The sequence below is a fragment of the Arthrobacter sp. TJ-58 genome (assembly GCF_058269295.1).
The window spans coordinates 1-57,671 of the sequence record NZ_JBZCNM010000006.1 but is presented as its reverse complement, the minus strand read 5'-3'; the positions used below and the strand labels follow the sequence as shown (position 1 = coordinate 57,671).

At 63.2% G+C, this 57,671-nt stretch carries 51 protein-coding genes and 3 tRNA genes (1 of these 54 running past the window's edge); 27 read left to right on the top strand and 27 right to left on the bottom strand.

The window, feature by feature from the left end; all coding sequences use genetic code 11:
• A protein-coding gene (locus tag AC4D2W_RS15500) for an inositol-3-phosphate synthase (protein WP_490927805.1) crosses the window boundary here: on the top strand, positions 1–729 show its 3' portion. It extends 357 nt beyond the left edge of the window; 729 of the gene's 1,086 nt are visible here — the last part of the coding sequence; its start codon lies off the left edge, out of view; it ends in the stop codon at positions 727–729.
• A gap of 100 nt (positions 730–829) precedes the next feature.
• Here the strand turns inward: AC4D2W_RS15500 and AC4D2W_RS15495 are convergent, their stop codons facing one another.
• The 6 genes from AC4D2W_RS15495 to AC4D2W_RS15470 all read right to left on the bottom strand — a co-directional run bounded on the left by AC4D2W_RS15495 (position 830) and on the right by AC4D2W_RS15470 (position 7,423).
• Positions 830–2,515 carry a formate--tetrahydrofolate ligase gene (locus AC4D2W_RS15495; protein WP_490927804.1) on the bottom strand — a complete coding sequence of 562 codons (1,686 nt, stop codon included), beginning with the start codon at positions 2,513–2,515 and terminating at the stop codon, positions 830–832.
• 64 nt (positions 2,516–2,579) lie between these two features.
• Entirely contained in the window at positions 2,580–3,827 is a 1,248-nt protein-coding gene (gene mshA / locus AC4D2W_RS15490) for a D-inositol-3-phosphate glycosyltransferase (protein ID WP_490927882.1), read from the bottom strand.
• Between the two features lie 215 nt (positions 3,828–4,042).
• Positions 4,043–4,336, bottom strand: a complete 294-nt coding sequence (locus tag AC4D2W_RS15485) for a hypothetical protein (RefSeq protein ID WP_490927803.1) — start codon at positions 4,334–4,336, stop codon at positions 4,043–4,045.
• A 452-nt stretch (positions 4,337–4,788) separates the two neighbouring features.
• Complete coding sequence (locus AC4D2W_RS15480) at positions 4,789–4,980, bottom strand: hypothetical protein (protein ID WP_490927802.1); 192 nt, start codon at positions 4,978–4,980, stop codon at positions 4,789–4,791.
• Positions 4,981–5,174: 194 nt separating this feature from the next.
• A complete protein-coding gene (locus AC4D2W_RS15475; protein ID WP_490927801.1) occupies positions 5,175–5,831 on the bottom strand; it encodes a histidine phosphatase family protein in 657 nt (218 codons plus the stop codon).
• A gap of 35 nt (positions 5,832–5,866) precedes the next feature.
• Positions 5,867–7,423 (bottom strand): CCA tRNA nucleotidyltransferase, encoded by a 1,557-nt coding sequence (locus AC4D2W_RS15470; RefSeq protein ID WP_490927800.1) that lies wholly within the window; start codon positions 7,421–7,423, stop codon positions 5,867–5,869.
• A gap of 144 nt (positions 7,424–7,567) precedes the next feature.
• Here AC4D2W_RS15470 and AC4D2W_RS15465 point away from each other — a divergent pair, with 144 nt between their 5' ends.
• The 6 genes from AC4D2W_RS15465 to AC4D2W_RS15440 all read left to right on the top strand — a co-directional run bounded on the left by AC4D2W_RS15465 (position 7,568) and on the right by AC4D2W_RS15440 (position 14,366).
• Positions 7,568–8,098, top strand: coding sequence for an NUDIX hydrolase (locus AC4D2W_RS15465; protein ID WP_490927799.1), 531 nt, complete (start codon positions 7,568–7,570; stop codon positions 8,096–8,098).
• Positions 8,099–8,159: 61 nt separating this feature from the next.
• Positions 8,160–9,821, top strand: a complete 1,662-nt coding sequence (murJ, locus tag AC4D2W_RS15460) for a murein biosynthesis integral membrane protein MurJ (RefSeq protein ID WP_490927798.1) — start codon at positions 8,160–8,162, stop codon at positions 9,819–9,821.
• 177 nt (positions 9,822–9,998) lie between these two features.
• Positions 9,999–11,585, top strand: coding sequence for an ABC transporter substrate-binding protein (locus tag AC4D2W_RS15455; RefSeq protein WP_490927797.1), 1,587 nt, complete (start codon positions 9,999–10,001; stop codon positions 11,583–11,585).
• A gap of 198 nt (positions 11,586–11,783) precedes the next feature.
• Positions 11,784–12,803 (top strand): thioredoxin-disulfide reductase, encoded by a 1,020-nt coding sequence (gene trxB / locus AC4D2W_RS15450; protein WP_490927881.1) that lies wholly within the window; start codon positions 11,784–11,786, stop codon positions 12,801–12,803.
• A gap of 27 nt (positions 12,804–12,830) precedes the next feature.
• Positions 12,831–13,157, top strand: a complete 327-nt coding sequence (gene trxA, locus AC4D2W_RS15445) for a thioredoxin (protein ID WP_400930196.1) — start codon at positions 12,831–12,833, stop codon at positions 13,155–13,157.
• Between the two features lie 42 nt (positions 13,158–13,199).
• Positions 13,200–14,366, top strand: coding sequence for a peptidoglycan-binding protein (locus AC4D2W_RS15440; protein WP_490927796.1), 1,167 nt, complete (start codon positions 13,200–13,202; stop codon positions 14,364–14,366).
• 3,459 nt (positions 14,367–17,825) lie between these two features.
• Here AC4D2W_RS15440 and AC4D2W_RS15435 read toward each other — a convergent pair.
• The 8 genes from AC4D2W_RS15435 to rpmH all read right to left on the bottom strand — a co-directional run bounded on the left by AC4D2W_RS15435 (position 17,826) and on the right by rpmH (position 23,800).
• The gene (locus tag AC4D2W_RS15435; RefSeq protein WP_490927795.1) at positions 17,826–19,157 is read right to left on the bottom strand and encodes a ParB/RepB/Spo0J family partition protein; all 1,332 of its coding nucleotides are present in this window, start codon (positions 19,155–19,157) and stop codon (positions 17,826–17,828) included.
• A gap of 101 nt (positions 19,158–19,258) precedes the next feature.
• A complete protein-coding gene (locus AC4D2W_RS15430) occupies positions 19,259–20,212 on the bottom strand; it encodes a ParA family protein (protein ID WP_490927880.1) in 954 nt (317 codons plus the stop codon).
• Positions 20,213–20,636: 424 nt separating this feature from the next.
• On the bottom strand, positions 20,637–21,269 hold the full coding sequence (gene rsmG / locus AC4D2W_RS15425) for a 16S rRNA (guanine(527)-N(7))-methyltransferase RsmG (RefSeq protein ID WP_490927794.1): 633 nt from the start codon (positions 21,267–21,269) through the stop codon (positions 20,637–20,639).
• 46 nt (positions 21,270–21,315) lie between these two features.
• Positions 21,316–21,885 (bottom strand): Jag family protein, encoded by a 570-nt coding sequence (locus tag AC4D2W_RS15420; protein ID WP_490927793.1) that lies wholly within the window; start codon positions 21,883–21,885, stop codon positions 21,316–21,318.
• Entirely contained in the window at positions 21,882–22,844 is a 963-nt protein-coding gene (gene yidC, locus AC4D2W_RS15415) for a membrane protein insertase YidC (RefSeq protein WP_490927792.1), read from the bottom strand. Before yidC ends, AC4D2W_RS15420 begins: the two co-directional genes overlap by 4 nt.
• 8 nt (positions 22,845–22,852) lie before the next feature.
• Positions 22,853–23,224: a membrane protein insertion efficiency factor YidD gene (gene yidD / locus AC4D2W_RS15410; RefSeq protein ID WP_490927791.1), complete on the bottom strand. Its 372-nt coding sequence runs from the start codon at positions 23,222–23,224 to the stop codon at positions 22,853–22,855.
• A 28-nt stretch (positions 23,225–23,252) separates the two neighbouring features.
• Positions 23,253–23,600 (bottom strand): ribonuclease P protein component, encoded by a 348-nt coding sequence (gene rnpA, locus AC4D2W_RS15405; RefSeq protein WP_490927790.1) that lies wholly within the window; start codon positions 23,598–23,600, stop codon positions 23,253–23,255.
• 62 nt (positions 23,601–23,662) lie between these two features.
• On the bottom strand, positions 23,663–23,800 hold the full coding sequence (gene rpmH, locus AC4D2W_RS15400; RefSeq protein ID WP_056010217.1) for a 50S ribosomal protein L34: 138 nt from the start codon (positions 23,798–23,800) through the stop codon (positions 23,663–23,665).
• A 476-nt stretch (positions 23,801–24,276) separates the two neighbouring features.
• Here rpmH and dnaA point away from each other — a divergent pair, with 476 nt between their 5' ends.
• The 12 genes from dnaA (at position 24,277) to AC4D2W_RS15340 (ending at position 37,300) form a co-directional block, all read left to right on the top strand.
• Entirely contained in the window at positions 24,277–25,698 is a 1,422-nt protein-coding gene (gene dnaA / locus AC4D2W_RS15395; protein WP_490927789.1) for a chromosomal replication initiator protein DnaA, read from the top strand.
• A 563-nt stretch (positions 25,699–26,261) separates the two neighbouring features.
• Positions 26,262–27,386, top strand: a complete 1,125-nt coding sequence (dnaN, locus tag AC4D2W_RS15390; RefSeq protein WP_490927788.1) for a DNA polymerase III subunit beta — start codon at positions 26,262–26,264, stop codon at positions 27,384–27,386.
• Between the two features lie 48 nt (positions 27,387–27,434).
• Positions 27,435–28,388, top strand: coding sequence for a phosphogluconate dehydrogenase (NAD(+)-dependent, decarboxylating) (gene gnd / locus AC4D2W_RS15385; RefSeq protein WP_490927787.1), 954 nt, complete (start codon positions 27,435–27,437; stop codon positions 28,386–28,388).
• Between the two features lie 78 nt (positions 28,389–28,466).
• Complete coding sequence (gene recF, locus AC4D2W_RS15380; RefSeq protein WP_490927786.1) at positions 28,467–29,651, top strand: DNA replication/repair protein RecF; 1,185 nt, start codon at positions 28,467–28,469, stop codon at positions 29,649–29,651.
• Positions 29,635–30,222: a DciA family protein gene (locus tag AC4D2W_RS15375; protein ID WP_490927785.1), complete on the top strand. Its 588-nt coding sequence runs from the start codon at positions 29,635–29,637 to the stop codon at positions 30,220–30,222. The genes recF and AC4D2W_RS15375 overlap by 17 nt, the downstream gene beginning before the upstream one ends.
• 255 nt (positions 30,223–30,477) lie before the next feature.
• Entirely contained in the window at positions 30,478–32,544 is a 2,067-nt protein-coding gene (gene gyrB / locus AC4D2W_RS15370; RefSeq protein WP_490927784.1) for a DNA topoisomerase (ATP-hydrolyzing) subunit B, read from the top strand.
• A 57-nt stretch (positions 32,545–32,601) separates the two neighbouring features.
• Complete coding sequence (gene gyrA / locus AC4D2W_RS15365; protein ID WP_490927783.1) at positions 32,602–35,232, top strand: DNA gyrase subunit A; 2,631 nt, start codon at positions 32,602–32,604, stop codon at positions 35,230–35,232.
• A complete protein-coding gene (locus AC4D2W_RS15360; RefSeq protein WP_490927782.1) occupies positions 35,229–35,741 on the top strand; it encodes a DUF3566 domain-containing protein in 513 nt (170 codons plus the stop codon). Before gyrA ends, AC4D2W_RS15360 begins: the two co-directional genes overlap by 4 nt.
• Before the next feature lie 130 nt (positions 35,742–35,871).
• Positions 35,872–35,945: transfer RNA gene (locus AC4D2W_RS15355), tRNA-Ile, on the top strand.
• 45 nt (positions 35,946–35,990) lie between these two features.
• Positions 35,991–36,110, top strand: coding sequence for a DLW-39 family protein (locus AC4D2W_RS15350; protein WP_490927781.1), 120 nt, complete (start codon positions 35,991–35,993; stop codon positions 36,108–36,110).
• A 67-nt stretch (positions 36,111–36,177) separates the two neighbouring features.
• A tRNA-Ala gene (locus tag AC4D2W_RS15345) sits at positions 36,178–36,250 on the top strand.
• Between the two features lie 135 nt (positions 36,251–36,385).
• Positions 36,386–37,300 carry a DMT family transporter gene (locus AC4D2W_RS15340; protein WP_490927879.1) on the top strand — a complete coding sequence of 305 codons (915 nt, stop codon included), beginning with the start codon at positions 36,386–36,388 and terminating at the stop codon, positions 37,298–37,300.
• A gap of 76 nt (positions 37,301–37,376) precedes the next feature.
• Here the strand turns inward: AC4D2W_RS15340 and AC4D2W_RS15335 are convergent, their stop codons facing one another.
• A complete protein-coding gene (locus AC4D2W_RS15335) occupies positions 37,377–38,372 on the bottom strand; it encodes a hypothetical protein (protein ID WP_490927780.1) in 996 nt (331 codons plus the stop codon).
• A 171-nt stretch (positions 38,373–38,543) separates the two neighbouring features.
• Between AC4D2W_RS15335 and AC4D2W_RS15330 the strand changes: the two genes are divergently transcribed.
• The gene (locus AC4D2W_RS15330; protein WP_400930145.1) at positions 38,544–39,086 is read left to right on the top strand and encodes a peptidylprolyl isomerase; all 543 of its coding nucleotides are present in this window, start codon (positions 38,544–38,546) and stop codon (positions 39,084–39,086) included.
• Between the two features lie 214 nt (positions 39,087–39,300).
• Positions 39,301–40,017 carry a rhomboid family intramembrane serine protease gene (locus tag AC4D2W_RS15325; RefSeq protein ID WP_490927779.1) on the top strand — a complete coding sequence of 239 codons (717 nt, stop codon included), beginning with the start codon at positions 39,301–39,303 and terminating at the stop codon, positions 40,015–40,017.
• A gap of 499 nt (positions 40,018–40,516) precedes the next feature.
• Here AC4D2W_RS15325 and AC4D2W_RS15320 read toward each other — a convergent pair whose 3' ends face one another.
• Entirely contained in the window at positions 40,517–40,768 is a 252-nt protein-coding gene (locus AC4D2W_RS15320) for a cell division protein CrgA (RefSeq protein ID WP_400930139.1), read from the bottom strand.
• A 220-nt stretch (positions 40,769–40,988) separates the two neighbouring features.
• Here AC4D2W_RS15320 and AC4D2W_RS15315 point away from each other — a divergent pair, with 220 nt between their 5' ends.
• Genes AC4D2W_RS15315 through AC4D2W_RS15305 form a run of 3 tightly spaced genes read left to right on the top strand, consistent with a single transcriptional unit; the run spans position 40,989 to position 42,633 of the window.
• Positions 40,989–41,792, top strand: a complete 804-nt coding sequence (locus AC4D2W_RS15315) for a class E sortase (protein WP_490927778.1) — start codon at positions 40,989–40,991, stop codon at positions 41,790–41,792.
• A gap of 2 nt (positions 41,793–41,794) precedes the next feature.
• A complete protein-coding gene (locus AC4D2W_RS15310) occupies positions 41,795–41,965 on the top strand; it encodes a hypothetical protein (RefSeq protein ID WP_490927777.1) in 171 nt (56 codons plus the stop codon).
• Between the two features lie 5 nt (positions 41,966–41,970).
• Complete coding sequence (locus AC4D2W_RS15305; RefSeq protein ID WP_490927776.1) at positions 41,971–42,633, top strand: aminodeoxychorismate/anthranilate synthase component II; 663 nt, start codon at positions 41,971–41,973, stop codon at positions 42,631–42,633.
• 7 nt (positions 42,634–42,640) lie between these two features.
• On the opposite strand, the gene pknB is transcribed toward AC4D2W_RS15305, so the two are convergent.
• The 7 genes from pknB to AC4D2W_RS15270 are packed head-to-tail and all read right to left on the bottom strand — an operon-like array spanning position 42,641 to position 52,142.
• Complete coding sequence (pknB, locus tag AC4D2W_RS15300; protein WP_490927775.1) at positions 42,641–44,560, bottom strand: Stk1 family PASTA domain-containing Ser/Thr kinase; 1,920 nt, start codon at positions 44,558–44,560, stop codon at positions 42,641–42,643.
• Positions 44,561–44,614: 54 nt separating this feature from the next.
• Entirely contained in the window at positions 44,615–46,510 is a 1,896-nt protein-coding gene (locus AC4D2W_RS15295; RefSeq protein ID WP_490927774.1) for a protein kinase domain-containing protein, read from the bottom strand.
• Positions 46,507–47,961 carry a peptidoglycan D,D-transpeptidase FtsI family protein gene (locus AC4D2W_RS15290; RefSeq protein WP_490927773.1) on the bottom strand — a complete coding sequence of 485 codons (1,455 nt, stop codon included), beginning with the start codon at positions 47,959–47,961 and terminating at the stop codon, positions 46,507–46,509. Before AC4D2W_RS15290 ends, AC4D2W_RS15295 begins: the two co-directional genes overlap by 4 nt.
• A complete protein-coding gene (locus AC4D2W_RS15285; protein WP_490927772.1) occupies positions 47,958–49,376 on the bottom strand; it encodes an FtsW/RodA/SpoVE family cell cycle protein in 1,419 nt (472 codons plus the stop codon). The genes AC4D2W_RS15290 and AC4D2W_RS15285 overlap by 4 nt, the downstream gene beginning before the upstream one ends.
• Entirely contained in the window at positions 49,376–50,878 is a 1,503-nt protein-coding gene (locus AC4D2W_RS15280) for a PP2C family protein-serine/threonine phosphatase (protein WP_490927878.1), read from the bottom strand. Before AC4D2W_RS15280 ends, AC4D2W_RS15285 begins: the two co-directional genes overlap by 1 nt.
• A 44-nt stretch (positions 50,879–50,922) precedes the next feature.
• Positions 50,923–51,408: an FHA domain-containing protein FhaB/FipA gene (locus AC4D2W_RS15275; protein WP_400930112.1), complete on the bottom strand. Its 486-nt coding sequence runs from the start codon at positions 51,406–51,408 to the stop codon at positions 50,923–50,925.
• Positions 51,408–52,142 (bottom strand): FHA domain-containing protein, encoded by a 735-nt coding sequence (locus AC4D2W_RS15270; RefSeq protein WP_490927771.1) that lies wholly within the window; start codon positions 52,140–52,142, stop codon positions 51,408–51,410. Before AC4D2W_RS15270 ends, AC4D2W_RS15275 begins: the two co-directional genes overlap by 1 nt.
• 378 nt (positions 52,143–52,520) lie before the next feature.
• Here AC4D2W_RS15270 and AC4D2W_RS15265 point away from each other — a divergent pair.
• Positions 52,521–52,603 (top strand) — tRNA-Leu (locus AC4D2W_RS15265).
• Positions 52,604–52,844: 241 nt separating this feature from the next.
• Here the strand turns inward: AC4D2W_RS15265 and AC4D2W_RS15260 are convergent.
• Positions 52,845–53,264 carry a DUF5997 family protein gene (locus AC4D2W_RS15260; protein ID WP_490927770.1) on the bottom strand — a complete coding sequence of 140 codons (420 nt, stop codon included), beginning with the start codon at positions 53,262–53,264 and terminating at the stop codon, positions 52,845–52,847.
• Between the two features lie 103 nt (positions 53,265–53,367).
• Here AC4D2W_RS15260 and AC4D2W_RS15255 point away from each other — a divergent pair, with 103 nt between their 5' ends.
• Positions 53,368–54,177 carry a LysR family transcriptional regulator substrate-binding protein gene (locus tag AC4D2W_RS15255; protein ID WP_490927769.1) on the top strand — a complete coding sequence of 270 codons (810 nt, stop codon included), beginning with the start codon at positions 53,368–53,370 and terminating at the stop codon, positions 54,175–54,177.
• A 50-nt stretch (positions 54,178–54,227) separates the two neighbouring features.
• Entirely contained in the window at positions 54,228–54,605 is a 378-nt protein-coding gene (locus AC4D2W_RS15250) for a VOC family protein (RefSeq protein WP_490927768.1), read from the top strand.
• A 40-nt stretch (positions 54,606–54,645) separates the two neighbouring features.
• Here AC4D2W_RS15250 and AC4D2W_RS15245 read toward each other — a convergent pair whose 3' ends face one another.
• From AC4D2W_RS15245 to AC4D2W_RS15235, 3 genes are all read right to left on the bottom strand, one after another.
• A complete protein-coding gene (locus AC4D2W_RS15245) occupies positions 54,646–56,385 on the bottom strand; it encodes a cation:proton antiporter (protein ID WP_490927767.1) in 1,740 nt (579 codons plus the stop codon).
• 49 nt (positions 56,386–56,434) lie between these two features.
• On the bottom strand, positions 56,435–57,208 hold the full coding sequence (locus tag AC4D2W_RS15240) for a metal-dependent hydrolase (protein WP_490927766.1): 774 nt from the start codon (positions 57,206–57,208) through the stop codon (positions 56,435–56,437).
• A gap of 148 nt (positions 57,209–57,356) precedes the next feature.
• On the bottom strand, positions 57,357–57,671 hold a 315-nt coding region (locus AC4D2W_RS15235; protein ID WP_490927765.1), incomplete at its 5' end, for an integrase core domain-containing protein.

The following is a 57,671-nucleotide window of genomic DNA, read 5'->3' as shown; positions in this document are numbered from 1 at the left end:
ATTGTTGCCGCCCTTCGGGACAACGCCGTTGACGTCATGGTCTGCTACCTGCCGGTCGGCTCGGAGCAGGCCGCCAAGTTCTATGCCCAGTGCGCCATCGACGCCGGCGTCGCCTTTGTGAACGCCCTTCCGGTGTTCATTGCCGGCACCAAGGAGTGGGCGGACAAGTTCACCGCGGCCGGCGTTCCCATTGTCGGCGACGACATCAAGAGCCAGATCGGCGCCACCATCACGCACCGCGTGATGGCCAAACTGTTCGAGGACCGCGGCGTCATCCTGGACCGCACGTACCAGCTCAATGTCGGCGGCAACATGGACTTCAAGAACATGCTTGAGCGCGAGCGCCTGGAATCAAAGAAGATCTCCAAGACGCAGGCGGTCACCTCCAACACGTCAGCGGATCTGAAGGCCGACGACGTCCACATCGGTCCCTCCGACTACGTGGCCTGGCTCGATGACCGCAAGTGGGCCTTCGTGCGGCTTGAGGGCCGCAACTTCGGCGATGCCCCGGTGTCCCTGGAGTACAAGCTGGAGGTGTGGGACTCCCCCAACTCCGCCGGTGTGATCATCGACGCGATCCGGGCCGCCAAGATTGCCCTGGACCGCGGTGTGGGCGGACCCATCCTCTCGGCGTCGAGCTACTTCATGAAGTCCCCGCCGGAGCAGTACAACGATGACCTTGCCAAGGAAAAAGTGGAGCAGTTCATCCGCGGCGAGGTTGAGCGCTAAGCTCTCCCCCTGCCCCCCCGCGAGATGGCAGAAGGTGTCCCTCCCGAGGCCGGGAGGGACACCTTTTGCCATCTCGCGGTATGAAGGACGGTATGAGGGGCTAGGACAGACCCGTTGGCGTCCCGTCGGCGGCGACGTCCATGCGCATTGCGGCCGGCACCTTGGGCAGCCCCGGCATGGTCATCACGGCCCCGGTCAGTGCCACCACAAATCCGGCGCCGGTCTTCAGGATCAGATCCCGGACGTGCACCGTGAAACCGGTCGGCGCCCCGAGCAGCGCGGCGTTGTCGGAGAACGAGTACTGGGTCTTGGCCATGCACACCGGCAGGGAATCCCAGCCCCCGGCCCTGATCTCCTCCAGGCGGCGCAGCGCCGGCAGGGCGAATTCGACGTCGTCGGCTCCGTAAATTTCCCGGACCACGGTGCGGATTTTCTCTTCGACGGGCATCTCAGCCGGGTAGAGGAAACGGAAATCCGTCGGTTTCTCCAGCGCGGCCAGCACTTTGGCACCCAGCTCATCGCCGCCGTTTCCGCCACCGCCCTGCGCCCAGACGTCCGCAGCGGCGGCCGCCACGCCCTCATTGGCGCACCACTGCAGCAGCCAGTCCACTTCCTCCGGCGTATCCGTGGTGAAGGTGTTCACGGCCACCACCGGGCTCAGTCCGAATTTTGCGATATTTCCCAGGTGCCGGCGCAGGTTCGCGGTTCCGGCCTCCAGGGCAGCCGGGTCCGGCTCGCCCAGCCGGTCCTTCGGCACGCCGCCGTGCATCTTCAGGGCACGGATTGTGGCCACCACGACGACGGCGTCCGGGGCCACGTCCGCGGCCCGCGAGGTGATGTCCATGTACTTTTCAGCACCCAGATCCGCACCGAAACCGGCCTCGGTGACCACGATGTCCCCCACCGTGCGGGCCAGTTCGGTGGCAATCACCGAGTTGCAGCCGTGGGCAATATTGGCGAACGGACCGCCGTGGACCAGTGCCGGTGTCCCGGCCAGGGTTTGGACGAGGTTGGGCTTGACGGCGTCCTTGAGCAGCAGCGTCAGGGCGCCCTCCACCCCGAGGTCCCGCACCGTCACCGGCCGGCGGTCGTACGTGTAGCCAACGGTGATGCGGGCCAGCCGCTCCTTAAGATCCGTGAGGTCGCGGGCGAGGCAGAACACCGCCATGATTTCCGAGGCCACGGTGATGTCGAAGCCGTCCTGGCGGGGCGTGCCCTGGGTCGGGCCGCCCAATCCAATCACGATGTCGCGCAGCGAGCGGTCGTTCATATCCATGACCCGGCGGAACGTGATGCGGCGGGGATCAATCCCCAATTCGTTGCCCTGATAAATATGGTTGTCCAACAGGGCCGTCAGGGCATTGTTGGCTGTGGTGATGGCGTGGAAATCGCCGGTGAAGTGCAGGTTGATGTCCTCCATCGGCACCACCTGGGAATAGCCTCCGCCCGTGGCTCCGCCCTTCATGCCCAGAACCGGGCCCAGTGAGGGTTCCCGCAGCGCTATGACGGTGTTCGCCCCGGCTTTGGCCAACGCATCGCCCAGGCCCACGGTCACGGTGGATTTTCCTTCGCCCGCGGGAGTGGGGCTCATGGCGGTAACCAGCACCACTTTGCCCCGGGTTTTCCGCGGCGGAACCAGCAGCGGATCCACCTTTGCCTTATACCGCCCGTAGAGTTCAAGGGCGTCTTCGGGGATCCCGGCAGCGCGGGCAATTTCGGTGATGGGCTTCATCACCGCCCGGCGGGAGATTTCCAAATCACTGGACATGTCAGCGGCAGCGCGCATCGTTGCGGTCCTTCCGGTTCCTGCCGGTGGTTTTCACCGGCAGTCGTGACGTATGCCCAAACTATCAGCGGACCGAATGCGCCGAGAACTGCTCGGCGGCCTGCAGGTAACTCTGCGCGGTGAGCATGGCCGTGCGGTTCCATCCAAAAGCCGACGCATGCACGGCGGCGCCGAGGCCCAGCGCCCGCCGGAACCCGGCGTCGTCGTACAGCCGTTCCAGCTCAGCGGACCAGCGGAGGCTGTCATGCCCGTCCACCAGCAGCCCGGTGCGGCCGTGCCCCACTGCCTTGGGGAGACCGCCCACGTTGGCAGCTAATACAGGTGTGCCGCAGGCCTGCGCCTCGAGGGCCACCAACCCAAAGGATTCGCTGAAGGAAGGCACCGCAACGACGTCGGCGGCCCGGAACCAACCGGCGAGCGCGGCCGCGCCTACGGGCGGACGCAGCGAGACCTGCGCGTGGAGTCCGAGCGAATCGATCAGCGGCTGCAGGTCCAGCACCTCGGACCCGCTGCCGGCTCCCAGGATGGTGACGTGCAGCGGAATGTCCGGACGGCGGGCGTGGAGCTCCGCGGCGGCCCGCACCAGCACCTGGGGACCCTTCATCCGCTGGATGCGCCCCGCAAAGACTACGTGGAACGCGTTGGGCGGGATGTTCAGGGCGGCGCGCGAAGCATCGGAGTTTCGGCGGGAGAAAATGTTCAGGTCTACACCCGGTGCCACCACGTCCACTTCGCGGGGGTTGGCTCCGTAGAGTGATTCCAGCTCGGCAGCTTCGGTGCTGGTGTTCGCGATCAGGCGGGTAGCGCCGTCCACGATGTCCTGCTCACCGTCAATCCGCACCTGCGGTTCCGGCTTTTCCCCGGCCTGCAGCCGGAGGTTCTTCACTCGGGCCATGGTGTGCATGGTGTGCACCAGCGGAAGGTCCCAGGTACGGGCAACAGACAGCCCGGCGGTACCGGAGACCCAGTAATGCGAATGGATGACGTCAAAGCGCCGCGGGGCACGGTAGGGCTGCAGGTCAGCCACGCCGGCGGCCAAAGCAGCCTCGAGGCCGGGGAGGGCCTCCTTGGCAATCTTTCGGCGCGGTCCGGCAGTAACATGATGGACCGTCACACCGGGAGCCAGTTCCACTGACGGGGGGTGATGCGGATCGGAGGCGCGGGTGAAAATCTCCACTCCGACGCCGCATTTGGCCAGCTCAACAGCCACCGAGCGGACGTAAACGTTCATTCCGCCGGCATCGCCGGAGCCCGGCTGCTCCAAGGGTGACGTATGCAAGGAGAGCATGGCGACACGCTTTACCTGAAGCAACAGCACTCCCTTCCTGGCCGGCCGCTGTCCGATGTCCCCTACTGACTTTATAACGCCGCGGCCGGGAGCATGGTTTCCGACCGGTTCCGGTCACACCGCTCACACCCGAGCCGGAGCCGTTTGTCAGTGATTCCACCGGGCAGGCCGCACAAACCGGTGGAGTCCACCGTGTACAGCGCGGACTCCACCGGTTTTGTTCCCGTCGGTTCGGGTTGCTACTTCACCGACCAGGTGCTGTGCGTCATCAGGTGCCATTGCGGTCCGTTCCAGTACGCGTCCAGGCGGGCCTGATGGACGGCTTCGGAGCGGGCGAACGAAGCCAGCAGGCGGAAGAACATGGTCAACACCTCCTTCCGGATGTGCCGCGGGCCTGTTTGCGGGTCAGGAGCCGACGGCGGGTGATCAGCCCGCGCTGCCGGCGGCAGGACGGCAGTTTCGGGCTGGGCGGGGGTTTCGGGCTGGGCGGGGATTTCGGCAGAAACGGAAAAGGGCAGGCTGGAATTAGGCATGAGTAATCTCCGGAAAAGGGCGCACCCGTTTTTAGGGTGCACAAAAGAACCAATAAAGAATAGGAAAAAGACCGTGGGATCTTTGAGGGTAGGCGGTGCCTGCGCAAATAATTATTCGACAATGATTCTTCGAATGAATTGATGTACGTCAGGGACGGCCCCGGTACGCAGCCGGGTCGCCTCGCGGCGGGGTGCGCCTCAGCGGATCCCCGATAGCCGACCAACACAGCACTTCCGGCAACTGAACCCGCTGCCTGCAACTGCGGTCACCCCAAACCCGACAACACCCTCGGGTGGCAGGGAGTCCGTGCCGGGAAGGTATGCCCCGCCAGGCATAAAGCCAAGTCAGGAAACCGGCGGGCGGTTCCGCGAGACTTCAGGAGGGGTTTTCAGGAGGGTTCAGCGGGAGTACCAGGGTTGATTCAAGGCGGTCAGCGCCGTGGCTACAGTGGTTACCCGAGAAAGCCGGGGGTTCCGGTTCGCCGCGAGGAGGATCCGTAACCCGAGGCGCCGGTGAGTCCGTCAGCAGCGCCGGCCACCCGCATTCCAAAAGGCCGGACAAACGGCCCCTCAGCAGAAGGGATGGACGTGCGTGCCTGCGGGCAGGCAACCACCGTTGCAGTGAGGAATTTGTGGATGATCATTACCCCCACCTCCCTTTCATGAGTGCATGGAATTACGGATGGCCGGCCAGATGCTGGATGCTCTAAACCGGATGGAACTTGGTTAATCGGGATGCGGTCCCACCTGCAAGAAAGGTGGCCGCAGAAAAAACATACAACACGTTTCCGTCTCCTGCCAAGGCATTTACGGAAACTTTTTTACATTCTTTTGGAGATTAATAGTTCCAGCGCACTATTGCGGGGGTGTGCTTGTCCCAGCCAAGGGTGCAGACCGCCGCTGTGCCGAGCACCAAATGCCGCCCGTGGTCGGCCGGAAGGCCAAGCCAGCGGGCTGCGAGAATCCGCAGGAAGTGCCCGTGTGCCACAAGCAGGACCTTCTCCATGGGGTGGGCGTCCGGAGTGCGGTCCATCGGTGTGCCGCAGCCGGCCTGCACCTGGGAGATGATGCGATCCGCACGCTCTGCCACCTGATCCAAAGTTTCCCCGTTGGGGACGCCGTCCTTCCAGATGAGATATCCGGGATTCTCCGCACGGACCTGCGTGCTCTTGCGTCCCTCGTTGTCTCCGTAGTCCCACTCGTGGGCGTGGGGCAGGATCTGCGGGTTCGGATAGCCCACGAGTTCCGCGGTGCGCCGCGCCCGGGCCAGCGGGGAAGAGAGCACCAGGTCAAAATCAATCTGACCGATCTTGTCCTTCGCAGCGACGGCCTGTGCCTCGCCCGCTTCTGTCAGTGGTATGTCCGTCAGACCCGTGTAGTTCCCCTCGCGGGACCACTCCGTTTCACCGTGGCGCAGCAGCCACAGTCGCGGCAGGCGGGTGCCTGCCGGGGTCGTATCCGGAACCGCCGGACCGAAGTCCTCAGCGTCGCTCATTTACTTCCTTCCGCTACAGCGGACGGGTATCCGTCCTACTCCATTTTGGCACCGCCGCCGCCGGTGCCCTCCTCGGAGTCATTGCCGGAGCGGTCTGCAGCGGCCTGTACGGAGGCGTCGGCAGCGTTGCTTTCATCCGCTGCTGCGGGTCCGGAGCTGCCCGGGTTCTCGGGCTGGGAGGCCCACCAGGTCCGGAGCGTCTCGGCTGCCTCAGCCTCCGTGGAAGGGCCCTTTTCCATCCGCTCTTCCAGCAGGAACCGGTAGGCGCGGCCCACCACGGGACCCGGCCGGATGCCGAGCAGGGCCATGATCTGTTCACCGTCCAGGTCAGGGCGGATCGCAGCCAGTTCCTCCTGTTCCGCGAGCGCCGTGATGCGTGCCTCCAGGTCGTCATACGCAAAAGCCAGGCGGTCGGCCTTGCGCCGGTTGCGGGTGGTGACATCGGAACGGGTCAGCCGGTGCAGGCGCTGCAGCAGGGGCCCGGCGTCGTTGACGTAACGGCGGACGGCGGAGTCGGTCCAGCCGGCGTCGCCGTAGCCGTAGAACCGCATGTGCAGCTCCACCAGCCGGGACACGGCCTTGATGGTGTCATTGTCAAAGCGCAGCGCCTTCATCCGCTTGGCGGTCAGCTTGGAGCCAACGGCGTCGTGATGCAGGAAGCTCACCGAGCCGTTGGGCTCAAAGCGGCGCGTGGCCGGCTTGCCGACGTCGTGCATCAGTGCCGCGAACCGCAGCACAAAATCGGGTCCCGGGACCGCGCCGTCGGCGTCCGTCTCATGGCTGCAGGCCTGGCGCAGCACCGTCAGCGAGTGCTGATAGACATCCTTGTGGCGGTGGTGCTCATCGATCTCCAGTTTCAGGGCGGACACCTCCGGCAGGACGTGTTCGGCCAGCCCGCTTTCCACCAGCAGATCGATTCCGGTCCACGGAGCCTTGCCCTTGATCAGTTTCACCAGCTCATCGCGGACGCGTTCGGCGGAAATGATGGTGATCCGCCCGGCCATGTCCTTCATCGCCTCGAAAACCTCCGGCGCCACGTTCACTTCCAGCTGGGAGGCAAAACGGGCCGCGCGCATCATGCGCAGCGGGTCGTCGGAGAACGACGTCGAGGGGGCACCGGGGGTGCGCACCAGCCCTGCCTGCAGATCCCTTGCTCCGCCGAACGGATCCACCAGCTCCATTGACGGCAGGCGCAGGGCCATCGCATTCATGGTGAAGTCCCGGCGGAACAGGTCGTCTTCGAGCTTGTCTCCGAACGCCACCTCGGGTTTCCGCGACTCCGGATCATAGGCGTCGGCCCGGTAGGTGGTGATTTCTATCTGGAAACCGTCCTTGCGCATTCCGATGGTTCCAAAGGCGCGGCCGATCTCCCAGTAGGTATCGCACCAGCGGCGGATGATGCCGATGATGTCGTCCGGGCGGGCGTTGGTGGTGAAATCAAGGTCCGGGGAGACGCGTCCCAGGAACAGGTCCCGAACAGGCCCGCCCACAAGGGAGAGTTCATACCCCGCCGCTTGGAACAAGTCCCCCAGGTCGCCGACAACGGAGGGAAGGGGAGTTTTCAGGACCGAGCTGTCAAAAAGGTGCGCCATAGTGCTTTAAGCGTGCCAGATAAAAGGCCGGAAGACGCACAGCGGACGCCCCGCGGGAACCGGACACGCCGGGCATTGCCGCTTCTGCTCCGGGGTGCTCCTGCACAGTCATCATCCCCGGACAAAGATCGTTAGAGTGGTCCTATGGCCCATCCCGTACCGAGCGCACCCAAGCGAACCCCGTTGACGGCGTCAATGGGCAGCGCCGGCGCGCATCCGGTGCAGCCTTCCCTTCCCACGGTGGAAGAGGTTTCCGCCGGAGGCATTGTGGTGGATTCCACTTCCCCCCAACTTCCCGTGGCCATTATTGCCCGCCTCAACCGCGGCGGACGGCTGGAATGGTGCCTGCCCAAGGGCCATCCGGAGAATGACGAAGACAGCCGCGAAGCTGCCGTCCGGGAGATCGCCGAGGAGACCGGCATCGAAGGCCGCATCCTGACCGCGCTGGGCAGTATCGACTATTGGTTCACGGTGAGCGGTCACCGCGTGCACAAAACCGTGCACCACTTCCTGCTCACCGCCACCGGCGGCCGCCTCACGATTGAAAATGACCCGGACCATGAGGCCGTGGACGTGGCCTGGGTGCCGCTGGCGGAGCTCGGCAAGCGGCTCTCTTTCCCGAACGAGCGGCGCATCGCCGACCTCGCGCGGGAAATCCTTCCCCGCTACCTCTGATCCCTCCTGCGGAGCCCCCGGTTTAAGCGCCGCACGGTTGGAGTGAGAACATAGGGACACCATGGCCGAAAAGATAATCGCTCCCAGCACCGCGCGTTCCAGCGCCGTCATGGCAGCTGGAACCCTGTTGTCCCGCGTACTGGGCCTTGTCCGGACAGCACTGCTGGCCGTTGCCATCGGCAACACCGGCCTGGTGACGGACATCTTCAGCTCTGCCAATGTGCTGCCCAACTTCATCTACCTGCTGCTGGCCGGCGGCGTGTTCAATGCCGTCCTGGTCCCGCAGATCATCAAGGCCAGCAAACGGCCCGACCGCGGCCGCGAATATGTTTCCGCCATCATGACCCTGAGTCTTGTCGGACTGGGCATCGTGGCTTTGGGGGCAACCCTCGCCGCACCGTGGATCCTTCGGCTGGTGACGGGGCTCAATGAGTCCCAGCTCCCCCTGGCCACCGCCTTTGCCTACTGGCTGTTTCCGCAGATCTTCTTCTACGGCGCCTACGCCGTCATCGGTCAGACACTCAACGCCAACGGCCGTTTTGGTGCCTATATGTGGGCTCCCGTGGTCAACAACGTGGTGGCCATTGGGGGGCTGGTGCTGTTCATCGCCCTGATAGGACGCCAGGAAACCAACAACTTCACGCCGGACAACTGGACCACCTCGGCAACCGTTCTGCTGGCCGGCAGCACCACCCTGGGCATTGTGCTGCAGGCCGCGGTGCTGCTCATTCCGCTGCGGAAACTCGGACTGGGCCTGCGGCTGAGCTTCCGGCTGCGGGGCATCGGCCTGCGGCAGACCGGAAAAGTCGCCAAGTGGACCATCATCACGATGCTGGTGGGCAACGGCGCCTACCTGGTCTACACAAAGGTGGCCACCATCGCCTCCGGTGCCCGTCCGGTATACGAGGCAATGAATCCGCCGGAGATCATCGCGGGCCACTTGAACCTGGAAACTGCCTCCATGTTCTACATGATTCCGCACTCCGTGATTACGCTGTCTCTGGCCACGGTGCTGTTCAACCAGATGTCCCACGCCTTCACCGAGGGAAACCTGAGCGTGGTCCGGGAGACCATTTCCTCCGGCCTGCGCGCCATCGGCGTGGCAACCATATTCTGCTCCGCCGTCCTGGTGGTGCTCGCCGGACCCATCAGCATGTGGTTCAGCGGCGGTTCCAACGCCTCTGCCGCCGTCCAGGGCCAGGTCCTGGTACTTCTGGCGGTCAGCGCACCCTTCCTGAGCGCCACGTTCCTCATGAACCGTGCCTTTTACGCGGATGAGGACGGCAAAACCCCGATGATCATGCAGATCATCCTGTCCGTTTTCGGCATCGCCCTGGCCCTGGGAGCCGCGGCACTGCCCGCCAACCGGATCGTCTTCGGCCTGGCCATCGCCTATTCCCTGGGCAACGTGGCGGGAGTGATCGTCAGCCACATTTTCCTGACCCGGAAGCTGGGCCATTACGGTGCAGGCGAAATCTTCGACGTCCATGTCCGGATGACGCTTGCCGCCCTGGGCTGCGCCGTCGTCGGATCCGTGGCGCTGGCAGCGCTTGGCGGCTACTCAGCGGATGGATTCGTCTGGTCCTCCCTCACCGGTTCGCTGGTGGCACTCCTGGTCTGCGGGGCCCTGATGGCGGTGTCCTATTTCCTCATGCTGCGCGCCCTCAAGGTAAATGAACTGGATGCCTTCCTCAAACCCATCCTTGCGAAGGTCCGCCGCTAGGCGCGCCTTTCACCTCCCCGGAAACCTCTGCCGGGCACCGCGTGCCTACTAAACGTATTGCCAATTTCCGCGGGTAGCATGGGTTAAGAATGTGATGCAGTCCTGTCACCAAGCATGCGCAAGGCAGTCCGCAGTAACCAGAACGCAGTAATTTTGCCGTTTCCATGGGAGGAACACGTGCCACAGCCGGTAGACGTAGGCTCAACGCTCGGAGGCCGCTACAAGGTGACCGCCCAGGTGCTGGCCTCAGCGGAGAATGACCTGGTCCTCGACGGCGTGGACCTGGTGCTCAACCGTGCCGTCAGCATCCTCCTTGCCGCGCCGGAAAACACCGCCCAGGTCAGCGCCAGCGCCCGTGAAGTCGCCACCGGCGAACGGGACAGCAACGTCCAGATCCTTGACCTGGGCATAAGCGACGGCCGCACCTATCTGGTCACCAGCAACGCCAACGCCGTGGATTTGCTGGATCTGGTCATTGAACGGGACGCCCCGTATGTCGAGCCTTTCTTTACCGACACTCTCGGATCCGAGATCTTTGGCATGCCCCGTTCCCGGGAGCCGGAGAACGAGGATGAAGATATGTATGCGGAGGAGCCCCAGGAGCGCGCTCCCCGCAAGCCCCGGCTTTCCGGCCGCCCGCTGCCCAAACTGTCCAAGTTCGGCCGGGGCGGTGCTGCCGCCGGTGCACCCGCCGGGGCAGCCCTTGCGGGAGCCGAAGAGGTCTCTGCTGAGCGTGATCTGGAGTTCGGTGACGCCGCTGATGCTCCGGCCGAAGCCGCCACCGGAGCGGCAACCATACCGCCGCCGCCGTCCAAGCGTTCCCTCCCGGGTGCTCCCGCTTCGGATGAGGGCAGCGCTCCGGCCACCGGGCAGAACCCGAAGGTTTCACGGTGGACTGAAAACGACTATTCAGAGGACTATCCGGCCGCCGGGAAAGCCGACGTCCCGCAGGCCTCCACCAAGGCGGCAGGACGGGACGATTCACGCCGCGCGGCGTCCTTCCCCGCCTCCGCTGTCACTGCAAGCGCCGGATCCGGCGGGGACAACACCGGGGACTTTGACGAGGACTATGACGAGAACGGCAACGAAGCTTCAGGCCGCGGTAACCGAACCTTCAGCCGGGTGCTCGTAGGGGCCGTCCTGACGCTGGTTTTGATAGCTGCCGTAGTTCTCGCGGTGGGCACGCTGGGCGGTATCAAGAACGACCCCCAGGCAGATTCGGGTACGACCCCCTCCGCCACGGCGCCCGTGGAAGCTGCTCCGGCCGAGACACCGGCGCCGGAAGCCGAGGTGGCCGCCCCGGCACCCGTGACTGCCGGGGTCAGCCGCCTGGTGCCCGCCAACCCCGCCCTTGATGCGGAAAACGACGGCGCACTTCCCAAAATCCTGGACGGCAATGACGCCACCTACTGGTCCAGTTACGAATACGCCAATGACACCTTCGGCGGGTACGCCCCCAACCTGGCGCTCGTCGTCGAGCTGGAGGAGAACTCGGCGATCAACAAGATCGACATCACCCAGCTCAACGGCACCGGCGGCAGCTTCTCCGTGCTGCTCAACGATGCCCCCACCCTGGAAGGTGCCACCACCGTGGCTGAGACCGGCTTCGCCGGCCCCACCACCAGCATTCAGGTGCCCAAAACCGACGGTGAAACGGCCACGGCACAGTACGTGATCGTCAACTTCACCCAGCTGCCGCGTCTGAGCGGGATGCAGGCTGCTTACCCGTACGGCCTGCGCATCGCTGAAATCGCCGTTTCCTAACCCCCAAGCCTTTGGGGATCGGGCCGGGAACACCCCCGACCCGGTCCCCGGACGTGTGCCGAACGTGCAGCCGGAATAAGCTGGAGCCTGAAACGGTTGTGACCACTGATCCCGAAGTAAGCACACGGCACTGCGGTTCGTTCGGATCGCGCCGAATTACTTGAGTTTCAACAGGAAGAGGAACACCTAACCGTGAGCATCGAAATCCCCGCAGCCGCCGACGGCGTGCGCGACGTCATCATTGTCGGTTCCGGTCCGTCCGGTTACACCGCAGCCGTTTACACGGCCCGCGCCAACCTCAACCCGCTGCTGATAGCAAGCTCGGTCACTGCCGGCGGTGAGCTGATGAACACCACCGACGTGGAGAACTTCCCCGGCTTCCCTGAAGGAGTCATGGGCCCGGATCTGATGGCCCAGTTCGAAAAGCAGGCGGCCCGCTTCGGCACCGAAATCCTGTTTGAGGACGTCACCTCCCTGGAGCTCGACGGCGATATCAAGAAGGTGACCATCGGCACCGGAGAGACCTTCCTGGCGCGCGCCGTCATCATCTCCACCGGATCCGCATACCGGGAGCTGGGCCTGGAGGACGAGAAGCGCCTGTCCGGCCGCGGCGTCAGCTGGTGTGCCACCTGCGACGGTTTCTTCTTCAAGGGCCAGGACATCGCCGTAATCGGCGGCGGGGACTCCGCGCTGGAAGAAGCGCTGTTCCTGACCAAGTTCGCCTCCAGCGTGACCGTGGTCCACCGCCGTTCCACGCTGCGTGCCTCCAAGATCATGCAGGACCGCGCCCTCTCCCACGAGAAGATCCGTTTTGTCTGGGACTCGGAAGTTGCCGGGATCCACGGCGAGGACAAGGTCACCGGCCTGCGGCTGCGCAACACCGTGGACGGTTCCGAGTCCGACCTCGCCGTCACCGGCGTCTTCGTGGCCATCGGCAATGATCCCCGCACTGAGCTGGTCAAGGGACAGCTGGAACTGACCAGCGAAGGCACCATTGCCGTCGCGGGCCGGACGTCCAAGACGTCGCTGCCCGGCGTGTTCGCCGCCGGTGACGTTATTGACCCCACCTACCGGCAGGCGATCACTGCGTCCGGCTCCGGTTGTGTGGCAGCTGTCGACGTCGAACACTACCTGGCTGATCTGGGCGACTCGGTATCCACCGCTGCGGAGGTTCCCACCCCGCCGGCGGAAGCCGTGTCCGAAAACGCTTCACTCTAAAGTTTTAAACACTGTTAGGAGCAACACATGAGCAACGCAAAAGATGTAACCGACGCCTCATTCGGGGCTGATGTCCTCACCGCTGACAAGCCGGTCATTGTGGATTTCTGGGCAGAATGGTGCGGCCCCTGCCGCATGCTCTCCCCGATCCTCGACGATATCGCGGCTCAGTACGCGGACAAGGTCAATGTCGTCAAGGTGAACGTGGATGACAACCCCGCCATCGCGGCCAAGTACGGCATCACCTCCATTCCGGCCGTATATGTCTTCCAGGACGGTGAGGTTGCCGCTACGTCTATCGGCGCCAAGCCCAAGCAGGTCCTGGAACAGGAATTTGCGGCCTTCCTGAAGTAAGACTCAAACACCATGCACTCGGCAGGAGAACCCTTGCGGAGAATGGACGCCAGCCGGCGTGTGGTAGCGCTTCGCGAAGCGCTGCTGCGCGCCGGCATCTCCATGTCTTACCTGGCTCCGGACTCCGTTAACAACCCCACCCTTTTTGACGACCATGTGGACGCTGCTGTCCGGTCCTTCCAGCAGAGCCGCGGCCTCATTGTCGACGGCGTTGCTGGTCCGGATACCCTGCGGGCCGTGGCCGAGGCGCAATTCCGTTTCGGGGACCGCACCCTCGCCCTCGTCGAAGGTGAACCGCCGGCACGCGGGGACGACGTTGCCGAACTGCAGCGTCATCTCTCACACCTGGGCTTCTACTACGGCCACATTGACGGCGAATTCAATGTTCGTACGCGCTACGCCGTCGCTGAGCTGCAGCACAATCTTGGCATCCCGGGCACCGGCGTCTGTGATGCGGACACCATGCGGGCCATGGCACGCGTTAACCGCGCCATCACTCCCAGCCAGGCTTTTGCCTTGCGGGACTATGAACGGCTGGACCGTTCCACGGCAGCGTTGCGCGGGCGGCTGATCGCCCTAAGCACCGGACGCTCGGAGCTTGCCTCTCCCCACGCCGTCGAACGCCTCACCTCCCAGCCCCTGACCGAGGCCCTCGTTGCCGCGGACATTGGCCAGCGCGTGGAGCGCATCCTGCGTGAATTCGGCGCAGGTGTGGTCAACCGCTCATCCACCAGCATCCCCGTGGACGGCGACCGTGAAACCGTTCCGAGCCTCAGCCTGGACCTTCACTGCGACTGGCTGGACCAGCAGGCAGCGTCGGGCATCGCGGCGTACTACTGGGGTCTGCCGGGCACAGGCGAAGCACGCTCCCCCATCGGGCACAGGACAGCCATCCTGCTCATGAAGGAACTTGCTGCGCGGACAGGCATGGAAAATCTGGGTGTTCACGGACGTACCTGGGACACCCTGAAGCTGTCTGGAATTCCCTCGGTGGGCCTGGACCTGGGCTACCTCAGCAATCGTTCGGATGCGGAGCGTCTGGCGGATCCGGTATTCCGGCAGACCGTGGCGGACTCAATCGTCATCGGTATCCAGCGGCTTTACCTGCTGGAAGAAGAGGACCAGCCCACGGGTACTCTCGCCTTGGATGATGTGCTGAAATTCAATCCGATGGAAGAGCCTGCAGCGGAGCGGGTTTCCGGCGTGTAAGTACTGCCAGGCCTCTTGTCCGAGGCGCATAACCGGTTAAGACCGGCCTCAGGGTTGATTTTCAACATCTGAGGCCGGTCTTTCTGTTTTATTTCCTTTCGGTGACCGGATCTGCGGTGGGCAGCATGCCGTACTAGTGTCAAAGAAATAGCGGCGGATACGCCAACAGTCCTGGAGCGGCGACGGGATAGTGCCCAGTACCTCCGGCACGGCACGGCAAATAACAGGTACATCAATCAATGGTCCTCACCCATTACATCCGCGCCAAGCGACGGTCCTTTTTGTGTGCTGCCGCCCTCTCTGTCGGAGTGTTTATCCTCGGTGCCGAAGCCAGGCTTCCACTGGGGAAGGGCGGAGCATCGCGCACATTTAGTATGTCTGCGCTCCGCACACGCTTGTAAGTTGTTCCTCGCCCTAAGGTCTGTCGCCGAAGGATTTTGCACAAGACAAGGTAACCGCTCGGGATGTGCATCATCGCCGCAGTCGTTGGTATTCGCCCGTAGACTGCTCCAACACGAGCGGCAGTGCTGCAACTGCTGGGTGTCCGCGGCTATTCGGCATTCGCACAGATCCATAAGTCGTCTTCGGGGTTAGGCGGGTCTTCAGCCGTGGCAACACTGTTCCGGATGACGATTCACCCAATATGTGAAACTCATGATCGATTTCAGCGGAGTACCTCGATTGGTCCCGGTTCCCCCCCCCAGTGGTAGTGCACCAGTGATAAACGCGGCGGCCTCGAGCACTACTGTTGATCCGCTGGGCCACCCGCAGAACTTCCGGACCGTATCTGATGCGCTTCGCTGAGGGTCCGGCAGGGTCGCCCCGTCTTATCCGGCATCCGAATCAGTGTTGGTTTCGGTCAGGAGCGTCCTTTGATGCAGTCTCATGGCGCTGAACGAGTTGACCGCCGATGTCGCCGAAAGCCTCAGGACGGATTGGTGGCCGACGTTTGTTTCTTCCGTTTCTTCTGTTTCTTCTGTTCATACGACTCCGCAGCATCCGGTGACCTGGGTTAATGCAGGTGTGTGGATGTTTCACGTGAAACAGGTAAGCGTTTGGCGGTTGGCCGGCGGCCGTGTTCCAGCCCAGCAGTCGGCTTACAGATGTGAGTGCAGTCGACGAGCAAACGCAGGACAACAAAGGGTTTGCAGGCCCCCGGGCAATCAGGTCCCACGGTCGCCGTTCTCGGCACATATTCATGTGCTGTACAAGCTAGTCCGCAAACAGCGACGAATAACAAGAAACGGCCGATCTAAAAGGTTGCATAAAATGTCGGGCACCAGTTACTCGACGTCCACCCAGTATTTCGTCGCATTCACCCCCAGAAGGACACTGCCCACAGTCCGGCCAGTCCAAGACAGAATAGGTTCGGTGGGCGTATCGCCCGGGAGCATGTGGGAAAAATGCCAACGTGAGTCGGGTGGGTAACCTCGAGACGGAAATTCACGAACCGGGGATTGAGGCGGAAAAGCTTCAGCGGGCCGGAACCCACACCGGCTGAACACGCACACCGGATTTAGACCTATAAGCCACAGAACCACTGCTCAGTACATCCGAGTACCTACATCCGGAAGAGTCGAATCGACGTGGCTAAGAGGAACACACCCATCTGCATTGGAGAATTTGGGGGACCATGTGCCGAGCCGAGGGACCACTATCGGTTCGACGGGACACGACGGAGGCGACGCGGCAGAAACCAGTTGCTGTTAGTCTCCCTTGAAGCTCAACCAAAACGTGGTCTGAAGAAAGTTTTCATGGCGAGCCACACTCAGCGACAGTCGGCGTCAATCGGCGACATTCGGCGAGATACGGGTATCCCCAGGGGGAATGAGCCCTAATCGGAGGTTGCATGTCCCCCCACGAACTACTGCAGGATCCTCCACCACCACTGTCAGGGGAGGGCTGCTCTCGCCGACCACACGCTCCTGCCTCCCTGTGACTCTCGGGTGTTTCACGTGAAACAGCGAGGGTCGGCATGATGGTTCAGCCGATCCGGGACACCCAAGGCCAGCCTCATCGCCACACGAGCTGCTGTTGATATACATATCCCGGCCTTGCCCAACGCGAGTTGCGTAGGCGCAAGTGCACTGAACTCGCAACGCTTGGCAATCCTGGAAGTCCTGGAAGTCCTGGAAGTCCTGGAAGTCCTGGAAGTCCTGGAAGTCCTGGAAAAGCATAGGCGCGCATGCGCGTGGGTTGCGCTCGACCTCATTGCGGCTGTGCGGGCGACAACAGCTTGGCATGCACACTTCGGCCCACCGGGAGGGGGATATCGACTATGGCGGCCCGCATGCGACCCGATCCAGAATGCGCCGTAGTCTGAGATTTTGAATCTGGGTCTGTGATGTTTCACGTGAAACAGCCTTGGCGTCCCAGCGGTCCCACGGCGCCCTCCCTGGGAGCTCATCCCTTGCCTTCAGGAGCTGCAGGAGGAACGGGCCGATATATGCTCGGCTCCGCCATCCCCGGTTCATCACTTGGCACTCTCGCCTGCTGTGGTGCAACGACTTGCAGCATATTCTTCCTCACGGCACTGACATGAGGCGATCAGGAAAATACTGTCTCTGGTAGATAACCTTAAATTGTTTGTGCGTATCGCCTTGGAGCCGCATTGGCGGGTGTGGATGGGGAATTTCCGCTTAGCCGAGGCCGATGATGCCCACTTCAGAGTCATCGCCCTGAGGAATACTCGATGTCCGGCAACATTTACCTCATTGCGTTCCACCAGGTGCCCCTTATCGGGTTCCCGCCCATCACTAAGCAGATTGTAGTCTGGCCCATACCGTCTCCGCGGTCTTCGTAGCCGAGTCCCGAGTCCCGAGTCCCGAGTCCCGAGTCCCGAGTCCCGAGTCCCGAGTCCCGAGTCCCGAGTCCCGAGTCCCGAAAGGACGATACAACGCACCAACCCTCTGGTCTGAGGGGCAGGTATTGCTCACCTTCTTGAGCTACAGACCCTAATACGGACTCACCTACTACAAGAGGCACCTGGAATTATCCTGCCGCCATGTTTCACGTGAAACACGAGATCGGCTGATTGAAATGAATCCGACGTGACGGCAATAGCCGGCCTAATACACTCGGCTCTGTCTACTTCTACATGACTCTCGGTACAGGCGTCTGGGTCCGCCAACGATCCCTAAGCAATTTCTCTCGCGGCTAACCGTCAGCTCAACATCTCTCTTATGTGGCTGAAAATGCCGGCAACCCCAGCCGGGCGGATATAAGAGTGAAGGCGGCCGAGTGTGTGTTTCACGTGAAACCTATGTGAAGATGCACGCTACTCGCGGAGCAAGGGAGGGCAAATACCTTAATCCCGCTTCGGGTACGAGTAAGAGCCCAACACACCATCACCCGCCGCGGCCGGCAGTGTTGAATCATAAAAAAGGGGCCGGCGTTCCAGATGGAACACCAGCCCCTATTAGCCCCTGATATGAGTACCAGGGCCGGGTCTTTACTACATCAGGACGCAGGAGGCGCAAGCACTCCCATGATCCGATTCAAGTCATCCACGCTTGCAAACTCGATGCTGACTTTTCCCTTACGGGCGCCCAAGGTGATCTTGACGTTGGTATCCAGACGATCAGACAAAGACGTAGCCAGGTAATCCAGGCGCTCATGCCTGGCCCCAACCTTGGGCTTTGTCTCCTTAGCCGGACGCCTCAGCCCGTCGCTCAGTGAAACAATTTCCTCCGTTGCTCGGACAGAAAGACCTTCAGCCACGATCCGCTGAGCAAGCTTTTCCATTTCGGCCGCGTCAGCGAGGCCGAGCAGTGCACGTGAGTGGCCAGCCGAAAGGATGCCTGCAGCAAGCCGGCGCTGCACCAGGGGAGGAAGCTTCATCAATCGCAGGGTATTGGATATCTGCGGACGCGACCGGCCAATGCGTGCGGCGAGCTCATCATGGGAGCATTCGAAATCATCCAGAAGCTGCTGATAGGCCGCAGCTTCTTCCAACGGGTTCAACTGGCTGCGGTGGAGGTTCTCCAGCAGCGCGTCACGCAGGAGGTCGACATCCTGGGTGGAGCGGATGATGGCAGGAACGGCAGCAAGACCTGCTTCGCGGCTTGCGCGCCAACGCCGTTCACCCATGACAAGTTCATACGGATGGTCAGGATCGTTCTCGAGCGACGGACGCACAACAATCGGCTGAAGCACGCCGATCTCCCGAATAGAATGAACCAATTCCGCCATGTCGTCTTCATCGAAGACTGAACGGGGCTGCTTCCTGTTCGGATGGATGGAGTCAACGGGAATCTCAGCAAAGGTAGCACCGGGCACCTCGACTAACGTTTCACGTGAAACAGAGGACTCCCGCGGTGCCGCAGAAGCGCTCGAAGAAGCATCGGCTCCCTCAGGGGTCTTTCCTGTCTCCAAAGGCTCCACAGGCCCATCTACAGGCTTAGCAGAGGTACTGGCGACGGAACTCTCGGCCGACCCTTCAGTAGGCGTCGAACCTGCCACTGCCCCCGACCCCTTCGGGCCCTGCGCATCGCCTGCCGCAGTGGACTCGTCCACTGCCGGTGACAGTTGTTCGCGGCCCTGGCGCTTGCGGGATCCCACCACGGACTCAGCAGGGCGCCTTAGGGCGTCCTTATTAATCCCCGCCCCCCGTCGAGTGCCCGATGACGGGCGGGACGCAGCATCGCTCTCGCCGGCGGAGGGAAAGAAGAGGTCTACAGGCCGGCCACCCCGGCCGGGTGCAGGAGATGCCTGCGGAGCTGGCTCACTCTCTGCACTGCTGGGGATGAGTGCCCCAAGGCCTCTTCCCAAACCACGACGCTTTTCGGTCATGGGTATGTCCTTCCCTTATGCACACAGCAAGCGGCATGGATTGTTTGTGACTGTAGTCTACGATTTGTTGCTTCAAGAACGAGGCAGGGACTTGCGGGTGTCTAGCCTCGCTGGGCAATTTCCGATGCAGCTTCGAGGTAGGAGAGCGCACCGCTTGAGGACGGATCGTACGTCATAACGGTTTGCTGGTAGCTCGGTGCCTCGGAGATACGAACGGAACGGGGAACCACTGCCCCCAGTACCTGCTCAGGGAAGTGCTCACGAACTTCGGCTGCCACCTGAGCTGCAAGGTTGGTTCGCCCGTCGTACATCGTCAGCAGGATCGTTGAAACAACCAAGTCCGCGTTCAAATGCTTTTGGATCATCTCAATGTTCTTGAGCAATTGGCTGAGGCCCTCAAGGGCGTAGTACTCACACTGGATGGGAATGAGTACTTCGCGGGCAGCCACAAATGCGTTCACGGTCAGGAGGCCCAAACTCGGCGGGCAGTCAATGAAGATGTAGTCGAGACGTTCCTGGCCGCTGCGTTCACGCTCGGCCGCGTAGGCAACGATGGCCTTGTTCAGCCGCTGCTCCCGCGCGACCAGGGAAACGAGTTCGATCTCGGCGCCGGCCAGGTGAATGGTTGCCGGAGCACAGATCAAATTGCTGATGTCGGGACACTGCGCCACAACGTTTGCAAGCGGGACGTCGTCGATCAGGACGTCGTAGATGCTCTCCACTTCGGCATGATGATCAATGCCAAGAGCTGTGGATGCGTTGCCCTGCGGATCAATGTCGATAACCAGGACGTTGAGCCCGGCGGTGGCCAGCGCGGCAGCCAGATTCACGGTGGTGGTGGTCTTACCCACGCCACCTTTCTGATTGCTTACCGTCATGATTCGCGTCTGTGACGGTCGAGGCAGGACGCGGCCGCGGAGCTTGTCCCGGCGACGGGTTTCCTGTGCCAGTTCCCGGGCGAGGGGCGTACTTTCGTCCATTAGATCCATAACGTCCACCGACGACGGCCGAACGGCCGCATCGGTTACACCACCTTCGATAGCCTCAGGGGCCACGGCTGATTCGGCCGGGGTTTGCAGGGGTACGACATCGGCCGTCGTTTCACGTGAAACCGTCTCCGCCACGTCGGCGGGCACCGCAACCGCAGTGTTTTTGAAAACCGACTCATGAACAGGAACCTCGACGGCACGTTCTACGGGGGCAGCTGCTGCAGTTTCGGATGAAACGGCATCCCTGGCAGGAACTGACACCGGCTCTCCCTCTTCTGCAAACAACTGTGGTTGCGTTCGAGAGAACTGGGCGGAGAGGGCAGAACCCAATGCTGCAAAGGGTGGAATCCGTTTTGCTCCGGAATCGCGGCGCGCACTCACCTGGACATGCTCACTTTCCAAACATAGGCATTAGTGCATCCAGCCTATCCGGTGCCCGGCCAATATCCCGGATCGGACCCGGTGTGTGCACAAGAAAGTGCAGTGTCCTTTAGCCTACGAGAATGCGGACCACGGTGGTGTGTTCCTCGAGAAGACCATCACCGGCGGTCACAATGGAGGTTTCCCGGCCGCCAAGCTTCCGGATCACCTTTGCAGCCTTTTGGATTTCCTCCTCGGCGCTGCGGCCCTTGATGGCCAGCACCTCGCCCTTCCCCTTCAAGAGGGGAATGGTGAGGCCGGCCAGCGTGGACAGAGCGGACACGGCGCGGGCCGTCACGACGTCTGCGTCCACTTCCTTGACAACCTGCTCCGCCCTGCCGCGGAGCACTGTCACATTCTCCAGACCGAGGTCCTCAACCACCTCGTTGAGCCAGATGACCCGGCGTTCCAGCGGTTCAATCAGAGTCAGCGAAAGGTCCGGGCGGGCAATCGCCAGGCAGAGGCCAGGGAGGCCTGCACCGCTTCCCACGTCGGCCACTCGGGCATTGGCAACAATCAGGTCGGCGACGACGGCGCAGTTCAAAACATGCCGGCTCCACAACCGGGGCACTTCACGCGGCCCCAGCAGGCCCCGTTCCATGCCCGAGGTGGCCAGGTGTTCGACGTAGCGTTCAGCCAGGTCCAGCCGGGAGCCGAAGATTTTATCCGCCGCTGTGCGTTCTGCGGGCGTTGTTTCAACCACGTGGTAATTCCTTGTCTGCGGTGCAGTGTTCCAGCGTTAGATGGGCCTAGGAGGCGGGCAGGGACACCACGATGTGGCGTGCGGCCCCCTCGCCCTCGGACTCACTGGCAAGTCCGAGGTCAGCCACGGCGTCGTGCACTATTTTTCGTTCGTAGGCGCTCATCGGGTCCAGGGCGATCTCCTGGCCGCTTTCCCGCGCCTCGGCAACGGCCTTCTCTGCAATTGCCTGGAGTTCAGCGTTGCGCCCCCGGCGGTATCCGGTAATGTCCAGCACCAGGCGGGAGCGGCTGTCAGTGGCCGTCAGTACGGAGAGCCGGGTCAGTTCCTGCAGGGCCTCAAGGACCTCGCCGTCCCTGCCCACGAGATTCTGCAGGCCCGTGGCGTCACCCTCTTCGGCCACCACCGAAATATAGGTGCGCCCGCTGCGGACCTCTATGTCGATATCGCCGTCGATATCGGCAATGTCCAGCAGCTCCTCGAGGTAGTCCGCAGCGACGTCGCCCTCTTCTTCCAGGCGCCCGGGGCGTGGGGATTCAGCGTTTTCAACAGCCGAAGAATCCCCTTCCGCGGAATCGGGAACGGTCTCCGGGAACTCCGCCACGGGCTCTGTGGTCATCGCTTCTTCCTGTTCTTCCTTTGGGGCTGCTGACGCTGGACCTTGGTTGCCACCGGAGCGGGCTCAACGGCGTCTGACTTCTTTTCACCGAGCAGGGGCACCATCGGCAGACCCTTCTTGGCGCGGCGTTCGGCCATGGCCTTGGCGGCGGGGGAGCCCGGGGTGGGCATCCGGCGGATCACGAAGAACTGCTGGCCCATGGTCCACAGGTTGGTGGTGGTCCAGTAGATAAGCACACCGATCGGGAAGTTGATGCCACCGATGCCGAAGACAAGCGGCAGAACGTAAAGCATCATCTTCTGCTGCTTCATGAAGGGGCTCGCGAGGGCCTCTTCGGACATGTTCTTGGACATGATCTGCTTCTGCGTAATGAACTGAGAAGCAGTCATGGCAACGATCATGATGATCGACAGGATGACGACGGCGGTCTGGCCGCCGCCGCTGCCGCCGTGCAGCAGCGAGGAGGACAGCGGGGCGCCAAGGATGGTGGCGGCGTCGAACTGCTGGATGGCATCAGCGGAAAGGGCGCCAATTTCCTTGCCGTCGTCGCTGGCCTTGGAAACGCCGCTGAGGACCTGGAACAGGGCGAAGAAGAACGGCATCTGAATCAGCATCGGCAGGCAGGCCGCAAACGGGTTGGTGCCGTGCTTCTTGTACAGGGCCATCTGCTCCTGCGTCATTGCCTGACGGGAGAGCTGGTCAGTCTTGCCCTTGTACTTCTGCTGGAGCTTCTTCAGGTCCGGCTGCAGTGACTGCATGCCGCGCTGGGCCTTGATCTGCTTGACGAAAACAGGAATCAGTGCGGCACGGATAACAATCACGAGGCCGATGATGGACAACGTCCAAGTCCAGCCCGATGCGGCATCCATCCCGAGGAACACAAAGCCCTCGTGGAAGATCCACATGATCCAGGACACTACCCACTTGAACGGGAACAGTATCGTTCCGAAGAAACCCATTTACTCTCCTAAGCCGCTTCGCGGCTGTCTTCGTCGGCTGGAATCACGGGGTGATTCAGCACAATAATCCTCGGAACCTGATTGTGGTCCCAAATCCTGTCTCCATGGGGGACGTGGTCCACCCCGCCGTCGTTCCACGGGTGGCAGCGAATCAGCCGACGGGCAGCGAGCCAGGTGCCGCGCACGGCACCATGCACGGTGACGGCTTCAAGCGCATAGGCGGAACAGGAAGGGAAGAACCTGCACACCGGCCCGTACAAAGGCGAAATGGTTTTTCGATAGGCGATCAGCAGCCCGATCAGCACGTAGCGGGGAAGATTCCACACCCATTTGGCAATCGTCTGAACAGCGCGTGCCGGTTTGTTCCCGGAGCGGCTCATCAGCAGATCACCCCTTCTGGCTAAGCGTTCAATTACGGTCGAGCTTGCCCGCACAAGTACGGAGAGCGCTCATGTAGTCGGTACGGAGATCCTCCCACGACGCCGTTGCCGCCGGCGGCAGTGCGCGGACAACAATATCGAAGCCGGTGGGATACTCACGCAGGCTTTGAGCAGCTGCTTCCCTCAGTCTTCTCTTAACGAGGTTGCGTGTCACTGCGTTCCCGACGCTTTTCGCGACGATGAAGCCTACGCGGGTAGGTTGCTGTCCCGATTTCACCGCATATAGAACTACGTTCCGGCGCCCACTTCGGGCACCGGAACGTACAGTATGAGAAAAATCCGTCGACTTCCGCACCCGGTTCCCTACGGCCAACATTCAGACCACCTGGAATCGGAAGCGGAGCTGCGGGTAGGCAGCATCGACAAACTTGAGGCTATTTATGCCGACAGTTCGGTGCGGCCCTTGGCGCGGCGTGCGGAAAGGATTCCACGGCCTGCACGGGTACGCATGCGAAGGCGGAAGCCGTGCTTCTTGGCACGACGGCGGTTATTCGGCTGAAAAGTCCGCTTGCTCACGGTAGTTACTCCAAGACAATCTGAGTTGCGCTGGCTTGCTACGACAAGGGGGAAGAACAAGCGGCGCTTTTTTCATGTGACTGACTGCTCTCAACCCGGACCTGGACCCTGATTCCCAGAACCCTGATGGGCATGAATGAGTGCAGATAGCAGACACAAAGGACTACTCCACGTTAGGGGCAGGATCGGCCTCAGTCAAACCGGAACACCGGCCTGTGGGCCCAGCCCTGTTCATACAGTTCTATCCACACCTGTGGACAACTCGTCCCAGCATACCCGCCCACAAGGTGGTGTGAGCCCGGTCCCAGAGGCTGTCCACAGCCGGAATCCAGCTACCACGGGCGTAAATCATCCCTTAGGCTAGGCCTCGGGTGTTTTATCCACCAACTGTGTATAAGTCTGTGGATGAACCGCCGGAAACCCGCTCGGGCTTCCAAGTTATCTGAGACCGCTGAGGGCGATCACGAGAGGTTTTTGTGGGCACGGACGAAATCAACGACGTTGGAAGTTCCTGGCGCAAGGTCATTCGGACCCTCGAGACGGACGACCGCGTCTCTCCCAGGCAGCGCGGATTCGTGGTTTTGGCCCAGGCTCAGGGCCTGATCGGAACCACTCTGCTGGTGGCTGTTCCCAACGAGCTCACCCGTGAAGTCCTGCAGACCCAGCTCAAGCACATCTTGGACGAGGTCCTGCGCGGAGTTTTCCAGGCCGACATCCAGTGCGCCTTCGTTATTGACGCCGACATGTTGCCGGCGGTGAAGGCCGATCCTGCACCCGAGCCCGAGCAGCCCGCCCCCAGCCCCGTTCCCAGCGGTGAGAGCGGCGCGCCTTCTCCGACTCCGCCAAGCACCTCGCAGGAGTTCGGCCGGCTGAACCCCAAGTATGTCTTTGAGACCTTCGTTATCGGCTCCTCCAACCGCTTTGCCCACGCGGCTGCCGTGGCCGTTGCCGAAGCACCGGCCAAGGCCTACAACCCCCTCTTCATCTACGGCGACTCCGGACTGGGCAAGACCCACCTCCTGCACGCCATCGGGCACTATGCGCGCCACCTGTACACCGGCATCCGGGTCCGGTACGTAAATTCCGAAGAATTCACCAACGACTTCATCAACTCCATCCGGTACGACGAAGGCGCCAGCTTCAAGCAGCTCTACCGCAACGTGGACATCCTGCTCATTGATGACATCCAGTTCCTGGCCAACAAGGACGCCACCCAGGAAGAGTTCTTCCATACCTTCAACGCACTCCACAACCACAACAAGCAGGTGGTGATCACCTCCGACCTGCCGCCCAAGCAGCTGTCCGGATTTGAGGAGCGCATGCGTTCGCGGTTCGAGTGGGGCCTGCTGACGGACGTCCAGCCGCCGGAACTGGAAACACGCATCGCGATTCTGCGCAAGAAAGCCATCGGCGACAGCCTGAGCGCTCCCGATGACGTGCTGGAGTACATTGCCTCCAAAATCTCCACGAACATCCGCGAACTGGAAGGCGCCCTGATCAGGGTTACCGCTTTCGCGAGCCTGAACCGCCAGCAGGTGGACGTGGGGCTGGCCGAAATTGTCCTCAAGGACCTCATCACCGACGACGGCGCCCAGGAAATCACCGCGGCATCCATCCTGGGACAGACCGCTGCCTACTTCCAGATCAGCCTCGAGGAGCTGTGTTCCAAGTCCCGCACCCGGACCCTGGTAACCGCACGGCAGATCGCCATGTACCTGTGCCGCGAGCTCACGGACATGTCCCTGCCCAAGATCGGTCAGGAGCTGGGCGGGCGCGATCACACCACGGTGATCCACGCGGACCGCAAGATCCGGGAACTGATGGCTGAACGGCGGGCCATCTACAACCAGGTGACCGAGCTGACCAACCGAATCAAGCAGCAGCAGCGGGAAGCATAATCCCCGCCGTTGCGGGGATGCAGAGCCCCGCAGGGGCTCGAAATTAACATTTGTGGACAAGGGTGTGGATAACCCGGTGGATAACTTCTAATTAGCGGCGCTTCCCTGTGGATACGCGGAACTCCAAAAAAGTTCCCCACAACCCATACCGGACGCTGCAGCGCGAACCCACAGGTTATCCACAGGCAAAACAAGCCATGACGCCGCGATCGGCTAGGTTATCCACAGTATCCACAGGAGTTATTAACACTACGAACCTTAAGAAATTCGGTTCCACCAAATAACATCTGACCTTTCCGGACCAAGCACGCCAAGACCTCGGGAAGAACATCCGACGTCTTTTGAGGGATGGGCGGTGGCCTGCCGGGGATACCTGCTGCGCCGTGCATCCACGGCGGGTCGGGCGCTAAGCTGGCACAGAGTATTGTTGTCCTTCGCGGCCTGTCCCTGGACGGTGTCCGAATGCGGCGCAGCTGCGGCGCCGCAGCGCCGGCGATGCTCCCTCACTTGTCATGAAGATTCAGTTGTACTGAAAAGTACGTTGTGAAAGGCGGCACCCTGCTGTGAAGTTCAGAGTTGAGCGGGATGTCCTGGCCGAAGCGGTTACATGGACAGCGCGTTCCCTCTCGCCCCGTCCTCCGGTTCCGGTTCTGTCGGGCCTGCTAATCAAGGCGGAGAGCGGATCACTGAGCATCGCCAGCTTCGATTACGAGATCTCGGCGCGGCTCCAGATCGCAGCCGACATTGCCGAAGAAGGCACTATTTTGGTTTCCGGCCGTCTGCTGGCCGAAATCTGCCGCAGCCTGCCTTCCGCACCGGTGGAAGTTGAAACCGACGGTTCCAAGGTCACCCTGACCTGCCGCAACAGCCGCTTCAACCTAGCCACCATGCCCGTGGCCGAATATCCGGAACTTCCGGCGCTGCCCGAGGTGAGCGGCGTCGTCGACGGTGATGCCTTTGCCCAGGCGGTCTCCCAGGTCATCATTGCCGCCAGCCGGGATGACACCCTGCCCATCCTTACCGGAGTCCGGATGGAGATCGAAGACGATCTCATCACTTTCCTGGCCACCGACCGCTACCGCCTGGCCCTGCGCGAGCTCTCCTGGAAGCCGTCTACGCCGGGAATCTCCACCAGCGCGCTGGTGAAGGCCAAAACACTCAACGAAGTGGCCAAGACCCTCGGCGGTGCCGGGGACCTGAACATTGCCTTCTCAGATGACAGCGAGCTGATTGGCTTTGAGAGCGGCGGCCGCCGCACCACCTCGCTGCTGGTGGACGGGGACTACCCCAAGATCCGCTCCCTCTTCCCGGACAGCACTCCCATTCACGCAACGGTCGAAACCAGTGCACTGGTGGAAGCCGTGCGCCGCGTTTCCCTGGTGGCGGAGCGAAACACTCCGGTCCGCCTTGCCTTCACTGACGGGCAGGTCACCCTGGACGCCGGTACCGGTGAGGACGCACAGGCGTCCGAGGCGCTGGAAGCATCCCTGATCGGGGATGACATCACCGTGGCCTTCAACCCGCACTACCTCAGCGAAGGCCTGAGCGCTTTCCCGAGCAGATACGTGCGTTTTTCGTTCACGACGCCGCCCAAGCCCGCTGTACTTTCCGCCCAGGAAGAGCTCACCGGCGATGACCGTGAAGACTACCGCTACCTGCTGATGCCGGTCCGGTTGCCCAACCAGTAGGGCGCGGCGCGGAAGCCCGGCCGCGGAGAACAGAAAGAGGAACCTGCCATGCACATAGGCCTCATTGGACTCGGCAAAATGGGTTTTCACATGCGCGAACGCCTGCGCCGCAACGGCATTGACGTCACCGGCTTCGACCGGAATCCGGTCACCAGCGACGTTCTGTCGCTGACGGAGCTGGTGGCGGACCTGCCCTCGCCTCGGGTGGTGTGGGTCATGGTTCCTGCCGGCGACATCACCGACGCGGTGATCAGCGAACTGACCGAAGTGCTGTCGCGGGGCGATCTGGTGATCGACGGCGGCAACTCCCGGTACGACGCCGATATCCGCAACGCGGAAAGACTCGCCCTGAAAGGGATCCGCTTTATGGACTGCGGGGTTTCCGGCGGAGTCTGGGGCCAGGAGAACGGCTACGGACTGATGGCAGGCGGCGCCGACGAGGACATTGCCCTGGCGATGCCGGTCCTGGACGCGCTGCGTCCGGAAGGGGACCGGGAGCGCAGCTTTGTCCACGCCGGCGGGGTGGGCGCCGGCCACTACGCCAAGATGATCCATAACGGAATTGAGTACGGCCTCATGCAGGCCTACGCCGAGGGGTACGAGCTGCTCAGCGGCAAGGACATCATCACCAATGTGCCCGGAATCATGCGGGCCTGGCAGGACGGCACCGTCATTCGGTCCTGGCTGTTGGACCTGATGGTCAATGCCCTCAACGAGGACCCGGAACTGAGCCGTATCGCCGGATACGCGGAGGATTCAGGCGAGGGCCGGTGGACGGTGCAGGAAGCTGTGGCGAGCGGAATCCCCGCTCCGGTCATTACCGCGGCGCTCTACGCCAGGTTCGTTTCCCGGCAGGACGATTCCCCGGCCATGAAGATGGTGGCCGCGCTGCGGAACCAGTTTGGCGGGCATGATGTTCGGCCCTCGGGCAGCGGGGTTCCGCCGGTGCAGGACACCCCCGCTCCGCCGGCGGCCGTGGACGGAACCGGCAGCCCGGAGTAGTTCGCAGCAGTAGGGTGGAAGCACAGGAAAGCGCACAGCGCACGAGGCACTCGAAGGGCAGGACAAAGGTGGACAGGCTTGTACATTGATTACCTTTCCCTGACTGGATTTCGCAGTTATCCCCAGCTGGATCTGGAGCTGAAGCCGGGGGTGACCGTGTTTGTAGGCCCCAACGGAACCGGCAAAACCAACATTGTCGAGGCGATCGGCTATTTGGCGTCCCTGTCCTCCCACCGGGTCAGCACCGACGCACCCCTGGTCTCCTTTGACGCAGAACAGGCCCTGGTCCGGGCCCGGCTGGTGCGCGGAACCCAGCGCACCAGCATCGAACTGGAGCTTAATCCCGGCCGGTCCAACCGCGCCCGGATCAACCGGGCAAACCCCGTGCGTGCCCGCGACATTCTGGGCATGTGCCGCACCGTTCTGTTTGCTCCGGAGGACCTTGCCCTGGTCAAAGGGGATCCCTCAAGCCGGCGCCGGTTCATTGACGACCTGATTGTTTCCCTGGTTCCCCGGCATGCCGCTACCCGCAGCGACTATGAGCGTGTCCTGAAACAGCGCAATGCGCTCCTGAAATCAGCCCGGGCTGCCGGACGGTTCACCTCCTCCCATGAAGCCACGCTTGAAGTCTGGGACCAGCACATGGCTGCGGCCGGCGCCCGCCTCCTTGCAGCCCGGCTTGAGGCCCTGCAGCGGCTGCAGCCCCACATGCAAAGCGCCTATCAGGACCTGACGGACGGCAGCAAGGCAGCCCGGGCCGTCTACCGCTCAACGCTCCAGGGCGCAGTGAACGACGACGGCGCCGTCGTCGGCGATGCGGACCCCGAGGAGCTGTACGGGCTCGCCGAACCGGAACTGGCGGAGCGTTTTATGGCTGCCTTTGTCGCCAACCGCCGCCGTGAAATTGAACGCGGTGTCTCTTTGGTGGGGCCGCACAGGGATGATCTGGAGCTGGTTTTGGGCCAGGCTCCGGCCAAGGGATATGCCTCCCACGGCGAAACCTGGTCCTTTGCCCTGGCGCTGCGCCTGGGTACGTACTATTTGCTCCTCAGCGATGACGACAGCCCGGGCGCCGGGCCCATCCTGATCCTGGATGATGTGTTTGCCGAGCTTGACGTCCAGCGCCGCAAGCGCCTCGCCGGAATTGTTTCCGGGGCAGAGCAGGTGCTGGTCACCGCGGCGGTGGCCGGAGATATTCCGGAAGCCCTGGCCGGGGAACTGATCACCGTGGTTCCCGGAGGCATCAGTGTTCCCGCCCTCTGACAAACGCGAGTTCGGCGGACTGCCGGCCGATGATGTCCCGGCCAGTGCCCGGGAAACCGGCGAGCCCGAAGAAATCCGCCAGGATGCCGCCCAGGCGCAGTTGAACCGGATGCGCCAGGCCGCGCAGGCGCGGGGAAACTCACGGATTTCCCCGAGCCGGCGCAAGGCCGGGCAGCGAAAAGCGGCCTTGCCGTTCGTCCCCGGGGAATACACCGGACGGGACCCGCAGGGCGTGGGCAAGGTCTTCAACAGGTTCGTCAGTGAACGCGGCTGGAATTCGCCCGTGGCGGTGGGCTCTGTCATTTCCCGCTGGGAAGAACTGGTGGGTCCCGAAGTCAGCGCGCACTGCAAACCCGAGTCCTTCTCGGACACCACTGTCCAGGTGCGCTGCGATTCCACGGCGTGGGCCACGCAGCTGCGGCTGCTGCGCAGTTCCCTCATCAGCCGCTTTGATGCTGAACTTGGCTCCGGCGTCGTCACGAAGATCGAGGTCATCGGGCCGGCGGCGCCCAACTGGCGCAAGGGCCTGCGCACTGTCAAGGGGCGCGGCCCGCGCGACACCTACGGGTAGGAAACAGATGATCCGCGGCACGAACGCGTGCGCCGGGCCGCACTGGCCCAGCGCCGTTCAGCGGCTCTGGGACCCCTCCGGTCATATCCGGACTTAGACACGGGGCTGGAGTGGGCTCAAAACCTGCTTTAGTGGCCGCTTAGGGGGTGTTTTGGGCCGGATTGACCCCGCAACACGGTAGAATTGGAAGTTGAGACGCCTGTTCTGGGGAGCGGCGCCAAAACTGACCAACACACTGAGGAGTCGACAGCACCTGTGGCTAACGACAATGAGATGGACAACGCTGAGGTAACGCCGAAGAACCAGGGCGACGCTGAAAAGCCCACTCCGCACGAGTACGGCGCCAACGAAATTACCGTGCTGGAAGGTTTGGAAGCGGTTCGGAAGCGTCCGGGCATGTACATCGGGTCCACCGGGCCCCGCGGGCTGCACCACCTGGTGTACGAAGTTGTGGACAACTCCGTGGATGAAGCGCTGGCGGGCTACTGCGACCGCATCGACATTACGCTTCAGGCCGACGGCGGCGTCAGGGTCAGCGACAACGGCCGGGGCATTCCGGTGGACATGCATCCCACCGAAAACATGCCCACCGTTCAGGTGGTCATGACCATCCTGCACGCCGGCGGAAAGTTCGGCGGCGGCGGGTACGCGGTGTCCGGCGGCCTGCACGGCGTGGGTATCTCCGTGGTGAACGCCCTTTCGGCCCGGGTGGAAACCGAGATTCGGCGGCAGGGTTTCGTCTGGAACCAGAGCTTCGCCGACGGCGGACACCCGGTGGGAGGACTGCGCAAGGGCGAGCCCACCGACGAGACCGGCACCACGCAGACGTTCTATCCCGACCCCTCGATTTTCGAAACCACGGAATTCGATTTTGAAACGCTGCGGGCCCGCTTCCAGCAGATGGCCTTCCTGAACAAGGGCCTGCGCATCATCCTGACCGATGAGCGGACCGTTGAAGAAGAAGCCGAGGAAATCGCGGAGTCCCCGTCCGAAGAGGGAACCGAAACCGGCCCCAAGCACCGCGTCGTGGACTACATGTACAAGGACGGGCTGCTGGACTACGTCAAGTACCTGAACTCGTCCAAGAAGTACGAAGCCATCCACGACGACGTCATTGCCTTTGAAACCGAAGACAATGACAAGAAGATGGCCGTGGAAATGGCACTGCAGTGGACCACTGCATACTCGGAAAGCGTGCACACCTACGCGAACACCATCAACACCCATGAGGGCGGTACCCACGAAGAGGGTTTCCGCGCCGCCATGACGTCGCTGATCAACCGGTATGCCCGCGAGAAGAACATCATCAAGGAAAAGGATGACAACCTCACCGGCGATGACATCCGCGAAGGCCTGACCGCCGTCATTTCCGTGAAGCTGGCCGAACCCCAGTTTGAGGGCCAGACCAAGACCAAGCTCGGCAACTCCGAGGTCAAGGGTTTTGTCCAGCGCGTGGTCACCGACCAGCTGGGCGACTGGCTGGAGCGCAACCCGGGCCCCGCACGCGACGTAATCCGCAAGTCCATTCAGGCTTCCCAGGCCCGTCTCGCGGCCCGCAAGGCCCGCGAATCCACCCGCCGCAAGGGCCTGCTGGAATCCGGCGGAATGCCCGGCAAGCTCAAGGACTGCTCCTCCAAGGACCCGTCCAAGTCCGAAATCTACATTGTGGAGGGTGACTCCGCAGGCGGCTCCGCCGTCCGCGGCCGCAACCCGGAGACCCAGGCCATCCTGCCGCTGCGCGGCAAGATCCTGAACGTGGAGCGTGCCCGCCTTGACCGTGCGCTCGGCAACGCCGAAGTCCAGTCCATGATCACCGCCTTCGGAGCCGGCATCGGCGAAGACTTCGATGTGGAGAAGGCCCGCTATCACAAGATCGTGCTGATGGCCGATGCAGACGTGGACGGCCAGCACATCACCACGCTGCTGCTGACGCTGCTCTTCCGCTACATGCGCCCGCTCATCGAAAGCGGCTATGTCTACTTGGCCATGCCGCCGCTGTACCGGATCAAGTGGTCCAACCACGCCCACGACTACGTCTACAGCGACCGCGAACGCGACGAGGTTGTGGCCCGCGGCCTGGCCAACAACCAGCGCCTGCCCAAGGACAACGGAATCCAGCGCTACAAGGGTCTGGGCGAGATGGACTACACCGAGCTCTGGGACACCACCATGGACCCCGCCCACCGCACACTGCAGCAGGTCACCATGGATGACGCCGCCTCCGTGGACCAGATTTTCTCCGTCTTGATGGGCGAGGACGTTGAATCCCGCCGCAACTTCATCCAGCAGAACGCCAAGGATGTGCGCTTCCTGGACATCTAGGACCACGCCACCCCTGCGCCCGCGGATTCACAAAGCTTTTGAAGAACGGAACAACCAATGAGTGAAGAAACCCTCTCAGACCGGGTTGAACAGATCGATCTGCAGACAGAAATGCAGCGGTCCTACTTGGACTATGCCATGGCGGTCATCGTCGGGCGTGCCCTCCCGGACGTGCGCGACGGCCTGAAACCCGTCCACCGCCGCGTCCTGTACGCCATGTTCGACGGCGGCTACCGCCCGGAGCGCTCCTTCAACAAGTGTGCCCGCGTGGTCGGCGAAGTCATGGGCCAGTACCACCCGCACGGTGACTCGGCCATCTACGACGCCCTCGTCCGCCTGATCCAGGACTGGACCATGCGCTACCCGCTGGCCCTGGGCCAGGGCAACTTCGGTTCCCCGGGCAACGACGGTGCAGCCGCACCGCGGTACACCGAAACCAAGATGGCCCCGCTGGCCATGGAAATGGTCCGCGACATCGACGAGGAAACCGTCGATTTCATGGACAACTACGACGGCCGCAACCAGGAACCCACCATCCTGCCCGCGCGCTTCCCGAACCTCCTGGTCAACGGTTCCTCCGGCATTGCCGTGGGCATGGCCACCAACATTCCCCCGCACAACCTGCGCGAGGTGGCCGACGGTGTCCAGTGGTACCTGGAGAACCCCGAGGCACCCAACGATGTCCTGCTTGAGGAACTGATCCGCCGCATCAAGGGCCCGGACTTCCCCACGGGCGCCACCATCCTGGGGCACAAGGGCATCGAAGACGCCTACCGCACCGGCCGCGGCTCCATCACCATGCGCGCCGTTGTCAACGTGGAGGAACTTCAGGGCCGCACCTGCCTGGTGGTCACCGAGCTGCCCTACCAGGCCAACCCGGACAACCTCGCGATCAAGATTGCCGAGCTGGTCAAGGACGGCAAGGTCTCCGGCATCGCCGACATGCGCGACGAGACCTCCGGCCGCACCGGTCAGCGCCTGGTGATCGTGCTCAAGCGCGACGCCGTGGCCAAGGTGGTGCTGAACAACCTCTACAAGCACACCCAGCTGCAGGAAAACTTCGGCGCCAACATGCTGGCGATCGTTGACGGCGTGCCCCGCACCTTGAGCCTGGACGCGTTCATCCGCCACTGGGTCACCCACCAGTTGGAAGTTATCGTCCGCCGCACCCGGTACCGGCTGCGCAAGGCCGAAGAAGTGGCGCACATCCTCATCGGCCTGCTCAAGGCCCTGGATGCCCTGGATGACGTCATTGCGCTGATCCGCCGCTCCACCACGGTCGAGGAGGCCCGCAACGGCCTCATGGGCCTGTTGGACATCGATGAACTGCAGGCCCAGGCCATCCTGGACATGCAGCTGCGCCGCCTGGCCGCCCTGGAACGCCAGAAAATCCAGGACCAGCACGCCAAGCTGCAGCTCGAAATCGCAGAATACAATTCCATCCTGGCGTCGGAAGCCCGCCAGCGGCAGATCGTCAGCGAAGAGCTGCGCGAAATCGCGGAGAAGTACGGCGACGACCGCCGCACCCACATCGTGATGGGCTACGACGGCGACATGAGCATGGAAGACCTGATCCCCGAAGAGGAAATGGTCGTCACCATCACCCGCGGCGGCTACGTCAAGCGCACCCGCAGCGACAACTACCGCCAGCAGGCCCGCGGCGGCAAGGGAATCAAGGGGGCGCAGCTGCGCGGCGACGACGTCGTCGAGCACTTCTTTGTCACCACCACCCACCACTGGCTGCTGTTCTTCACCAACCTGGGCCGGGTTTACCGCGCCAAGGCCTACGAACTGGCCGAAGCAGGCCGGGACGCCAAGGGCCAGCACGTGGCCAACCTGCTGGCCTTCCAGCCGGATGAGCACATTGCCCAGGTCCTGGACCTGCCCGGCTACGATGCCGCTCCCTACCTGGTGCTCGCCACCAAGCGCGGACTGGTGAAAAAGACCCGCCTGGAGGATTACGACACCAACCGGTCCGCCGGCGTCATCGCCATCAACCTGCGCGACGGCGACGAGCTGGTTTCAGCCCAGCTGGTCTCCGAAACCGATGACCTGATGCTGGTCTCCCGCAAGGGCCAGTCGCTGCGCTTCACCGCCACCGATGATGCCCTGCGCCCCATGGGCCGCGCCACCTCCGGTGTGACCGGCATGAAGTTCCGCGAAGACGATGAACTGCTGGCCGCCGACGTGGTCACCGACGACTCCTACGTGTTCATTGTCACCGAGGGCGGCTACGCCAAGCGCACCGCGGTGGACGAATACCGTGTCCAGGGCCGCGGCGGACTGGGCATCAAGGTGGCTAAGTATGCAGAAGACCGGGGCCACCTGGTGGGGGCCATGATTGTCCAGGAAGAAGACGAAGTCCTGGTGGTCATGCAGGGCGGCAAGGTTGTCCGCTCCTCCGTGGCCGGGGTTCCGGCCAAGGGACGCGACACCATGGGTGTTATCTTCGCCAAGCCTGATAAGAACGACCGGATCATCGCGGTTGCCCGCAACTCCGAGCGTGACCTGGGCATCGATGAGACCGACGACGACGACGCTGCCGGGACGCCTGTTCCTGATGCCGGCGACGGCGGCCAGCCCGCGGACGGAGCGTCTGTAGGCACCGGTGCCGATGAAGTACCGTTGGCTACAGACACAACGGCTGAGCATGATGCACAGCCGACAGACGATGGAGGTAACGAGTGAGCTCGACCAACTCAAATCCCAGGTCGGCGTCGAGCACAGGACCCCGGGTGAAGACACCCGCACGCCCTGCCCAGCGCCCCGGAGGTGGTCAAAGCGCCGCCCCGGTGAACCGGCAGCCGCTCGTGAAGCCCGCTCCCAAGGCCAAGGCCCGTAAGGCCCGCCTCCTGGTCAGCAAGATAGACCCGTGGTCGGTGCTCAAAATGTCCTTCCTCCTGTCCGTGGCACTGGGCGTGGTAACCGTGGTTGCCGCGATCGTGCTCTGGACTGTGCTGGACCTGACCGGCATCTTTGACCGCGTGAACACCATCCTCGGTGAGATTGCCGGCAGCGAATCCGGCGGCTTCGACCTGCGGGAGTTCGCGTCCCTGGGACAGGTGGTCTCCTTCGCGACCATCATCGCCGTGGTCAACGTCCTGCTCTTGACGGCCCTGTCCATGCTCGCCTCCGTGCTGTACAACATTGCCTCCACTCTGGTGGGCGGCATCGGCGTGACGCTGACGGACGACTAAAAAGCGGATTATTTACCGATTTCTGTCCGGCCGCTGCCCTCAAAAGAGCCGGCCGGACAGAAATTTGGATTCCGATTTGGGATCCCGGCAGAGGTGGGGTAAAGTTTTATCTCGGCCCGAGAAGGTATCGGGGCGCATAGCTCAGGCGGTTAGAGCGCTTCGCTGATAACGAAGAGGTCCCAGGTTCAAGTCCTGGTGCGCCCACGGAACATCACTGAAAGGTGATGCGCCACCAAGCAAGGAGGCACTGTGAAAAAGTTGCTGGCAGTAGCTGCAGCGGCAGTTGCAGGAATCTTTGCGGTAAAAAAATGGCAGGAAACTGCCGCGGAGAAATCCGTTTGGAAGTCTTCAACCGACAAGGTTGACTGATTTCCTTTTGAATTAGTCTGGTTCCACCGCAGGTCAGGGTGGGTTATACTGGATGAGTTCACATTTCGGGGGCATGGCGCAATTGGTAGCGCACCTGCTTTGCAAGCAGGGGGTTCGGGGTTCGAGTCCCCGTGCCTCCACCGAAAGAAAGTCCCAGCCGATTGGCTGGGACTTTCTGCGTTAACCGGACCGCGTCAATGCCCGGAACCGCCCTCCGCGCCAACCCCCCGGAGCAGTGGCCGCCGGCGCCCCGCCGGTCCTCTATTGTTGCTCTGGTGACCGTTTTCCTCGCCGTGATCGGCGTTCTTGGTGTTTCAGCATCCGGCCCCATCATGGCAGCAACCGCCGCCCCGGCCCTGGCCATTGCGTTCTGGCGGAACGCGCTGGGAGCGGTGGTGATGGGTGCTCCCGCTGTACTGCGCAATCCCCGCGGATTCTCCCGGCTGACCCGGGCCGAGAGAAAATGGATCCTGATCGCCTCGATTGCCCTTGCCCTGCACTTCGCCTGCTTCATCACGGCCCTGAAGCTCACCTCGGTGGCCGCCGCAACGGCCCTGGTGTGCCTGCAGGCGGGCTGGATAGCCCTCTTCAACCTGTTCCGCGGCATCCCGGTGGCTCCGCGCGTCCTGGCCGGGCTGGGAGCCGCGCTGGTCGGCGTCGTCGTCATTACGGGATTCGACCTTGCCCTCTCCCGCGAAGCCCTGCTCGGGGATCTGCTTGCAGTGGCCGGCGGTGCGCTGGCCGGGCTCTACACGATCGCCGGAGGCAAGGCCCGGGCCACCCTGAGCACCGGAACCTACACCTCCCTCTGCTACGGGCTCTGCTCAGTGCTCCTGCTGCTGCTGTGCGCAGTTTTCCGTCAGCCGGTGGTGTCCTTCGAGCCCGCCGCCTGGCTGGGAATACTGGGCGTCACCGTGGTGGCACAGCTGCTGGGCCACAGCGTCTTCAACCACCTGCTGGCCGTCATTTCACCGCTGGTGGTCTCCATGATCATTCTGCTGGAAATCCCCGGTGCGGCGATCCTGGCCGCCGTTTTCCTGCAGGAGCAGCTGCCCGCCGGCACCTACGGCGGACTGGCCCTGATCCTGGCGGGCCTCGCCGTCGTCGTCACCGGGCAGGGACGCCGTGCCGCCAAGACCGAGGCATTGCCGCCGGCACCTCCCGCCCTGGGCGGGGACATCGAAGCGTAGCCTTCCGTTCCATGCACAAAGGAGGGCCCCCGCAAAAGCGGGGGCCCTCCTTTGGTGTTGCTTTGGTGCTGGCTGGTTACTCGGCGGTCTTATCCGTCGGCTTTTCAGCGTGTGCGCCGGACTTCTTGGCGGTGCCTGACGTCTTGGCAGCATCGGAGGCCTTGGAAGCGGCTTCCTTGCTGTGCTTGGCGGCTTCGGCAGCCTTTTCGCCGGAACGTGCTGCTGCGCGCTCAGCGGCTTCCTTGATGCTGGCCACGGTGTCCTTGGATTCCTGAACGGATTCCTTGCCGTTGGAGGCAGCCTTGGCGGCCGGAGTCTCAGGCTTGGGCGCTGTGGGAGCGGTTGCTGCGGCTGCCTTGGGTGCAGCAGGGGCAGCAGGCGCAGATGCAGCCGACTGGGCCGAAGCGGGCTTCGGCTCCGGAACCTTGATGGTTTCGGGCTTCGCCGGCGCCGGGGTCTTCCAGGGGTCCTCAACCGGACGCGAAGCGCGCCACGCGGCAACACCTGCAGCCACGGCTGCTGCAAGGATGCCGAAGATCAGCCAGCCCTTGCCGCCGCCCTTCTGGTTCTTGCGGGCTTCCTTGGCGGCCTGAGCGGCTGCCTTCTGTGCCTTCTTCAGAGCCTTCTTGTTCCCGGTAACCTTGGCAACAGCCGTCTGCACCGGAACGGAAGCGGTGCCGAGCGTACGCGTCACCGTGGTGGAGGCATCACCAATACGGGTGGAGAGGGTGGGAATGTAGTCGTCCACAACCTTGTCCCGGGCGCCGGTGATCACCGGAGTGGCGCGGTCCAGCGTGTGCTGGATACGGGGAGTGGCTTCATCCACCGCCTGGCTGATCTTCGGGCCAACCTTCTGCAGACCCTCCTGGATGCGGGGAGTAACCGTGGCTACTCCGGCAGCGACGCCGTCGCCGGCTCGCTTGATGCCTTCCTGGATCTTGGGCGAAGCGGTTTCAATGCCCTTTTCGATGCGGGGCACTGCCCAGTCACGCGCGGCCTCCACCTTCGGTGCTGCCCAGTCACGTGCCGTTTCTACGCCTGCAGTGACATTGGCTTCAAAGTCACGCGACATGCGGTCCTTCTTCTTCAAAACTACCTCCCGGGATAGTGACGGTTCATCCTTACACTACGTTGACTTGGCTGCTGCGGGCTATTGACGGGCTGGGCGGGGCGGACTTTTCACTGTGCGCTGAACCTGCCGAATTCCGCCCGCCAGCCGCGCCGCCATGGAAGAATGAAGCGTATGACTGCTATTCCTACCGCAATTGCGACCATCCACACGTCCATGGGCGACATCAAGGTCAACCTCTTCGGCAACCACGCGCCCAAGACGGTAAAGAACTTTGTTGGCCTGGCCACCGGCGAAATCGAGTGGACCGACCCGGCAACGGGAGAGAAGACCAGCCGGCCGCTGTACGACGGCACCATCTTCCACCGCATCATCAAGGACTTCATGATCCAGGGCGGCGATCCCCTGGGCCGCGGCACCGGCGGACCGGGCTACCAGTTCGACGACGAGATCAACCCGGACCTGGACTTCTCCACCCCGTACAAGCTTGCCATGGCCAACGCCGGTGTGCAGATGGGCCGCGGAACCAACGGATCCCAGTTCTTCATCACCTCCGTCCCCACCACCTGGCTGCAGGGCAAGCACACCATCTTCGGCGAGGTTGCCGATGAAGAGTCCCGCGCCCTGGTGGACCAGCTGAACGCCGTCGCCACCGACATGCGTGACAAGCCGGCCGAGGACGTCGTCATCAACAGCATCACCGTCGAACAGCTCTAAACCCCTTGACGATGCCCCGGCCGGATGACCCGGCCGGGGCCTTTCGTCCATCTGGCCTCATTTTCTTGGGAGTACCGCAATGTCATATGGAGTGCCTGCTGAAACTCCGGCCTCACAGGTCCCCGTCTGTCCGCGCCACCCCGACCGGGTCAGCTATATCCGCTGCCAGCGCTGCGGACGGCCTGCCTGCCCCGAATGCCAGCATGCAGCGCCCGTGGGAATCCAGTGCGTGGACTGTTTCCGGGAGACCCAGCGGAAGTCTCCGGCCTACCGGACGCCCTACGGCGGAAAGGTGGCCACCGGAAAGCCAGTAGTCACCATCACCCTGATGGTGATCTGCGCTGTGTTCTTCGTGGTCCAGTTCCTCTATCCGCCGTTCACCTACGCGCTCTGGTACGCCCCGGTGTACACCGGCATTGAGCCATGGCGCATGCTGACCTCAGCTTTCCTCCATTCCCCCGGCGGAATACTTCACATTGCCTTCAACCTGTATGCCCTGTGGTTCCTGGGCCAGGGGCTGGAACCACAGCTGGGCCGGCTCCGCTTTGCTCTGCTGTATCTGATTTCCGCACTGGGCGGATCGGTGGGTGTGCTGCTGCTCAATCCCATCGTCCAGCCCGTGGTTGGGGCCTCAGGGGCGATCTTCGGCCTCTTCGGCGCCCTGCTGGTGGTGCTGCTCCAGCGGCGGGCCAGCGTCCGGTCGGTGCTGATCCTGCTGGCCATCAACTTTGCGCTGGGCTTCTTTGTCCCCAACATCGCCTGGCAGGCCCATCTGGGCGGACTGCTCACCGGTGTTGCGTGTGCGGCCGTGCTGGTCTTCGCGCCCAGAGGCAGGAACCGATCGCTGGTGCAGTTCGCCGGCTTGGCGGCAATTGTGGTGTTCCTGTGTGTCTTTTCCGCAGTGCTGGCTGCGGCTAAGGGCCTGGTGTGAGGCTTTTCTTCCCCGCGCCGCGGGCCGTAAGCGGTGCGCTGAAACCCTGAGCTGTTATCCACAGGGATACCCACAGTGTTAATAACTTAGCGGGCCGGGATGCTGATGCTCCCGGCCCGCTTCGCTTGTCCGGGACGAAACCGGCGCCGCTTAAGGGGTTCCGGCCCGCCGGTGAAACATGCGGACGCCCGTCAGGGGAGTTCGCCCAATGTCCAGGCGAGCTGTCTCTCTGTCCTCCGCCGGAAGTTATCCACAGGATGGTACGCGCGCTGTGAACAGGTTATCCAGAGGCTAAACCAAGTTACACACATGTAATTCCACAGCTGTGGATAACTGTTGCTCCCGTGTTTCCGGCGTTTTTGCAAAGCGAGCCTGCAAAGTTACACACACCTGTGGATAACTCTGTGCACAGTGTGTGCACAACCTTGGCGTTAAGAGGAGGCCCCGCACATCGCAGAGAGATGAGCCTGGGCGGGTGTACTAACGGAGAACTGTTCCGTCAGCGCCAGCGGGTGGTCATGAGGAAGCCAACGATGGCCACGCCGAAGCCGACGAGGATGTTGCCGGCGCCGAGCGCCGGAACCGGGTACTCACCCTGGGAAATGTAGAAGACGATGATCCACAGCAGACCGATGATCATCAGGCTGAACATGACCGGCTTGTACCAAACCGGATTGGGCTTTGGTGCCGAGGAAGCCTTGGGCGCGGGAGAGGCGGCGGCGGGCTTCTTGCGGGATTTCGATTCAGGCACGGATCCTCCTAGGAACCGGCTCTCGAGACGCCGGCATGTACGGTCATGGCGGGGCCACGGTGCAGTGGTGCCTTTCCGGACCCTGGCCCGGCTGTATCCTGACTGGGGGCTGCCACCGCACCTGGCTGTTTCCCTTGTACTCATCGTAGCGAATGGCGGGAGTCCTGCGTGTCGCCTGAGCAACAGCCGCAGACATAGGCTGCATAAAGAAAGGGGCCTCTTGGCTACCTCCCGAACGGCACCCCCTGCGCCCGCAGACCCCAAGGGCCGACGGCGCCGGCCCGCGCGCAGCCGCGGCCAGTTGGTCGTCCAGATCCTCGGTGAGCTGCTCATTACGCTCGGACTGCTCCTGGTGCTGTACGTGGCATGGGAACTCTGGTGGACCAATATCGACGCCAACCGCAAGCAGGACCAAGCCGTGGGACAGCTCTTCGAGCAGTTCGATGCGCCCGTGGCTCCTGCCCCCGAGGCCCCGGCAAGCCCTCCCGATTACGGAGACCCCGTTGTCCTGCCGGCCATCGAAACTGAAGGCCAGACCTTCGCCGTGGTCTACGTCCCCCGCTTCGGAGAGACCTATTCACGCCCCGTTACGAGCGGCGTGGGAACGTCCGTGCTGGATACCCTGGGGCTGGGACACTATCCCTCCACGGCCATGCCCGGAGAGGTGGGCAACTTCGCGCTGGCCGGACACCGGCAAACCCACGGGCAGGTCCTGGACGCCATTCATACCCTCGTCCCCGGGGATAAGATTTATGTGCAGACCAAGGACGGCTATTACACCTACGTCTACCGAAACAACCAGATAGTCCTGCCGGACCGCGTGGATGTTATTGCGCCGGTGCCCACCGAACCGGCAGCTGTGCCGACGGAACGCTTCCTCACCCTCACCAGCTGCAATCCGAGGTTCGGTGCCCAGGAACGGATTATCGCCTACTCGGTGATGGAGTCCTGGCAGCCGCTGTCTGCCGGGCCGCCGGCTGAAATCGCAGCTCAGGTTGCCCACAACGCGGAAGGTGCAGGCTAAAGATGTACGGATGGATTTTCAGGACTCTGCCGGGACCGCTCTGGGTCCGCATCCTCATTGCCCTGGCGCTGATCATCGGCGTGGTGCTCCTGCTGATGAACTACGTCTTCCCCTGGTTTTCCGAATTCAGCTTCCTCAGTCCCCTTACAGATTCCACGATTGGCGGTACCTAGAACCCATGAGCAGTATCCGAATCCTGGTGGTCGACAACTACGACAGCTTTGTCTACACACTGGTGGGCTACCTTCAGCAGCTTGGCGCTGAAACCACCGTGGTGCGCAACGACGACGTCACCTTGGCCGAGGCGATCGATCTGGCCGCCGCCCGTGACGGCGTACTGGTGTCTCCCGGCCCCGGGGCACCGGCTGAGGCAGGTGTCTGCATCGATCTGATCCGCTGGTGCGGAGAGAATAACAAGCCGATGCTGGGAATCTGCCTGGGGCACCAAGCCCTCGCCGAAGCTTACGGCGGAACCGTGACTCACGCACCGGAACTGATGCACGGCAAGACCTCCTGCGTGCACCACGGCGGAACGGACGTGTTCCAGGGACTGAAAAGCCCGGTCACGGCAACCCGCTACCACTCACTCGCAGCGGTGGCCGACACCATTCCCGCGGAACTCGAGGTCACTGCGCGGACCGAGAGCGGAATTATCATGGGCCTCCGGCATTCCGCAGCTCCCCTGTCCGGTGTCCAGTTTCACCCTGAGTCAGTGCTGACCGAAGGCGGATATCAGATGCTGGGGAACTGGCTGGAGGGGCTGGGCCTGGCCGGAGCCGCAGCGCATGCAGCAACCCTGAGCCCCTTGATGTCCACGGAGCCGCAGTCCCTTCCGCGCTAGGAGCGGGCTAGTCGTCGTCCTTTTTCTTCTTTGCCGGTGACGTTGAGGGCGACGGGGCGGGCGTCGGCTCGGGAGAAGCACTGGTGCTCGGCGAAGGTGTTTCCGTAGGAACGGCAGGAGGGGCAGGAGCCTTGGCAACCGTCAGGGAGATGGTGCTGCCCTGCTCGGCATTCATTCCGCCGCCAATGCTTTGGTCCATCACGATGCCGGGCTCCACCAGGGCGCTTTCCACCTCATTCACCGTGGCGGTCAGCAGGTACTCAGGAGCTCCCAGCATGGCTTTCGCCGTGTCTACGGGCAGGCCCACAACATTCGGGACGGTGACGTTGCCGGTGGACAGCACCAAATCGACTGTGGTGCCCACCGGGACGGACTCTCCGGCGGCGGGGATGCTGTACAGAACCCGGCCAAGGGCAACCGTGGGGCTGTTGGCTACGTCAGTGCTTCCGCCCTCGAGGTTCAGGCGGCGCAGGGCATCGCGTGCTTCAGGTTCCGTCATGCCGGCGAGATTATCCGGAACGGTCACGGTGGCCGGTCCCTGCGAAACGTAGAGGATAACCTTCCGGTTCAGCGGGGTGTCCGTGCCGCCTTCAGGCTCCGTACCAATCGCCAGGCCCGGTTTCACCGTTTCACTGTATTGCGGCTCAACGGTCGGCGGACCGAACCCGGCGTTCAGGATGATGTTCAGTGCCTCGGTCTGCGTTTTTGACTGGACACTGGGCATGATGGCCGTGACGGGGGCAGTTTCCTTGGGGTTCATCAAGTTGTAGGCAAAGACAGCACCGGCACCGAACAGGAGAATCAGCACAATGACCAGGGTGGTGATCCAGGCGCGGCGGCGCGCCTTCTGATCCGGGTCCCGCTCTCCGGTGTTGCCGATGGCAAGAGCCACCGGAACGTCGTCGTCGTCGTCCTCGTCGTGGTCCCCGCCCTCCGGGGACGGATGGGGCTGAGCATGTTCGGGCAGGATCCGCGCCATGGCACGGGTCCTGGGATCGTCCTCAATCCGGCTGACCTCGACGGCGGCACGTTTGGGGGGCGACACCGTCAGCGCCTCCGTGGCTTCCGTGGGAGGGAACGGATCAGCGGCGGCTCCGCTTCGGGCACGCAGCAGCGCCTCCCGGAAGGCATGGGCATCCTGATAACGGTCGCCGCGGTCCTTGGCCAGTCCGCGTTCCAGAACGGCGTCAAGAGAGGCCGGGATCTCCGGATTGAAGCTGCTGGCCTTCGGCGGAGTTTCACGGACATGCTGGTACGCCACCGACACCGGGCTGTCGCCGATGAACGGAGGCCGTCCCGCGAGCATTTCGAACAACAGGCACGCTGCTGAATAGAGGTCGCTGCGGGCATCCACGGTTTCGCCGCGTGCCTGTTCCGGCGAGAGATACTGCGCAGTGCCGATCACGGCCTGGGTCTGGGTCATGGTGGCCGCGGAATCAGCCATGGCACGGGCAATCCCAAAGTCCATGACCTTCACGCCGCCCTCGTCAGTGACCATGACGTTGGCGGGCTTGATGTCCCGGTGGACAATGCCTGAGCGGTGGCTGTATTCGAGCGCCGAAAGGACGCCAAGGGAGTAATCAACCGCCTTTTCGACGGTAATTTCCTTGGCTTTGACCAAGTCCCGCAGGGTGCGGCCGTGGACATACTCCATCACGATGAAAGGCAGGCGTACATCCTCGGTGGAAGACCCGGGCGACTCCTGGTTGCCCGTGTCGTAAACGCTGACCACCGACGGATGGTTCAACCCCGCAACAGCCTGCGCCTCGCGCCGAAACCGCGACTGGAAAAGAGGGTCGCGGGCGAGATCAGGGCGCAGAACCTTGATGGCGACGGTACGGCCGAGCCTGAGGTCGCGGCCGAGATAGACGTCAGCCATCCCGCCGCGTCCAATCAGCTCGCCGATCTCATACCGGTCGTTGAGCACCCGTTCAGTATTCAGTGGAGGGTGTCCTTTGAGGAATTCTGCGCTCATAACCGCTTAACCGGCCGAAGGCACAATGTTGTTGGGCTGCTCCGGGACGGTGGCAGCGGTGGGTACAGAAGGCGTTGTGGGTGCCGGCTGGACAGGCTGAGGGCCTTCCGAGATGAAGTACGTGACGGTGGAGCCCTGGGGCACCGGCGCGCCCTCGGACGGATTGACAGCCACCACGGTTCCCGCAGGCAGGTCGGAAGGCCGGGTGCCGCCGTTGACAGCCACCAGCCCGGCAGCGCTGATCTGCTGGTCCGCCGCACTGCTGGCCTGCCCGGTGAGGCCGCCGGGAACGTTGGTCGTCGACGGGGCAGAGGAGCTGGACGGGGCAGAGGGGGTGGACGGGGCAGAAGAAGAGGGAGAGGACGGCTCCGGCGAGGGAGAAGCGGGAGCGGTGTAGTAGCTGACCGTGACGCGGTCCCCGCGGGAGAGCACGCCTACGGGATCAACGTCAAAGACCTGTCCCTCGGGATCGTCCGCGGATTCCACCGGGTTTCCGGTGACGGACAGCCCCAGAGCGCTCAGCCGGGCCTGGGCCTGGGCGAAAGGAAGACCTATGAAGTCGGCAGGGTCGACGGTGATTTCGTCGGCATTTTCCGAAGGGGTCTGACTGGGGCTCGCACTCCGCGAAGGCGTTGCGCTGGGGCTTGCCTGAGTGGTGGAGGCGGTCGGGGCAGGAGCCGGGTCCTTCTTGTCATCACCGCTCAGCAGGAAGGCCGCAATTCCGGCACCGATCAGCAGTACAAGCAGGGCAATGAGGGGAAGGGTCCACGGGCTGCGGCGTTTGGCCGTTGCCGTGGCATCGCCGTCGCTGACGGTGCCGTCGCTGCCGGCACCGTCCACGTCGTCGACTTCTTCGTCCGTCCATTCCCGGGACGCTGCCAGTTCGCCGGTGGCAGCGCTGTCCGCACCCACAGCTGCTCCGGCAACGGTGGGAAGCGCCGAGGTGGAGGGGGACGTGTTCACCACGCGGGTCGCAGAGGTGCCTGCCGTGGGGACAGGCTGGGTCACGGCATCGTTGACGGCTGTGGCGCCGCCGCCTCCGAACAGCAGCATTCCGGGAACCGCAGCCTCTGCAGCGGTAATGTCTCCGCGGCGGATGGCGGCAACCGCCCGGGCCAGTGCCTCGGCGTCCGCCGGGCGGTCCGCCGGATCCTTGGCCAGCATGGACATGACCAGGGCGCGGACCGGCAGCGGAATGGTCTCAGGCAGCGGCGGAGGGGTGTCATTGACCTGGGCCAGGGCAATGGCGATCTGGGATTCGCCGGAGAAGGGACGGGTCCCCGCCAACAGCTCGTAACCGATGACACCAAGCGCGTAGATGTCACTGGAACCGGTGGCCTGCTGGCCGGTGGCCTGCTCGGGAGCCAAATACTGGGCCGTACCCATGACCTGGCCGGTGGCCGTCAGCGGCACCTGGTCGGCGAGCCGGGCAATGCCGAAGTCAGTGATTTTGACCCTGCCGTCCGGCAGGATGAGCAGGTTTCCGGGCTTGACGTCCCGGTGGACCAGTCCCTGCTTATGGGCAGCGGCCAGCGCAGTGGCAGTCTGCCCGATGATGGAGAGCGTGCGGTCCGGCGTAAGACTCTTGTCCCGTTCGATGATGGAGGACAGCGGAAGTCCGGGGACCAGTTCCATGACCAGATAGGCGGACCCCTCCTCTTCGCCGTAATCGAAGACGTTGGCGATGCCTTCGTGGTTCAGCAGCGCCGTATGGCGCGCCTCGGCCCGGAACCTGTTGAGGAACCCGGGGTCCCCGGTGTACTCCTCCTTGAGGATCTTAATGGCAACAATTCGGCCCAGGACAAGGTCCCGTGCCTTCCAGACTTCGCCCATACCGCCGATGGCAATACGGTCGGTGAGCTGGAATCTGCCGCCTAAGGTGATACCCGATGAAGGCCTCACTTATTCAACACCGCCTCTAGGAGTTTCTGCGCGCTTGGAGTGGTCAATTGGGCACCGGTAGTCAGGTCCACGTCTTCCATGACGACGGAGATCACCACTTCGGGGTCATCAGCCGGAGCGAAGCCCGTGAACCAGGCGTTGTCGCCCCGGTCCTGAACCTCGGCGGTTCCGGTTTTTCCGGCCACCTTCACGCCGGAAATCTGCGCCGCGGAGGCGGTGCCGTTGTCCACGACACCCACCATCCAGTCGGTGAGCTGGCGTGCCGTGTCCGGGCTGATGGAGGTATTCAGGACGTCGGGTTCCGGTTCGTCGATAATCGACAGGTCGGCTGCCCGGACGTTCCGAATCAGGTTGGGGGTCATCTGGACGCCGTTGTTGGCAATGGCGGACGTCATCATGGCGATTTCCAGCGGAGTGGCCGTGACGCTGTACTGGCCGATGGCGGCCTGCGCCAGCTGGGCCTGGTCCATCTCGGTGGGGAAGCCGCTGGCCACCACCCGGTCGATGCCGCGTTCCGGAAGATGAAGGGGAGTGTTCCAGCCGAACTTTTCCGCCTGGGAGACAATCGCCTTCTCCCCGAGCTTCCAGGCAATCTGGGCAAACACGGTGTTGCAGGACTGTTCCAGGGCGAAGCCGATGGTGGCCTGGGAGCGGACGCCGCAGTTTCCGTTGGTGTAGTTCGGCAGGGAGATGTTGGTTCCCGGCAGGGGAAGCTCATTGGGATTGTCAATCTGGGAATCCGCGTCGTATTCCCCGGATTCCAGGGCGGCCGCGGCATCGACCAGCTTGAATACGGAGCCCGGGGCCAGCAGCGACTGCGTGGCGGCATTCGTGTACGGGGAGAGCCCGTCCACCGTCAGCAGTTCCTGCATGTTCTGCTCCACCACAGCCGTGTCATGCCCGGCCAGGAGGTTGGTGTCATAGCTGGGCTTGGAAACCATAGCCAGGATGTTGCCGGTTTTGGGTTCCATCATGACGATGGAGCCCTTCTGGCCGTCCGGGATGAGGTCATATGCCATTTGCTGCAGGTCAGGGTCGATGGTCAGCTCAACCGATGCCCCCTGGGGCTGGTTGCCGGACACGAGCTGCACCAGGCGGTCGAGGAACTGCTGGTCGCTGGTACCGGTGAGCTCATCATTCATGACGCTTTCCAGCTGGGTCACTCCGCTGACGAGCGAGAAATACCCGGTGAGCTGGGAGTAGAGCTCCGGCTGGTGGTAGACCCGCTGGAAGTTGAACTGGTCCCCGGAGGGCACGGATTCGGCGATGGGCACTCCGTCCACAAGGATGGAGCCCCGGTTCCGGCCGAAGTCCTGGTAAATGGTGCGGTTATTGTTCGGGTTGGTGCTCAGGTCCTCCGCCGCAAAGAACTGGACGTAGGTCAGCGAACCGAGAATGAGGATGAACATGGACAAGGCCACAATCCAGCTGTTTCGAATGGCTTGATTCATGAGCCTCGTACCTCCTCTTCCCTAAGTGTGCGTTTGGGGGCCGTCCCCGCTGTGGATTCCGGCAGCGCCGGAACCATGGGACCCGTCATCGGGCCCATGGCTGCCGGACGCCGGGCGGCTTCGGAGATCAGCAGCAGCAGCGCAACAATGATCCAGTTGGCGAGCAGCGATGAGCCGCCGGCGGACATAAACGGCGTGGTCAGCCCCGTCAGCGGGATCAGGCGGGTCACCCCGCCGATCACCACGAAACACTGCAGCGCAATGGTGAAGGACAATCCGCAGGCCAGCAGCTTTCCGAACCCGTCACGGGTGCCCAGAGCCGCGCGGAAACCGCGGGAAACCAGCAGGACGTACATCAGCACGATCGCGAAGATTCCGATGAGTCCGAGTTCTTCACCCAGGGCAGCAATGATCATGTCGGAGTTGGCATAGGTGACGAGGTCCGGCCTGCCCTGCCCAAGGCCAGTGCCTGCCAGGCCGCCGCTGGCGAGCCCGAACAGCCCCTGGACCACCTGCCAGCTGCCGCCCTGACGATCGATGACCTCCGGGTCGAACGCATTGAGCCAGCCGTCGATCCGCAGCGCAACATGGCTGAACAGCTGCATGGCCGCCAGGCCGCCGGCGGCCAGCAGCGCAACCCCGATCAGGACCCAGCTGACCCGGCTCGTGGCCACGTAGATCATGGCCATGAACAGTCCGAAGAACAGGATTGAGGAGCCGAGGTCCCGTTGGAAGACCAGCACGCCGATACTGACGATCCAGGCGGCCATCATGGGCCCCAGGTCCTTGAGCCGCGGAAGCTGCAGGGGGCCCACTTTGCGCCCGGCCAACAGGATGAGGTCGCGGTTGGTGGAGAGATACCCCGCAAAGAATATAGCCAGGGTGATCTTGGCGATTTCGCCGGGCTGGAACGTTCCGATCCCCGGCACCTCGATCCAGATCCGTGCACCGTTGAGTTCCAGACCGAGCGGTGTCAGGGGAAGCAGCAGCAGGATGCCGCTGACGATGAGTGAAATGTAGGTGTAGCGGCGCAGGATCCGGTGATCCTTGATGAGGAAGAGGACGGCGATGGCTGCTGCTACCGCAACGGCGCTCCACAGCAGCTGCCGGTCGGCCGCGTCTGTTCCCTCGGCGATGTCCAGACGGTGGATCATGGCCAGGCCAATGCCGTTGAGGGCGGTCACGATAGGAAGTATTACCGGATCGGCATATTTCGCGCGGAAACGGAGAATGATGTGGAAGACCAGGACCAGGCCCACCAGTGTTGCACCCTGAGTCCAGAAGTCCGAGTCGAACGCCCGGTCCTGGTCCAGGCCAACCACCATATTGGCGCCGATGCCCACAAGCAGGGCAAGCAGGAGCAGAGCAGCCTCAATGTTGCGGCGGGATTTGGGCGGGGTTAGTACATCGGACATTACTTCTGTCCTCCACAGTTTTCCGGATCAGCGGCGGGTAGGGCGGCGGCTGACGGAGTGGCAGAGGCCGAGGGCTGGGGTGCGGCACTGCCGGAAGGCGCGGGGACCGGACTGGGCGTGGCCTGAACCGGCGTCGCCGGTGCGGCAGGAGCGCAGCTGCTGCTGCTCGTGCGCGCTGTTCCCCTGAGGTCTTCGACGATTTGCTCGGCGTGCAGCAGGTCCTTGGCCGGAATGGTGCCTTCTACCCGGTTGCGCTGGTACTCCGGGAGGCTGTCGACGGGAATATCGGTGGTTTCGGTGACAGAGGAAAGTCGAATGGGCCCAAGTGACTGGGACACCCCGTTGTAGATGGCGACGTTATTGTTACTTGAGCCGACGTAGTAGCGGGTCTGGGTCCAGGTGTAGCCCACCCATAGGACTGCGGCCAGCAGAACCGTCATCAGCGCCAGGAAGGCGGGAACCACCCAGCGGCGACGCTGCGCAGGCTCCGTCTGCGCAGGCGCCTCGATCTCGGGTGTGGCCTTGTGCGTGAGCAGGCGCGCTGAACGGCGTTCCGCAGAGCGCTTGGTAACGATGGGAATCTGCCCGGTTTCGGTGGCCAGGGAGGCTGCACCGACCAGCACATGCGGCCGCTGGGAAAGGTCCTGGCGGATCAGTTCGGCCCGGGCCGGTTCGTCGTCGCCGCCGGTATCGGGGTCCGCATGCTGGGAAGAGCTGAGCGGAGCAGCAGTCGGTTCATTGACTCGGGAGGGGGCAGCGGCACTGCCGATGATGGGAACGCGTGCGGTGTCAGCCTCCGCGGGGAGCACTGAGTCATCCGGCGCCTCGGCGATCTCCAGGACGACTACCGTCACGTTGTCAGGCGATCCGCCGGAAAGAGTCAGTTCAACCAGGATGTCCACGCAGCGCTGAATGTCCCTGGTGCTCCTGAGCACGCTTTCGATGTCCGAGTCCCGGAGCACTGCGGTAAGACCGTCCGAACAGAGCAGCCACCTCTCGCCCGGTTCTACCTGAAAAGTTGCCAGATCCAGTTCGGGGCTCGCGTCGACATCCCCGAGGACCCGCATGAGGACGTTCTTGTGCGGATGGACTTCGGCTTCTTCGGGGCGCAGCCGGCCCTCATCAATCAGGCGCTGCACGAACGTGTGGTCAATGCTGATTTGCTCAAAGACCCCGTTCTTCAGCCGGTAGGCGCGGGAATCGCCGATATGGGCCAAAGCAAAAGTGGAATCATGCAGCAGCAGGGCGGTGACGGTGGTTCCCATGCCGGACAGCTGGGGGCTGGTAGTGACCAACTCGGAAAGCAGCGAATTCGCTGCCTGGATCTCATCCGCGAGAACGGTGAGCGCTTCGCCGTCGTGATCTTCACGGTCCAGGTGAACCAGATCCAGCACAGTGGAGGCGGAGGCGACGTTGCCGCCGGCATGACCTCCCATGCCGTCGGCAACCACGGCCAGGTAGCGGCCGACATAGGCCGAGTCGTCATTCTTCAGACGAACCATGCCTACGTCGGACCGTGCAGCGTAGTTGAGAACCAGGGCCACGGCTAAGGCCTCAACTCAAGGACCGTCTTGCCGATGCGGATGGGAACACCGGGCTCCACCGGCAGGGCGCGCGTCAGCTGGCTTCCGCCGAGGAAGGTGCCGTTGGTGGAACCGAGGTCCTCGATGAACCAGCGGCTGCCCTGGGGGAACAGGCGGGCGTGGCGTCCGGAGGCATAATCGTCTTCCAGCACGAGGGTTGCTTCCTGGGCGCGGCCGAGCAGGATGGGGCTGGAAGCAAGCTCCAAGGTGGTGCCGCGCAGGGGGCCTTCGGTGACGACAACCTGGCGGGCAGCAACTCGGGCGGGCGCCGGAGCCTGTTTTTCCAGTTCGGGGTTCTTTCGGATCTGCCGGGCGGTGGGCGTTCCGGTGCGGTTGCGGCTGCCAACCACCAGGTCACGGCGGATAGCGCCGACAACGCTGATAACCATCAGCCAGAGCAGAAGCAGGAACCCGTACCGGAGCAGGGTCACAATCAATTCACCTTCCACTAGCGCCCCCCGGAACGTGCGGGAAGGAGCCGGAAGGTGATGCGGGTGCGACCCATGGCAATAGTTGAGCCATCCGTAAGATCTGCTTCCCCTTGTACTCTCTGGCCGTTGACGAAGCTTCCGTTCGTGGAACCGAGGTCGATGGCGCGGCTGACACCGTTTTCGGTGCGGATTTCAAGATGCCGGCGGGACACGCCGGTGTCATCTACGAGGATATCGGCCTCGGAGGACCGTCCAAGCACAACGGCAGGAGCATTCAGTGAATACCGCTGCCCGTCAATGTCCAGGACAGGCTGCATGCGTGCCGGTCCCTGTCGGGGCGTCGGAGGTGCTGCCTGACGCGCCGAAGGTGCCGGGGCTCCGGCCTTCTCCGTGGCCGAGTCCACTTCAAGCACGCCGGCTTTCAGCGCGGAGTCGCGGGTGAAGGACACCCGCACGGGCCCCTGCAGGGTGTAGGACTGGCTTCGTGCATGCTTGATGACGACGTCGCACAGTTCTTCCGCCAGCGGGGCACCCCATTCCTGGGCACGTTTAAAGTCAGAGTCGGACAGTCGGGCCGTGAAGACGTTGGGGGCAAGAGTGCGGCCCTGGCCCACAGTGAAACAGCGCTCGTCCAGTTCCCGCCGCAGTGCGATGGCAAGTTCAAGGGGTTCAACCCGCCCGGAGGAGCCCGTAGAGAAGGCACCCCGCACAACCTTTTCGATTCCGCGTTCAACGTTATCGAGTAAGCCCATGATCGCCTCCCTCCCTAGGATTCTGTCCGGATTCTCCGGCGGCAGCGTGTGGCCCTGTGTGCCGCGCACCAGGGCAGGCCAAAGATATACAGGTCCACTTCGATAGTACTGTCCCCTCCCGATAAAGTGCCTAACGGCCGCACGGCGTTGCCCCCTGGCGGATCTCTCCCGCGCCGGCCCCTTCCGGGGGGCCCAACATCGGGCAGGGATCCCCCGGATGGGGAGAAAATCCTTGTCAGGACACGGATTTTGGGGCTTCTGTTGCCCCGTTTAGGTGTTTGGGCAAAATGTGGGTATGCTTGATTCTGCTGTTCCCGAGGAATCGAGACGCAAACGGTCGTGAGACTGAACGCACACTTTTTCGCGGGAAACCATTTAGCGCGAGTGGCGGAACGGCAGACGCGCTGGCTTCAGGTGCCAGTGTCCGAAAGGGCGTGGGGGTTCAAATCCCCCCTCGCGCACAAAAAGAATCACCCCGGTTGAATAAACCGGGGTGATTTTTTTATGTCCTGATTACTATCCGGGCGGCGTTGGGGAATCCGGGCGTTCCGGGAAAACCCGGACGCTGCGGACGGACCGGGTTTTCCCAAAGCAGCCGGAAAAGCCCTCAGCGGCCGGAAGCCAGAACGCCGGGGGACTCCGCCTTAACTGCAGCAGGCCCGCCGGTGACCGGCGGGCCTGCTGCAGTTGGGAGAAGTGCGGTTAAGCCTGCTTGTTGGCCTGCTGCTCCGCCTGTGCCGCCTTCCGCGCCTTCTTGGCGTCGGCTTCCTTCACACGCTTGGCTTCCTCGCGGACAGCGGCAAAGCTGGCCCGCTCTTCAACGAGCCAGGCCGGCGGTGCGGCCAGCAGTTCGGTGATCTGCGCGCTGGTCAGGGCGTCCGTAATTCCTGAACGGGTCAGGCCGCTGATGGAGATGTTGAGCTTCTGGGCCACCACGGGGCGCGGGTGGGGACCGTTGCGGCGCAGTTCAACAAGCCATTCGGGAGGGTTGGCCTGAAGTTCGTCGAACTGGGCGCGGGAAATGGGCCCGTCCTGGAACTCCTGCGGCGCTGCGGGCAGATAAATGCCCAGTTTCTTGGCTGCCGTGGCAGGTTTCATGGATTGGGATTTCTCGGAAGTCATCTTCCAAGGATATCCGGCACGGGCAACCGTGCGGGCGTCGGGTGATGTGGGGGGAGGGAGCGGCTGCGAACCGGTGAGGAGTGCGCTGGGCTAATCTGAAAAGGTGCCAACAGACTTCTCCCCCCGCCAGACCCCTGCAGCTCGTCCGCTGACCCTGGGTTATGTTCCCGGAGTGACGCCCGGAAAGTGGATCGGCCGGTGGACGGAGCGGAAGGACCGCGAGGTCCACGCCTATCAGTGCGGCGAAGACGCCGTCTGGGATGATCTGCGCGCCGGCCGGGCGGACCTGGTGTTTGTGCGCCTTCCGGAGGAAGGGTTCATCCGGCCCGCGGACCTGAGCGTTATTCCCCTCTATGAGGAACGCCCCGTGGTGGCGGCGGCCAAGGATTCCGCCGTTGCGGCCTTTGATGAGCTGGATGTGTCGGATCTGGCCGGCGAGAACCTGCTGGAGTTAAAGGACATGGGGGGCACCGACGTCGGAATGGAAGTGGTGGCCTCGGGTGCGGGCCTGCTGATCCTCCCGATGTCTGTGGCCAAGCTGTATTCACGGCGCGACGTCGTTTCCCGCCCGCTGACCGGGGTCCCGGCCACCCGCATTGCGGTGGCTTGGCTGGAAGGGTCCGAAGACGAGGGGATTGAGGAGTTTGTGGGCATTGTGCGTGGACGCACTGCCAACAGTTCCCGGCAGCCCTCGGTGCAGGCCGAGCAAAAAACCACGGCCCGGCAGCGGACCAAGGAACGCCAGAGCAGGAGCGGAGAAAAGCCCGGTGCTGGGGGCAGGTCCGGCGGACGCGGCGGCGCCAAGGGCGGTTCCGGCACCAAGGGGACCTCGGGCACTAAAGGGGCGTCAGGAAAGGCAAGCCCGGGCAGCAAGGGAACCGGCAAGAGCGGTAAGCCCCGCCGGAGCCGTTAAAGTTCGGATCGGCGGACGCACCGGGCGGACAACGCGGTAGCCTTTCGCGCATGCGCGTAAAAATGAGCAGCATCCATGTGACGAATCCGGCCGCGGCCTTTGATTTTTACACCGGCACGCTGGGCTTTGAACCACTGATGGTGATGCGCGAGTACAACCTGTTTGTTGTCCAGGCGCCCGGGATTCCGGACGGGCCGGGATTGCTGCTGGAACCCAGCGACAATCCCGTGGCCGAGGCCTATCGCAGCGGAGTCTATGACCTCGGCCTGCCCGCCGTTGTACTGGGAGTGGACGACGTTGAAGCTGAAATGGAGCGGCTCAGCGCCCTCGGCGTCCGTTTTACCGGCCCGCCGGAAACCGACGCGATGGGCACCCGGGCAGTCTTCGATGACGGCTGCGGCAACTACATCCAGCTGCACCAGGACTGAGATACGGCCCCGGCCAAGCGCCGGCCCGGTTGAATCGCGGTCACCGTTCGCCCACGCGCGGCCGCAGCCGGGTCTCCTCCACATCCAGCAGGCGCTGGGCATCGGCGAGGGTGCGGGAGGGGAAACGTCCCTCCCGGCGGGCCAGCAGCAGAGCTTCCCGCTCGGCTTCCACGACGGCGCGCCGCAGCTCGCGGTACTGCAGCTGGGGAGTGGCCGAGGTGCCGATACCCAGCGCCTTGACCCGCTCCCAGGCCAGTTCGCTGCGCAGGAAGGTGCTTTGGCGCACGCGTTCCACTACGTCCGGGTCCACATCCACTTCCGAGTTCAGGCAGATGGCGGGGTTTTCCAGAACCATCAGGCCTGCATCGCTGATCTGGTCCAGCAGGGTTGCCAGATCGCGCTGGTCCTCCGCAGCGTTGCGGCCCCGGACACCGAGCATCTTGATGAGCCAGGGCAGGGTTCCGCCCTGCAGGAGAAGAGTCACTACTGCCACCGTGAAAGCGATCAGGACGAGCTGTTCCCGGTAGGGGGTTGATTCCGGCAGGGACTGCGCCGCAGCCAGCGTCACCACACCGCGCATGCCGGACCAGCCGATGACGACACCGCCGCGCCAGTCCAGGCCTTCGCCGCGGAGCTGGGCGATGTCCGCCCGCCGCCGCCGGTAGATCTTCTCGCCGCGCTTGTGGCGCCGCCGGGTGCGCTCGTCGGACAGTCCCTGCGCCTTCAGGCTGTCCAGCGCGGCCCGGAACCGGGTGGTCCGCCGTTCCTGGTGCTCCACCTTTGCCCGCAGCAGCAGAATCAGGGGGCCCATCCACACGAAGCGGATCGCAATCAGCAGGGCAGTGACGCCGAGTCCGATCATCACGGTTTCGCGCACCGTCAGCAGTTCGGGGTCAATGTTCTCCACCAAGTAGCGGATTTCCAGCCCCATGAGGAGGAACACGCCGTTTTCCAGCAGGAACTGGATGGTGTGCCAGTTGACGCTGTCATTAATCCGCGCCTGCGCGCTGAAGGCGGCGCCTGAGCGGTGACCTGTGTAGAGGCCGGCAACCACCACGGCCAGGACACCGGAGGCGCCCAGCTCTTCGGCCGGGATGAAGGCCACGAACGGCACCACAATAGAAATAGCCGTGTCCAAAACGGGGTCGTGGAGTTTGGAGCGAAGGTAGACCGTGGCGAACCCGACCAACAGGCCGACGGCGACGGCGGCTACCACTGCGAAGCCGAAGTCCGCCACGCCGTCCCAGATGCTTGCCAGGCCGCCGGCACTGGCGGCGATGGCAGAGCGCAGCAGCACCAGTGCCGTGGCATCATTGACCAGACCCTCGCCTTCCAGCACCGTCACCAGTCGGGGCGGCAAGCCCAGTTTCTTACCGATGGAGGTGGCGGCGACGGCGTCGGGCGGGCTCACCACGGCGCCCAGGGCGATGGCCGCCGCGAGGTTCAGGTCCGGCAGCAGGATGTACAGGAGCAGGCCGGTCGCCAAAGCCGAAAACAGGACCAGGAAGACGGAAAGGCTGGAAATGGCGCTGAGGTTGCGGCGGAAGTCCACAACGGGCAAATTCACCGCAGCTGCGTAGAGAAGCGGGGGCAGCACACCCATGAGGATCACATCATGCGGAACGGTGAATGTCGGCAAGCCGGGTAAGTAGGACAGCCCGAGCCCCACCACCACCAAAATCAGGGGCGCGGCAATGCCGAGCCTCTTGGAAAACGCGGCGACGGTGACGATAACAGCCACGCCGATGACAGCAAACAGGGCTAGTTCCACAGACACCATTATCGTTCACAGCGGTGAACAGTTCGAAACTCGTCGCGGCGGGTTAGCTCTAAGCGGACGCCCACTGGCTCAGTGTCATAAAGGCGTCATAGACCACTCCGTAGATGGCGTATACCGTGACCGGCACCATCAGTGCCCATTCCCGCCAGGAACCGGCAGCACCGATCAGCGGAAGGGACATGCTGCCGCTGCTGCGCCAGAGCTTGTTCACCACGGGCACGCCCGCCAGGGACCGGGGACGCTTGATCCGCAGCGGCCACAGGATCATGACGCCCTGATGGGTCAGCAGGTCCCCCAGGATGTGTACGGCCACGCCAAGACCGACGGCGACGGGCAGCCAGTCGTTGTTTTCCGGCGCGTAGACGGCAATGAAGGCGGACAGGGCCAGGGCCAGCAGCCAGCTGCGGCCGGGTCCGCCCGCGATCTTCAGCGCCTTCAGGGCAAATCCCATGAGCAGCACTGACAGCACACCGGCCCCGACGGCGACGGACCCGAAGACGGGGACCACCGTGGTGACCTTTCCCAGGGCGGTGGACAGTGCCACAAAGACCGCCAGACCCAGCAGCGAATGGGTTCCGCGGCGGTGCCCTCCGCTGATTTGCTCGGTTATCCGGGCCAGGATTTTGGTGATGGGAGGCAGCGAATGGGCGATGGTCCCGCTGTGGTGGTCCAGATCCGGCAGCAGCGCAGCTCCGGCAGTCAGCAGCGCGCCGGTGACCACGCCCAGCGGGGTTACCGGATACCAGCCAAGGGCGTGCGGTGCGGTTGAAGCAACAGCTATCCAGGCTGCGGCGCCTGATGCTGCGTGATGACCACCCATCATGGTGCGTGGGGTCCTTCCCTAGGGCGGTGGAGCACACCGAAAAATTTCGTAACTTCTCATGTTTTCATGTGCCTCTGACACTGCGGACACGACGACGGCGGGGCACCCGCGAAGGTGCCCCGCCGTCGTCGTGCGCTGGTTAGGCCAGCTAGGTGTAACTCTCACGGACGTTGTGAACGCGTTCGATAGGTGAGAGGCCCTCGATCCCGGTATGGGGTCGATGATGATTGTAGTGATGAAGCCAGGCATCGTAATCAGCGATCCTGGCTTCTTCGCTCTTATAGGTTTTCGCGTACGCCCATTCCACGGCCAAGGTCCGGTTGAACCGCTCAACTTTTCCGTTGGTCTGCGGCCGGTAGGGTCTAGTGAATTTGTGTTTGATGCCCGGTCCCAGGGCCTGCGCGAATGCCCCGGAGCGGTAGCAGGAACCGTTGTCGGTGAGCACCCGCAGCACGGTGATCCC

Bases quoted from the DNA above. Each gene is read 5' to 3' on its own strand.
- AC4D2W_RS15495 (WP_490927804.1), bottom strand. From the start codon at position 2,515: ATGCGCGCTGCCGCTGACATGTCCAGTGATTTGGAAATCTCCCGCCGG.
- AC4D2W_RS15485 (WP_490927803.1), bottom strand. From the start codon at position 4,336: ATGCCTAATTCCAGCCTGCCCTTTTCCGTTTCTGCCGAAATCCCCGCC.
- AC4D2W_RS15480 (WP_490927802.1), bottom strand. From the start codon at position 4,980: ATGATCATCCACAAATTCCTCACTGCAACGGTGGTTGCCTGCCCGCAG.
- AC4D2W_RS15475 (WP_490927801.1), bottom strand. From the start codon at position 5,831: ATGAGCGACGCTGAGGACTTCGGTCCGGCGGTTCCGGATACGACCCCG.
- AC4D2W_RS15470 (WP_490927800.1), bottom strand. From the start codon at position 7,423: ATGGCGCACCTTTTTGACAGCTCGGTCCTGAAAACTCCCCTTCCCTCC.
- AC4D2W_RS15465 (WP_490927799.1), top strand. From the start codon at position 7,568: ATGGCCCATCCCGTACCGAGCGCACCCAAGCGAACCCCGTTGACGGCG.
- murJ (WP_490927798.1), top strand. From the start codon at position 8,160: ATGGCCGAAAAGATAATCGCTCCCAGCACCGCGCGTTCCAGCGCCGTC.
- trxA (WP_400930196.1), top strand. From the start codon at position 12,831: ATGAGCAACGCAAAAGATGTAACCGACGCCTCATTCGGGGCTGATGTC.
- AC4D2W_RS15440 (WP_490927796.1), top strand. From the start codon at position 13,200: ATGGACGCCAGCCGGCGTGTGGTAGCGCTTCGCGAAGCGCTGCTGCGC.
- AC4D2W_RS15435 (WP_490927795.1), bottom strand. From the start codon at position 19,157: ATGACCGAAAAGCGTCGTGGTTTGGGAAGAGGCCTTGGGGCACTCATC.
- AC4D2W_RS15420 (WP_490927793.1), bottom strand. From the start codon at position 21,885: ATGACCACAGAGCCCGTGGCGGAGTTCCCGGAGACCGTTCCCGATTCC.
- yidC (WP_490927792.1), bottom strand. From the start codon at position 22,844: ATGGGTTTCTTCGGAACGATACTGTTCCCGTTCAAGTGGGTAGTGTCC.
- yidD (WP_490927791.1), bottom strand. From the start codon at position 23,224: ATGAGCCGCTCCGGGAACAAACCGGCACGCGCTGTTCAGACGATTGCC.
- rnpA (WP_490927790.1), bottom strand. From the start codon at position 23,600: ATGTTGGCCGTAGGGAACCGGGTGCGGAAGTCGACGGATTTTTCTCAT.
- gnd (WP_490927787.1), top strand. From the start codon at position 27,435: ATGCACATAGGCCTCATTGGACTCGGCAAAATGGGTTTTCACATGCGC.
- gyrA (WP_490927783.1), top strand. From the start codon at position 32,602: ATGAGTGAAGAAACCCTCTCAGACCGGGTTGAACAGATCGATCTGCAG.
- AC4D2W_RS15335 (WP_490927780.1), bottom strand. From the start codon at position 38,372: ATGTCGCGTGACTTTGAAGCCAATGTCACTGCAGGCGTAGAAACGGCA.
- AC4D2W_RS15330 (WP_400930145.1), top strand. From the start codon at position 38,544: ATGACTGCTATTCCTACCGCAATTGCGACCATCCACACGTCCATGGGC.
- AC4D2W_RS15310 (WP_490927777.1), top strand. From the start codon at position 41,795: ATGTACGGATGGATTTTCAGGACTCTGCCGGGACCGCTCTGGGTCCGC.
- AC4D2W_RS15305 (WP_490927776.1), top strand. From the start codon at position 41,971: ATGAGCAGTATCCGAATCCTGGTGGTCGACAACTACGACAGCTTTGTC.
- AC4D2W_RS15290 (WP_490927773.1), bottom strand. From the start codon at position 47,961: ATGAATCAAGCCATTCGAAACAGCTGGATTGTGGCCTTGTCCATGTTC.
- AC4D2W_RS15285 (WP_490927772.1), bottom strand. From the start codon at position 49,376: ATGTCCGATGTACTAACCCCGCCCAAATCCCGCCGCAACATTGAGGCT.
- AC4D2W_RS15280 (WP_490927878.1), bottom strand. From the start codon at position 50,878: ATGGTTCGTCTGAAGAATGACGACTCGGCCTATGTCGGCCGCTACCTG.
- AC4D2W_RS15270 (WP_490927771.1), bottom strand. From the start codon at position 52,142: ATGGGCTTACTCGATAACGTTGAACGCGGAATCGAAAAGGTTGTGCGG.
- AC4D2W_RS15260 (WP_490927770.1), bottom strand. From the start codon at position 53,264: ATGACTTCCGAGAAATCCCAATCCATGAAACCTGCCACGGCAGCCAAG.
- AC4D2W_RS15250 (WP_490927768.1), top strand. From the start codon at position 54,228: ATGCGCGTAAAAATGAGCAGCATCCATGTGACGAATCCGGCCGCGGCC.
- AC4D2W_RS15245 (WP_490927767.1), bottom strand. From the start codon at position 56,385: ATGGTGTCTGTGGAACTAGCCCTGTTTGCTGTCATCGGCGTGGCTGTT.
- AC4D2W_RS15240 (WP_490927766.1), bottom strand. From the start codon at position 57,208: ATGATGGGTGGTCATCACGCAGCATCAGGCGCCGCAGCCTGGATAGCT.